The sequence below is a fragment of the Methylobacterium dankookense genome (assembly GCF_902141855.1).
Taxonomy (GTDB): domain Bacteria; phylum Pseudomonadota; class Alphaproteobacteria; order Rhizobiales; family Beijerinckiaceae; genus Methylobacterium; species Methylobacterium dankookense.
The window spans coordinates 54,313-108,814 of sequence record NZ_CABFVH010000008.1 but is presented as its reverse complement, the minus strand read 5'-3'; the positions used below and the strand labels follow the sequence as shown (position 1 = coordinate 108,814).

Sequence of the window (54,502 nt, the reverse complement as noted above, 5' to 3'; positions counted from 1 at the left end):
GGTGAACCTCCTCATCGAGACCAACCGGGAGATCCTGGAGCGGGCCCGCACCCAGGTCGGCAACCTCGCCCACGCCCTGAAGACGCCGCTCTCGATCATCGTCAACGAGGTCGGCGCGGCGGACGCGCCCGAGGATCTCGCCCAGAAGATCCGCGAGCAGGCCGGCGTGATGCGGGACCAGGTGAACTACTATCTCGACCGCGCCCGGGCCGCCGCGCTCGCGGGCACGCTCGGCACCTCGACGGAGGTCGAGCCGGCGCTCGCCGGGCTGGTGCGCACCTTCGGCAAGATCTACCGCGACAAGGACATCGCCTACGAGGTCCACGTGCCGCCGGGCCTGCGCTTCCGCGGGGAGCGGCAGGATTTCGAGGAGATGGTCGGCAACCTCGTGGACAACGCCTCGAAATGGGCCCACGGGCGCGTGGCGATCCGGGCCGAGGCCGTCTCGAAGGACGATTACCCGCATCTCGTGGTCTCGATCGAGGATGACGGGCCGGGCCTGCCGCCCGACGCGCGCAAGGCGGTGCTCGGGCGCGGCAAGCGCCTCGACGAGTCGAAGCCGGGTTCGGGCCTCGGCCTGTCGATCGTCGCCGATCTCGCCGCCCTCTATCGCGGGCGCTTCAGCCTGGAGGAGGCGACGCTCGGGGGCCTGCGCGCCGTGCTGGAGGTGCCGGGCGACGCCTCGGCGCCCGCGGCGGCGCATTAGCTGCATGTTCCGCAGAAGCGGTTGCCGGTTCTGCGAAGGAAAATGCGGCCCACGCAATGAGATAGAGCATTCGAAGAACAGGTCCCACCGGGGCCGGAGCCACGTGAGGCGGCAAAGCCACACTCCGGCGAGAAGCGACGGCCCCGCCTTGCGCCGCCGCGCTTCGGCGGCGACCCTCGGCCTGAACGGCAATCGAGGGGGTTGCCCGTGCTGGGACCGGTCTTCGACATCCTGCTCGGCGGGATGCTCGCCTATGGCGCGGCGGCGCTCGCCGCCGCCGGGCTTCTGCGCGCGCGGCTGATCCCGCCGCAATCCGCGCCCGAGCCCGCCATCGACGGCCTGCGCGGCGCCCTCGCCCTGGCTGTGCTCGTCCACCATTTCGCGATCTGGCAGCAGGTGGCCCGCACCGGCGCGCCGTGGGGGCCGCTCCCGTCCCTCGTCCTCAACAATCTCGGCGCGGGCGGCGTCGGCCTGTTCTTCATGGTCACGGGCTACGTCTTCTATCCCCGCATCCTGCGGGGCCTGCGCGCCCTCGACCTGCCGACCCTGTACCTGACGCGGCTGTTCCGGATCTATCCAGCCCTCGTCGTCTCGGTGCTGCTCGTCCTCGCCCTGGTCGCCGGACGCCACGGTCTCGCAGGCGCCGGCAGCCTCGGCCACGAGCTCGGCGCCCTGCTGCACTGGCTGACCTGCCGGGGCACGCCGCCGCTCCTCGGCGATGCGGGGGCGGGCCAAATCAACGCCTTCGTGCTCTGGTCGCTCTGGTACGAGGGCCTGTTCTACCTCTTCGTGGTGCCCCTCTGCGCCGCGGCGATGGACGCGGTCCGCGGCCGCCTGCCGAGCTGGGCCGTGCCGGCCGCCCTCCTCCTCGGCGCCCTGCTGCTGCGCCCGCTCCTGAAGGGCGCGCTGCCGATCGTCGCCTACCTGCCGCTCTTCGCAGTCGGCATGCTCGCCCACGAGGCCGCGCAACGGGAGCGCCTCGCCGCCCGCCTGCGGGGCCGGGCCGCGGCGCTTGCCGGCCTCGGCGCGCTCGCCCTCGCGCTCGCGACCCAGGCCGTGCCGGGCAAGCCCGTGGCGCTCGCCCTCTACGGCGCCTTCTTCCTCTGCGCCGCCTGCGGCAACGGCTTCGGCGTCCTCCGCAGCGGGGCCGCGCAGGCGCTCGGCGCCTGCTCCTACGGCCTCTACCTGCTGCACGGACTGGTGCTGAGCCTGCTCTTCGTCGACCTCACGGCCCTGACCGGCCGCGTCGGGACGGCCTGGCTGCCGCTGCTGATCCCCGTGGCGGCGGTCGCGACGACCCTGCTCGCAGCCGTGGTCCACCGGCAGGTCGAGATGCCCGGCATCCGGGCCGGCCGGGCCCTGACCCGGATCCGCATCCCCCGCCTCGCCCGGCTGCCCGCGCGGGCGGCCTGAGCCGCGACGGAACGAAAAAGGGCGGCCCCGCCGGGACCGCCCTTTTTCGTTCCGTCGCGTGTCGCGGGCTTCAGCCGCGACCGCGCAGATTGCCGAAGCGCGAGTTGAAGCGCGAGACGCGACCGCCGCGATCGAGCATCTTCTGCTCGCCGCCGGTCCAGGCCGGATGGGTGAGCGGGTCGATGTCGAGGTTCAGCTTGTCGCCTTCCTTGCCGTAGGTCGAGCGCGTCTCGTACGTGCTGCCATCCGTCATCACGACGGTGATGAAGTGGTAGTCGGGGTGTTCGGTCCCCTTGGCCTTCGCGGCCGCGTCCTTCGCCATGATCCTCGGTCCTTCGCCGGCCCCCTGATTCGGGCGGGTGCCGCGGCCCCCGCCGCCTCGTGGGGCGGACACCTGTTCGATTTTGGAATTGTTGCAATGAACCCGGGGTTCATGGCAACGGCTCGTGCAACGCCGACCGGCCCGTCTCTAGAGGCCCGCGGCCATTCAACACGCGCAATCGGATGAGGCCGCGCGTATACCGCAGGCTCCGTCCGCGAACAAGCGCGACAACGAGGGAACGACGGATGACGATGGAGCGTCATGGCCGCTAAGTCGAAACGCGCATCCGAGGAGCGCGGCAGGGCCTCCCTCGGCGCCCTGCGCCCCCTGCTGCCCTTCGCCGCCCGCTACCGCATCCGCATCCTCGCGGCCTTCGTCGCGCTGCTGGCCGCCTCCGCGGCGACGCTGGTGGTGCCGATCGCCATGCGCCGGGTGATCGACCACGGCTTCTCGGAAGCGGGCTCGGGCGTGATCGACGCCTATTTCCTGGCCCTTCTCGGCGTGGTGACGGTGCTGGCGGTCGCGAGCGCGGCGCGCACCTACACCGTGGTGACGCTCGGCGAGCGCGTGGTGGCGGACCTGCGCAGCGCCGTGTTCCGGCGGCTCACCGTGCTCGACCCGGCCTTCTTCGACCGCACGCAATCGGGCGAGATCGTCTCGCGCCTCACCGCGGACGCGACCCAGGTGAAGGCGGTCTTCGGCGTCTCGATCTCGATCCTCCTGCGCAACCTGTTCCTGTTCATCGGCGCCGTCGTGATGATGGTGATCACCAGCCCCTGGCTCTCGGTGCTGGTGCTCGCCGCGATCCCGCTCATCGTCTTCCCGCTGATCCTGTCGGGCCGCGGCGTGCGCCGCCGCTCGCGGGCGGCGCAGGACCGGCTCGCCGATGCCTCGGCCTACGCCGCGGAGGCGGTCGGGGCCGTGCGTACCATGCAGGCCTTCGGCCGGGCCGAGGCCACCGCGGCCCGCTTCGCGGAGGCTTCGGAGGAGGCCTACGCCGCCGCCCGCGCCTCGGTGCAGGGGCGGGCGCTGCTCACGGGCGTCGCGATCTTCCTGATCTCGTCAAGCGTCGTCGGGGTGATGTGGTACGGCGCGCAAGGCGTTCTCGCCCACACCATGAGCGCGGGCCAGCTCTCGCAGTTCGTGCTCTACGCGGTGTTCGGCGCCGGAGCGCTCGGCCAGCTCTCCGAGGTCTATGGCGAGATGGCCCAATCGGCCGGCGCCGCCGAGCGCCTCGCCGAGATCCTGGCCGCCGAGCCCGCGATCGGCCGGCCGGCCGAGCCCCTCGCCCTCCCCGAGCCGGCGCAGGGCGCCGTCACCTTCGACGACGTGCGCTTCGCCTATCCCACCCGCGAGGAGCGGCCCGCCCTCGACCGTCTGGGCTTCCACGCGGCACCGGGCGAGCGCATCGCGCTCGTCGGCCCGTCGGGGGCCGGCAAGAGCACGGTGCTGCAGCTCCTGCTCCGCTTCTACGACCCGCAGGGCGGCCGGGTCCTCGTCGACGGCATCGACGTCGCCCGGGTCGACCCGGAGGATCTGCGCGCCCGCATGGCGCTGGTGCCGCAGGACCCGACCGTGTTCTCGGGCACGGTGATGGAGAACATCCGCTACGGCCGCACCGAGGCGGGCGAGGACGCGGTACAGCGCGCCGCCGAGCTCGCCCATGCCGACGGCTTCATCCGGGCCCTGCCGCAGGGCTACCACACCCCGATCGGCGAGCGCGGCGTGACGCTCTCCGGCGGCCAGCGCCAGCGCATCGCCATCGCCCGGGCCATCCTGAAGGACGCGCCGATCCTGCTCCTCGACGAGGCGACCTCGGCCCTCGACGCCGAGAGCGAGCGCGCCGTGCAGCAGGCCCTCGATACCCTGATGACCGGGCGCACCACCCTCGTCATCGCCCACCGGCTCGCCACGATCCGCGCCGCCGACCGCATCCTCGTCCTCGACGAGGGCCGGATCGTCGAGGAGGGCACGCATGAGAGCCTGCTCGCCGAGGGCGCGCTCTACGCGCAGCTCGCCGCCCTCCAGTTCACCGACGCCCTCGACGAGACGGCCCGCGGCAAGGGCCGGATCGCCCGCAGCGAGGCCCTGCCGGCGGCCGAATAAACACGGGACGTTGACAGGAGGAGTTCGAGGCGGCCACTTCGCCGCATGACAGATCTCGACCTCGCCCGCTTCCCTCGCCTGCCGCTGCTCGGCCTGCCCACCCCGATCGAGCCCCTGGCCGGGCTGACGCGGGAACTCGGCGCCGCGCTGAACGGCGTGCAGATCCTGGTGAAGCGCGACGACCTCGCCGGCTTCGGCGGCGGCGGCAACAAGCTGCGCAAGCTCGAATTCCTGCTCGGCGCCGCGCGCGCCGAGGGCGCCGACACCGTGATCACGGTCGGCGCCCTGCAATCGAACCACGCCCGGCTCACCGCGGCGGCGGCGGCCCGCAACGGCCTGAAATGCGAGCTGTTCCTCACCCGCAGCGTGCCGCGCGAGGAGGCCGCCTATACGGGCAACGGCAACCGCTTCCTCGACGACCTGTTCGGTGCAGAGGTCCATGAATTGCCGGGCGAGGCCGACAGCCTCGCGGCGGCCGAGGCGCGGGCGGAGGAGCTGCGGGGCGAGGGGCGCACGGTCTACACCTTCCCCTCCGGCGGCTCGAGCCCGGTCGGCTGCCTCGGCTACGCGGCCTGCGCCGCCGAGATCGTGACCCAGGCCGAGGCCAAGGGCCTGGAGCTGGCGCAGATCGTGGTGCCGAACGGCAGTGCCGGCACCCATGCCGGGCTCGTCGCGGGGCTGACGGCCCTCGGCCGCGACCCGAAGCTCGCCAAGTCCTATGCCGTGCTCGCCGAGGAGGAGGCCGCGAAGGCCGAGGTGCTCGCCAAGGCGAACGCCACCCTGGATCTCCTCAGCCCCGGCACGCAGGTGGAGGCCGCCGACATCCTGGTCGACGGGCATCCGCGCGGGCCGGGCTACGGCATCCCCACCGACGCCATGCGCGCTGCCGTGCGGCTGATGGCCCGCTCGGAGGGCATGCTGCTCGACCCCGTCTACAGCGGCAAGGCCTTCGGCGGCCTGCTGCGCGACGTGGCGGCCGGCCTCTACCCGGAGGGCTCGACGGTGCTGTTCGTGATGACCGGCGGCTCGCCCGGCCTGTTCGCCTATCCGGACGCCTTCAGCGACGCGGCGGGATGAGCATGGCCGCGGCGGCGACGAGCCAGCCGAGCATCAGCGCCGTGCCCCCCGCGGGCGCGGCCATCGGGAAGAGCGGCTGACCGGCAAGCGCCCGCAGGGACAGGTCGCCGCTGAACAGGACGAGCCCGACGAGCAGGAGCCCCGCGGCGATGCGGGTCGCGAGGCGGTGGGTCAGCCCGGCGCCGCCGAGTGCGACGAGCGCCAGGATCGCGGGGGCGTGGAACAGCAGGAACTGCGCCGCGGTCTTCAGCGAGTCGGTGCCCGCGCCATGCGCCGCCGCGGCCGAGGCGGCGACGCCGAGCCCGCCGGCGAGAGCCGCCAGCGCCAGGATCAGGCGGTCGAGGCCGCTCACGCGCCGCGCACGGGCAGGCCGCGCTCCTCCAGGAGCTTCGCCACCGCCGCGCGCAATTCCGGCACGCCGCGATCGTCGCGGCTCGATGTGAGCAGCACCTGCGGGAAGGCGGCCGGACGTTTGGCGAGCGCCGCCTCGATCCCGCGCAGCCGCGCCTCCACCTCGGACTTCTTGAGCGCGTCGCCCTTGGTCAGCACGATCTGGTAGCTCACCGCCGCCTTGTCCAAGCCGTCGAGCACGTCGGTGTCGAGGCTCTTCAGGCCGTGGCGGGCATCGATCAGCACGAAGACGCGGGCGAGGTTGGCACGGCCCTTGAGGTATGAGTGGATGAGATGCGTCCAGGCCTCGACCTTGGCCTTCTCGACCGCGGCGTAGCCGTAGCCCGGCATGTCGACCAAGCTCAGATTCTTGCCCACCTTGAAGAAGTTGAGTTGCTGCGTGCGCCCCGGCGTGTGCGAGGTGCGCGCCAGCGTGTTGCGGCCGGTGAGCGCGTTGATCAGGCTCGACTTGCCGACATTCGAGCGGCCGGCGAAGGCGATCTCGACATCCTCCATCGGCGGCAACCGATCGAGGGTCTGCGCCGCGGCGTAGAAATCCGCATTGCCGGCGAACAGCAGGCGGCCGTCCTCCAGAAGGGCGGCGTCCCGGGCTTCGCTGTCGGACGGAGGGGTCTGGCTCACGGCAATCTCGTCTCGGCCCTCTCCCCTCCCCGCGAGAGGAGGAGAGATCCGTTTCAGCGCGTCAGCTCTTGGCCGGGGCGTTCTTGCCGGCCGCGCCGCGCCGGAACGTGCCCCTCAGGTTGTCCCACAGCTCCACCTTCACGCCGTTGCGGCGCATGATGATGTACTGCTGGATCACCGAGAGCAGGTTGTTCCACGCCCAGTAGATCACCAGACCCGCCGGGAACGAGCCCAGCATGAAGGTGAAGATGATCGGCATGAAGGTGAAGATCTGCGCCTGGACCGGATCCGGCGGCGTGGGGTTCATCTTCATCTGCACGAACATCGTGATGCCCATGATGATGGGCCAGATGCCGAGATGGATGAAGTCCGGCGCCGCGAAGGGCAGCAGGCCGAACAGGTTGACGATGCTCGTCGGATCGGGCGCGGCGAGGTCCTGGATCCAGCCGAAGAACGGCGCGTGCCGCATCTCGATGGTGATGAACAGGACCTTGTACAGCGCGAAGAAGACCGGGATCTGGATCAGCACCGGCCAGCAGCCGGCCACCGGGTTGATCTTCTCCTTCTTGTACAGCTCCATCATCGCCTGCTGCTGCTTCATCTTATCGTCTTTGTACCGCTCGCGGATGGAGGTCATCTCCGGCTGCACGGCCTTCATCTTGGCCATGGAGACGTAGGAGCGGTTGGCGATGGGCAGGAAGAAGATCTTCAGGATCAGCGTGACGACGAGGATCGAGACGCCGAAGTTGCCGAACAGGTGGAAGAAGAAGTCCAGCGCCCGGAACATCGGCTTGGTGATGAAGTGGAACCAGCCCCAGTCGATCATCAGATCGAACTGCTTGATGCCGAGGTTCTTCTCGTAGGCGTTGATGGCGTTCACCTCCTTGGCGCCCGCGAACAGGCGCTGCGTGGAGGTGGCGGAGGCGCCGGGCTCGATGCTGCGCCCGTCGGCGCGCACGCTCGCCTGATAGACCTTGGTGGCGCCGTCGGAGCGCTCGGTGAAGGCGCCGGTATAGGGCATGCCCTGATCGGGGATCGCCGCGGCGGCCCAGTACTTGTCGGTGATGCCGACGAAGCCGCCGGTCACGTTCGACCAGGCCTTGCCCTTGGTGCTCGGGCCGCCATAGGCCGGCTCCTTGGCGAGGTGGTCGTAGGTGTATTCCTGCAGGCCGTCGCCGCCGAGCACGCCGATCATGCCCTCGTGCAGCACGTAGTAGCCCTGGGTATGCGGCTTACCCCAGCGCGAGACGAGGCTGTAGGGATAGAGCGTCACGGCGCCCGAGCCCTTGTTCTCGACCTCGTCGCGGACGGTGAACATGAACTTGTCGTCGACCGCCAGGATGCGGCGGAAGACGAGGCCGGCGCCGTTGTCGTAGGTCAGCGTCACCGGCTTGCCGGGCGAGAGCACCTCGCCATCGGCGGTCCAGACGGTGTCGTTGGTGGGCAGCGGGCCGGCATTCTGGCCGACCCAGCCGAACTCGGCATAGTAGGGCGTCTCGGTCCCGGCGGGCGAGAACAGCACGATCTCCGGGCTCTTGTCGTCCACGGTCTCGTGATAGTTCCGCAGCTTCACGTCGTCGATGCGGCCGCCCTTGAGCGCCACCGAACCGGTGAGCGCCGGGGTCTCGATGCGGAGGCGCGGCGAGCGGGCGATCGCCGCCTCGCGCGACACGACGCCCTGCGGCGCGGTGCCGGGCACCGGTGCGGCGGGGCCGCCCTCCTTCGGAGCCGGGGACGGAATGCCGTCCGGGCTCACGCCCGGGGCCTGAGCCTGCGCCGCCTGGTTCTGCGCGGTGGCCTGGCGCTGCTGCTCCACGCGCGGCGCGGCGACGAAGTAGTTCCAGCCGAGCAGCACGACGAGCGACAGGGCGATCGCCACGAACATGTTCGTCTTGTCATTGCCCATCGGGGACACCGCCGCACGCGTTCGAGAGGGATTGCGAAATTGATGGCGCGGGCGGGGAATCCGCGTCGCGCCGGGTAGGTGTGGGTTGGGCCGGGGATCCGCCAGGGCCGGAAGCCCCGCTCTTGCCCCGTCCCTTGCCCCTGCCGGCCGCATGGCCGGGCCGCCGCGCGGGCGCATCGGGCGCGCGCGGCCTCACCACGGCGGAGACCGCGCGGCGCAGGTCGTCCTTCAGGGTATCGAAGGTCGCATCGAGAGCCGGTCGGCGGGCGATCAACACGATATCGGCCGGCACGACGGGCAGATCGGCGGCGACGGCCGCCACGGCCGCACGCAGGCGGCGGCGGATCCGGTTGCGCTCGGTGGCGTGCCCGACCCGCTTGGTGATGGTGAAACCGACACGCAGAGTCCCGGACTCCTCGGGGCCGGCCACACGCAGGCGGCCTTGTCCCGTCATCCGCTCGGTATGGAAGCGGCGCCCCTCGGCCGCCGCCAGGAAATCGGGCCGCCGCCTGAGCCGCTCGATCGTCGACATCGCCGATCCGACCCCGCTGGCCTCGATGGTCGCCGGCGCCCGGCGAAGCGGGCGCCGCGAAAGGTCCGCCTCAGGCGGACAAGCGCTTGCGGCCGTGCGCGCGGCGGCGGGCGATCACCTTGCGGCCGCCGGCGGTGGCCATGCGAGCGCGGAAGCCGTGACGGCGCTTACGGACGAGCTTGCTCGGCTGGTAGGTTCTCTTCATGGCGAAGCCTTCAAAGGTCGAGGCGCGTTCGCGGACGGCTGATGCCGCGCCCGACCTTCACGCGTCCTGGAGAGTGTCTGCAAACGCGAAGGGCGCCCGGATAGGGCGCGCCGACGCGATTGGCGGGCTTATGGCGGAAGGGTGCTCCCAAGTCAACGTTCCGGACGTGCCGCGGCGCGGCGCCGGCCGCCCGTCAGGAGCCGCCGGCCGGGACCCGGCCGCGCCCGCGCAGGATGAGCACGATCCCGAGCACGATGCTCGCGAGGCTCCCCCCGAACGGCGCGAGCAGGAGCGCGGCGTGCCCGAGCAGGCGCCACGCGACGAGGACGGTGAGCATCGCCCCCATCAGGGCGACCGCGAGGTGGCGGAACATCGGATCGCAGTCCCGGACGTACGGCCGATTCGGGCCGTGCGTCTTCAGATGTACAACGCCCGCTCCGATGGAGACATCGGAAAAACAGCCGGCCCGCCCGCGGCCCGCAAGATCGGGGACTTCAGGCCACAGGAGCTGCGAACAGGCGGGAAATCGGAGCGAGATCCGCTCAATGACCCTCGAATTCCATCAGGGTCCGCACCGGAACCCCGAGATCGCGCAGGCGCTGCGCGCCGCCGATCTCCGGCAGGTCGATGACGAAGCAGGCGGCGACGATCTCCGCGCCCATGCCCCGCAGCAGGTTCACCGCGGCCGTCGCCGTGCCGCCGGTGGCGATGAGGTCGTCCACGAGGATCACCCGGTCGCCCGCCTTCACGGCGTCGACGTGGATCTCGATCTCGTCGGTGCCGTATTCGAGGGCATAGGCCATCGAGACGGTCTTGTGCGGCAGCTTGCCCTTCTTGCGGATCGGCACGAAGCCCGTGGAGAGCTGGTGCGCCACCGCGCCCCCGAGGATGAAGCCGCGCGCCTCGATGCCCGCCACCTGGTCGATCCGGCCGCCCGCGAAGGGATGGACCAGCGAATCGACCGCGCGGCGGAAGGAGCGCGGGTCGCTCAGCAAGGTGGTGATGTCCCGGAAGATGATGCCGGGCTTCGGGTAGTCGGGAATCGAGCGGATCGATTCCTTGAGCGCGAGGTGGCGGCGGGCTTCCATCAGGACATCCTCTGATACCGTGTCCGGTCGATCAGATCGGACGCGGTATCAGAGAGCCCGCGCGGCGTCTGAGCGAGGACGATATCCGCCATCCCGAAGGGATCGAGCGGAGGTCGTATGAGACGGCCGCGTTAAAGCAGACCGCGCGGCAGCTTGCGAATCGGGACTCAGCCTTGAGCCTTCTTCAGGATGGCGAGCAGCTCCCGCTGCAGGGTCTCGTTGCCCGCGCAGACCGAACGGGTGGCGAGCGGCTCGGCCGCCCCGTCCGCCGCGGTGACGAAGCCGCCGGCCTCGCGCACCAGGATGACGCCCGCCGCGAAGTCGTAGGTCTGCAGGTCGCGCTCCCAGTAGGCGTCGAGGCGGCCGCAGGCGACGTAGGCGAGGTCGAGGGCCGCCGAGCCCATGCGCCGGGTGCCGCCGGAGACCGCCATCACGGCGCCGACCTCGCGCAGCAGGCGCGGATGGTTGCCGCGGCCGAGATAGGGCGTGCCGTAGGCCACCAGCGCATCGGCCATGTCGTTGCGCCCCGAGACGCGCAGGCGCCGGTTGTTGAGGAAGGCGCCCTTGCCGCGCTCGGCCACGAACAGCTCGTCCTTGACCGGATCGTAGATCACGCCGGCCACGATCTGGCCTTCGCGCTCAAGCCCCACCGAGATCGCGAAATGCGGGATGCCGTGCAGGAAGTTCGCGGTGCCGTCGAGGGGATCGACGTGCCAGGTGTGGCTCTTGTCCGTGCCCTCGATCGTGCCGTTCTCCTCCAGCACCATCCCGTAGCCCGGGCGCGCCTTCATCAGCGCGTCGCGCAGCACCTCCTCGGCCTTGCGGTCGGCCGCCGAGACGAAGTCGCCCGGCCCCTTGCGCGAGACCTGCAGGTTCTCGACCTCGCCGAAATCGCGGCGCAGGCCGCGCGACGCCTTGCGCACGGCATCGACCATCACGGTCATCAGGGGGGATGAGATCATCGCGGGATCCGATTGTCGAAGAGCGTTTGCGCCGCGTTAAACGCTCCGCCGCCCGGAATCGAGCCCCCGCGCCGCATGGGTGTCATAAGCGGGTGCGGCCGACGGACCGGATGCTTCCGGACGCGCCTTAAAGACACGCCCACGCGCGCGTGATCAAACGGCGCCGCCCGATAGATCCGGCCTTAACCATCTGCATGTGAAACATTTCCGGCGGCCGGCCCCGAACCACAGCCCGGCCGCGCGAGGCCCGCCATGACCACCCGTTCCCTGACGATCCGTGCCAAGCTCACGGCCGCGTTCTGCACGCTCCTGCTCTTCGTCGCCGGATTGGCGTGGATCGGCTACGTCAGCACGGCCCGCATGAACGGCCTCCTCCTCGACGTGCAGACCAACTGGCTGCCGAGCGTGCGCACCGCGGGCCAGATCGACGCGCTCACCGGCCGCTACACGACGAGCGTCCTGCGCCACATCCTCACCAGCGAGCCGAAGATGCTCGCGAGCATCGACAAGGATCTCGTGGAGCGGGCGCGCAAGCTCGACGAGGTGCGCCGCACCTACGAGCCCCTGATCACCTCGGCCGAGGAGCGCACCCAGTACGAATCCTTCGTGCGCAGCTGGCGCGACTTCACCGCGGCGGTGGAGGGGATCCTCACCCTGTCGCGCGAGGGCCACAAGGCCGAGGCGCTGTCGCTCTACGAGACCCGCGGCGTGGCCCCGCGCCGGGCCGCCTCCACCGCCCTCGACGCGATCGTCGCCCTCAACAATGCCGGCGCCGTGCAGGCCGAGACGGACGGCGCGGCGACCTATGCGCAGACCCGCACGACCCTCGTCGCGGCGGGCCTCGTCGCCATGCTCCTGGCGGTCCTCCTCGGCGCGCTGATCATCCGCTCGATCAGCCGCGACATCGCCTCGGTGGTCACGCCGATGAACGCGCTCGCGGCCGGCGACATCGGCGTCGCGATCCCCCACCAGGGCGCCCGGACCGAGATCGGCACGATCGCCGCGGCGGTGCAGGTCTTCAAGGAGGGGCTGATCCGCATGCGGAATCTCGAGAGCGCGACGGAGGCCGCCCGTGCGGGCGCCGAGGCGCAGCGCAAGGCGACGATGCGCGAGATGGCCGACGGCTTCGAGCGCGCGGTGAGCGGCATCGTCGGCGGCGTCACCGCGGCGGCCACCGAGCTCCAGGCCACGGCCCAGAGCATGGCCGGCACCGCGACCCAGACCGCGAGCCAGTCCACCACCGTGGCGGGCGCGGCGAGCGAGGCCGCGGCCAACGTCAACACGGTCGCCGCGGCGGCCGAGCAGCTCGGCGCGTCGGTGGGCGAGATCAGCCGGCAGGTCGACGGCTCGGCGAGCCTCGCCAACGCCGCCGAGTCGGATGCCGACCGGACCGTCGGCCTGGTGCAGGACCTCGCCCTGGCCGCCTCCAAGATCGGCGACGTGGTGGCGCTGATCTCGCAGATCGCCGGCCAGACCAACCTGCTCGCGCTCAACGCCACCATCGAGGCGGCCCGCGCCGGCGAGGCGGGGCGCGGCTTCGCCGTCGTGGCGGCCGAGGTGAAGGAACTCGCCAATCAGACCGCCAAGGCCACCGGCGAGATCAGCCAGCAGATCGGCCAGATCCAGGGCGCGACCGATCAGGCGGTCCGGGCGATCACCGGCATCGCCGGCCGCATCCGCGAGATCAGCGGCGTCGCCACCTCGATCGCCACCGCCGTCGAGGAGCAGGGGGCAGCGACGCAGGAGATCGTCCGCAACGTCGCCCAGGCCGCCACCGGCGCGGGCGCCGTGACGACGACGATCGCCGGCGTGGCCCAGGCCGCCGAGGAGACCGGCGCGGCCGCCTCCCAGGTGCTGGGGGCGGCCTCCGACCTGTCGCGCCAGTCCGAGCATCTCAACGCCGAGGTCGCCCGCTTCCTCGCCACCGTCCGCGCGGCTTAGAGCCGCTCCCGATCGCGTTGCAATCGGGAGTTGTGGCGCGCTCTCTTGCGCCGAACCGGGATCCACTTCGGCGGAGAGCGCTCTAAGGCGCGACCGACCTCCCGAGGACGCATGGAAAAGGGGCCGGCGGTTCGCAACCGCCGGCCCCTTCTCATTGCCGTCCCGCGCGTTGGAGGGCGCTCAGGCGCCCATCGCGGCCTTCAGGTTCTGGTCGACCTTGTCGAGGAAGCCGGTGGTGGAGAGCCACTTCTGGTCCGGCCCGACGAGGAGGGCGAGGTCCTTCGTCATGAAGCCCGCCTCGACCGTGTCGATGCAGACCGTCTCGAGCTTGGTGGCGAACTTGGCGAGCTCCGCGTTGTCGTCGAGCTTGGCCCGGTGGCTGAGGCCGCGCGACCAGGCGAAGATCGAGGCGATGGAGTTCGTCGAGGTCTCCTTGCCCTTCTGGTGCTCGCGGTAGTGGCGGGTCACCGTGCCGTGGGCGGCCTCGGCCTCGACGGTCTGGCCGTCGGGGGTGAGCAGGACCGAGGTCATCAGGCCGAGCGAGCCGAAGCCCTGCGCGACGGTATCCGACTGAACGTCGCCGTCGTAGTTCTTGCAGGCCCAGACATAGCCGCCCGACCACTTCAGCGCCGAGGCGACCATGTCGTCGATCAGACGGTGCTCGTAGACGATCCCGAGCGCGTCGAAGCGCGACTTGAACTCGTTCTCGTAGACCTCTTGGAACAGGTCCTTGAAGCGCCCGTCATAGGCCTTCAGGATGGTGTTCTTGGTCGACAGGTAGACCGGGTACTTGCGGTTGAGGCCGTAGTTCAGCGAGGCGCGGGCGAAGTCGCGGATCGAGTCGTCGAGGTTGTACATCGCCATCGCGACGCCGGCCTCGGGGAACTTGAAGACCTCCTTCTCGATCACCGTGCCGTCCTCGCCCTCGAACTTGATCGAGAGGCGGCCCTTGCCCGGGACCTTGAAGTCGGTGGCGCGGTACTGGTCGCCGAAGGCGTGGCGGCCGACCACGATCGGCTGGGTCCAGCCGGGAACGAGGCGGGGCACGTTCTTGCAGATGATCGGCTCGCGGAAGATCACGCCGCCGAGGATGTTGCGGATCGTGCCGTTGGGCGACTTCCACATCTCCTTCAGGCCGAACTCCTTCACCCGCGCCTCGTCGGGGGTGATGGTCGCGCACTTCACGCCGACGCCGTGGCGCTTGATCGCGTTGGCGGCATCGACCGTGACCTGGTCGTTCGTGGCGTCGCGGTGCTCCACGCCGAGGTCGTAGTATTCCAGATCGACGTCGAGATAGGGGTGGATGAGCTTGTTCTTGATCTCGGCCCAGATGATCCGGGTCATCTCGTCGCCGTCGAGCTCGACGACCGGGTTCGCCACCTTGATCTTCGCCATGATCCGTGCGCCTTCCTGAGCCAGGGCCTCTGAAGCGGGCCTTCCTGGCGGCCTCCAGGCAATCCGGATGCCGCAACCGGCGCCGTCCATAGCGTGCGTCGCAACAGAGGGACAAGCTGCCCGTCCGAGCGCGGTGACAGCCTCCGGGCTCTGTCAGGCCGGTCTCGGCCTCCTCACGCGAGCTTGACCCGGAGCCGCCTACTCCGCCTCGGCCTGCGCCACGCGATACTCTCGCCCGTGCTTGCAATAGCCCTCGACGATGCGGGCCATCATGGCGCGCTTGTCCGCATCGAGGGGCCCGAGGATGCGCGCCGGGCGGCCGCCCCAGAGATGGCCGCCTTCCAAGAGCTGGCCCGGATCCGTGGTGGCGCCGGCCGCGAGCATGACCTCGTCGGCGATCACCGTGCCCGGCGCGATCGACGCGCCGATGCCGATCAGGCAGCGCGCGCCGATGCGGCAATCGCCGATGCGGACGTTGTGGCCGATCGTGGTGTCGCGGCCGATCACCACGCCCTCGGACCGGCTGCGGATGACCGTGTTGTCCTGGATGTTGGTGTCGGCGCCGACCACGATCGGGCCGACCTCCGCGTGGAGGTCGCAGGAGAACAGCACGCTCGACCCGGCCCCGAGGCTGACGCGGCCGCGCAGGCGCGCGGTGCGGGCGACGAAGACCGTGTCCTCCACCTCCGGCGGCGCGGCGGGCTGGCCCGTGCCCTCGCCCATGCCCTCGCGCAGGCGCTCGGCCCGCTCGGCGACCTCCGCCCGGTCGACCGGGCGGCGGGGCTTGGCCGGGCTGCCGCCATAGACGAAGCCCGCCGGCAGCTCGGCCCTCGGGAACACGGTGGAGCCCGCCTCGATCACCACGCCGTCGCCGATGCTCGCCCCGTCGAGGATCACCACGTCGTCCTCGATCACCACGTCAGAGCCCACCGTGCAGGCATGGACCACGCTGTTGCGGCCGACCGTCACCCGGTCGCCGCAGCGCGTGCCGTGGGTGAAGGTGGCGATGTGCACGGTGGAGCGGTGGCCGAGCCAGAAGCGCTCGCCCACCGTCACGCTCTGGCCGTCGGCGCGGATGACTCCGTCGTCGCCGATCCAGGCCTGGGCGCCGATCGTCGCGGCGCCGATCACGGTGCTGCCCCGGCCGCACCAGACCGGGCGGCTCGCGAAGTCCGGCAGGACGCCCTCGTAGGGCAGGATCAGGTCGGGGCTCACGGGGCTCGTCCTCGATGCAGTTCCGCGCGAGCCCGCAGGCGGCGCGATCCGGGCCGGGGGGCAATCCCGCACGGGTCACGCGCGGGAGCACCTGCCGTGCCGTCCTGCGGTGCCATATAGACCCCCGGGGGCGGGGTGTCAGGCGCGGGACCGTGCGCCGGGCCGCGAGGTCCCCTCCCCTGTCAGGAGTTCCGATCCGTCATGCCGCAGGACCCGCAGCAAGACCCGTCGCTCGTCAGCATCCAGGCCGAGCCCTTCGACGTGGCCGCCGAGATCGCCCGGGTCGAGGCCGCCCATGGCGGCCGGGCGGGGGCGGTCGTCACCTTCACCGGCCTGTGCCGGGACGAGGGCGGGCGCCTCACCGGCCTGGAACTGGAGCATTATCCCGGCATGGCCGAGGCCGAGATCGGGCGCGTGGTCGCCGAGGCGCAAGGCCGCTGGCCGCTCCAGGCGGTGCGGGTGATCCACCGGCACGGGCTGGTGGCGCCGGGGAACGGGATCGTGCTGGTGATCGTGGCGTCGAGCCACCGGATCGCGGCCTTCGAGGCGGCGAGCTTCCTGATAGACTACCTGAAGACCCGCGCCCCGTTCTGGAAGCGCGAGCATCTCGCCGACGGGACCACGGGCGGCTGGGTCGAGGCGGCGGAGGCCGACGACGCGGCCGCCGCGCGCTGGGCCTGAGCGGTGCGAGAGGGGGAACAGGCATGACGGCGGACATCGCACCGGACTTGGCGACAGGCGACGGCAGGACGGATCCGGGCGGGCCGCCAGTCGGGCCCTGGCGGGGCGCGCGGCCGCTCGCGCTCTCGGGCATCGGCGTGGTCTCTTTCTGCGTCCTGCTCGCGCTCGCCTGGCGGGCGGCGGACACCCTGCTCCTGATCTTCTCGGGCGTGCTGCTCGGCGTCTTCCTCGACGGGCTGACCCGGGCGCTCGGGCACGCCTTCCCCCTGCCGCGCTGGCTGCGGCTCACCGCCGTCTGCCTCGCCCTGGCGGCCGGCACGGCGGGCTTGGCGAGCGTCGGCGGCGCCACCATCGCCCAGCAGGGCCGCGACCTCGGCCAGACGGTGAGCGCCCAGGCCGGCACGGTGCGCGACTGGCTCGCGCAGCGCGGCATCGACGTGCCCTCCTTCCCTGGTGGGACCGGCGAGGACGGCAAGCCGGCTTCCGAAACGAAGGACGGGCAGAAGCCCGGCGGGCTGCAGGGTCTCGCGGCGGGGATCCTGAAGAGCCCGGGCTCGCTCCTGTCGGATGCCGGCAACGTGCTGGGACCTGCGGCGACCGTGGTGCTCGGCCTGTTCAACGCGCTCGGCAACATCGCGGTGATCGTGTTCCTCGGCATCGCCTTCGCGGCCGATCCGGGCAGCTACCGCGACGGCGTGCTGCGCTTCGTGCCACCGCGCAGGCGCCCGCGCGGGGCCTCCGTCCTCGACGGGGCGGGCGAGACCCTGCGGCACTGGCTGTTCGGCCAGCTCCTCACCATGGCGGTGATCTTCCTGTTCACCTGGGCGGGTCTCGCCTTCCTCGGGATCGGCGGCGCGCTGATCCTCGGGTTGCAGGCGGGCCTGCTCGCCTTCGTGCCGACGATCGGACCGCTGGTCGCGGGCGTGATCATCCTGCTCGCGAGCCTCGCCTCGGGGGCGAACGCGGTGCTCGGTGCGCTCGGCGTCTATCTCGCGGTGCAGACCCTGGAGAGCTACGGGCTCACGCCCTTCATCCAGAAGCGGGCGCTCGACATCCCGCCCGCCACGATCTTCGCCGGTCAGCTCCTGCTCGGCGTGATCTTCGGCCTGTGGGGCATCGCGCTGGCCCTGCCGCTCATGGCGGTGATCAAGGTGATGCTCGAGCAGATCTACGTGGAGGACGTGCTCGGGGAGCCCCGGGACCGCTGATCACCCGCGCGCCAGCGCATCCTCGATCAGCCGCGCCACGGCGAGGGCGCGGCCGTCGTCGCCGAACCGGGCGATCACCTGCACGCCGACCGGCAGCGGGCCGCCCGGCACCGGCACGTTCACGCAAGGTACGCCCATCAGCGTCCAGAGCCGGTTGAAGCGCGGGTCGCCCGTCGAGGCGAGGCCCTGCGGCGCGTGGCCCGGCGCCGAGAAGGTCAGCAGCGCGTCGTAGTCGGAGAACAAGCCCTTCAGGGCGCGGCGGGCATGGTGGGCGGCGCGGCGCGCCGCGTCGTACTCGGCGGCCGGGATGGCCTGCGCCCCGTCGAGATGCTGGCCGAGCTGCTCGGACAGGGCGGCGCGATGCGTCGCGTATTCCCAGCCGAGGGCCTGGGCCGCCTCGTAGTCCTGGATCACCCGCTGGCGCGCCCAGGCCTCCGGCATCGGCTCGGGCAGGGCGAGATCGTCGACGCGGGCGCCGGCCCGCTCGGCGGCGCGCCGGGCGGTCTCCAGGGCGACGCGCGCCTCCGGCTCGGCCTCGCCTGCGAAATCCTGCAGGACGAGGCCGATGCGCGGCGCCGCGACCGTGACGCCCTCGATCTCCGGGCGGTTGGCGAGGAGGGCGAGGGCGTGGGCGAGGTCCTGGGTGCCGGCCGCGAACAGGCCGAGCGTGTCGAGGGCCCAGGAGAAGGTCTTCACGCCCACCGTCGGCAGCAGCCGGAAGGAGGGCTTGATCGCGGCGCAGCCGCAGAAGCTCGCGGGCCGGATCACCGAGCCCGCCGTCTGCGTGCCGAGCGCCAGGGGCAGCAGGCCCGCGCCCACCGCCGCGGCCGAGCCCGCCGAGGAGCCGCCCGGCGTGCGGCCGGGATCGTGCGGGTTGCGCGTCTGCGTCGGATCGGCGCTGGCGAAGGGCGAGGTCGTGGTCTTGGCGAGGATCACGGCGCCGAGGCGGCGCAGGCGCGCCACCACCGCGGCATCGGCCTTCGGCTGCCAGCCGGCATAGATGGGCGAGCCCATCTGCGTGGGCATGTCGGCAGTGTCGATGATGTCCTTCACGCCGACCGCGATGCCGGCGAGCGGCCCCGCCTCCGGCACCGCCGCCTCCGCGTGCAGGCTCGCCAGGGCACCGATCCCCGGGTCGCGGGCGGCGATCGCCGCGCGGCAGAGGTCGACGGCGCCGGCCGGGGTGAGCTGGCCGGCCTCGATGCGGGAGCGGATGTCGAGAAGCGAGAGCATGGCCCGGTCTGTCCGGCCCGGGCCGATCCTGTCAACGCCGGAGCAACGTTGACGAAGGCTTTACGGACAGCTGCGCATTCTCCGCGCCATGTGGCGTAGCGTAATTGCGTTCTCCGCCCTGGCGCTGGCCGGCGCGGGGCTCACGGGCTGTGCGCTCAACAAGTTCGAGCGGCGCGACCCATGGCGGGACCAGGCGGAGCAGATCTGCCTGTCCAAGAAGCTCGTGACCCCGACCGAGTTCATCACCCCGGTCAAGGAGATCGACGGGCCCGGCCCCTGCGGCATGCAGCAGCCCTTCCGGGTGACGCGGCTCGCGGGCGGCACCGTCGCGCTCAAGCAGCGCATGACCCTGGGCTGCCCGGCGCTCTCCGAGGCCGAGGCGTGGCTCGCCGACACGATCCAGCCGGCGGCCGAGATGTATTTCGGCCAGCCCGTGGCCGAGATCAACGCCGGCTCCTATGCCTGCCGCGGGCGCAACAACCAGCCCGGCGCCAAGCTCTCCGAGCATTCCTTCGGCAATGCCGTGGACATCATGTCCTTCAAGCTGGCCGACGGCTACGTCATCACCGTGAAGGGCGGCTGGCGCGGCACCGAGGCCGAGCAGGGCTTCCTGCGCGAGGTCTTCCTGGGCGCCTGCCAGCGCTTCAGCACCGTGCTGGCGCCCGGCTCGAACGTCTTCCACTACGACCACATCCACGTGGATCTCGCCCGGCACGATCCGCGGGGCCTGCGCCGCATCTGCCAGCCGCTCATCAAGTTCACGCCGCGCCTCGGCGCCGAGGGCCGCACGCCCTCGCGGCCGCTGCCGCCACCGCGCCAGCCCGCCCCGCCGCAGGCGCCGATCGACGTCGAGGAGGACGATCCCTACGGTGTGACCCCGATGTCGCAGAACCGCGCGCCGACGCAGGTGGCCCGCGCCCCGGCCCGCCCGCAGGAGCCCGCCCTGCATCAGGCTCCGGCGGCCTACGCCTCGGTGCCGCCGCGGCCCGCGCCCGTCCGCGCCGCGCCGCCGCGGGCCGCCGAATTCGACGACATGCCCCTCTCGATCAGCCCGCCGGCCGCCTCGCCGGGCCCGCTCTACTGATGCCGAGGCGCGCCGCCGGACAGGACGGATTCGATGTGACCGCCCTGCCGCACCGCGGCGGGAATCGACCGCAGCCGGCGCCTGCGGCTTGACTCGGGGACGGCCCGGTTCATCGTCCTCCGGATGCAGGAACCCGAGCGTACGAGTCCGCCCATGTCGTCCACCTCCGCGAAGACGCGCCGGCTCCCCGCCGCCCTCGGTGCCGGCCTGATGCTGCTGGCCGCCCTGCAGCCGGCGCTCGCCCGCTCGGCCCGCGAGGAGATCGAGCCCGCCGAGGAGCACACCTTCCCCTACGACGCGAACATCCCCGGCTGCCAGGACCCGGGCGTGCTGGAGAAGGTCTCGGACCAGTTCGCCGAGAAGGAAGCGAAGTTCTGGAACTCCTCGCTCACGATCGTGGCCTTCGACCGGATCGAGCGGACCGCGTGGCGGCCCTACGGCCTCGACTATATCCCGCGCCGCTTCTGCTCGGCGACCGCCACCACCTCCGACGGCGTGCGCCGCAAGGTCGATTACTCGGTCCGCGAGAACCTCGGCATCATCGGCTCGACCTGGGGCGTCGAGTTCTGCATCCACGGCCTCGACCGCGACCTGAGCTACGCCTACGCCACCGCCTGCCGCATGGCGCGGCCGTAGGCTAGCGGCACACCCATACGCTTCGACCTTTCGGGGGGACGGTCATGCGGGACGGGCTTTTGAGACGATTCGGGCGTGCGGCCGCCTGCCTGCTCGGGCTGCTGCCCGCGGCGGCGGGGGCGCAGGATTTCGGCGGCTTCAACCGCGGCGACCGGCCGGGCGCCTTCGACTTCTACGTCCTCGCCCTGTCCTGGTCGCCGACCTATTGCGAGACCGCCGACCGCCCCGACGCGCGCCAATGCGCCCCGGGCCGCGGCCTCGGCTTCGTCGTGCACGGGCTCTGGCCGCAATACGAGCGCGGCTATCCGCAGAACTGCTCGGCGGTGGAGCGCGCGCCCACCCGGCAGGCGATGGAGGTGGCGGGCGCGGTCTATCCGAGCGAGGGCCTCGCCCGCTACGAGTGGCGCAAGCACGGCACCTGCTCGGGCCTCGACCCCGCCGCCTATTTCCGCGCCGCCCGCGACGCCCGCGAGGCGGTGACGATCCCGGACGAACTGAAGGGCGGCGGCAGCGACCGGCGCATGGCCCCGATCGAGATCGCGCGCCTGTTCGTGGCGGCGAACCGGGGCCTGCGCCCCGACACGATGCAGGTCGCCTGCGCGCGCGGCGCGCTGCAGGAGGTGCGGATCTGCTTCTCGAAGGACCTGCGCGGCTTCACCCCCTGCCCCGACCTCGCACGGCAGAACTGCCGCAGCCGGGACATCGCGGTCGGCGCCGGGCGCTGATCCCGCGCCTGGGCGGCCCCGTGCCTGCGGTGCAGCGCGACTTCGTGTAAGGGCACCTCGCGAACTCCCGATCGGCGGGAGCCCTCCCCCGGCCGCGACGGCGCCGCGGGGACCTGCGAGAGACACGAAGCCGCCCGCATGAATTACCGGCACGCCTTCCACGCGGGCAATTTCTGCGACGTCCTCAAGCACCTCGTGCTGGCGCGGGTGCTGGCGCATCTCTGCCTCAAGCCCACCCCCTTCCGGGCCATCGACGCCTTTGCGGGGCTCGGCCTCTACGACCTGACCGCCGATGAGGCGGAGCGCACCGGCGAGTGGCGCGAGGGCTGGGGCCTCCTCGACGAACCCTTCCCCGAACCGGTCGAGGCGCTCCTCGAACCCTACCGCGCGGCGGTGGCGGCCGTGCGGACGCGCCATGGCGACACCACCTATCCGGGCTCGCCGGCCGTGATCCGCGAGGCCCTGCGCCCGGGCGACCGCGGCGTCTTCGTGGAGTTGCACCCGGTCGACATCGAGACCCTGCGCGAGCGCTACAACCGGGATTCGCGCACCAAGGTGGTCCATCTCGACGGCTGGACGGCGATCAACGCCATGATCCCGCCGCCCGAGCGGCGCGGGCTCGTGCTGATCGACCCGCCCTACGAGGTGCCCGGCGAGGTCGCGCGCCTGGGCCTCCACCTCGCCAAGGCCGTGCGGAAATGGCCGACCGGGATCTTTCTGGCCTGGTATCCGATCAAGGATGCCGGGGCCGTCGACCGCATGGCGCAGGCCCTCGACCAAGACCTGCAGCGCCCCGGCCTGCGCCTCGACCTGATGGTCGACCGGCCCGACGGCACGCGCCTCGCCGGCACCGGGCTGATCGTGGTGAACCCGCCCTGGCGCCTCGCCGAGGAGGCGGCCCTGTTCCTGCCGGCCCTGGCCTCGCGCCTCGCCCGCGGCGGCTACGGCGCCTTCCGCTGCGACGCGATCGGCGCGCCCGCCTGATCCGGACTCGGCAAACGGCTCCGAGGCCTTGTTCCGAAAGGTTCTCGTTCGCAGGACCGGCCTCGACTTGGGCCGGGAGCGCCCTGGACCGGCCTCTTAAATCGGACATTCAGCTTTTGATCGGATAAAGGCCCGGAAATAGAGGGCCAGTCTAGAGCTTCCTCCTCGATCCATGGATCGCGAAGGAAGCTCCATCGCGTTGACGAGGCGCATGTTCTTGCGCCGAACCAGCCGCCGGTCCGGCGGAGAATCCTCTAGGGGGCCGATCGAGATGGGTTCGCCGCGCCGCTTGGCGTCCTGGCTGCGATCGGCCCGCACCTGGATCCTTCTCGGAATCCTCGCACCCATCGGCATGGTCGCCGTCTCGGCCGTGATGCTCGTCGAGATGCGCTGGGACGCCTGGGAGCGGGCCGAGCAGACCTCGCGGAACCTGCTGCAGGTGGTCGAGCGCGACATCGCGCGCAACGTCGAGATCATCGACCTGTCGCTCCAGGCCGTCATCGACAACCTGAAGGCGCCCGGCGCGGCGGAGGCGAGCCCGGAGCTGCGCCAGCTGATCCTGTTCGACCGCGCGGCGAGCGCCAAGGATCTCGGCGTGATGCTCGTGCTCGACGAGAACGGCGACAGCGTGATCGACGCGGCCGGCTGGCCCGCGCGGCGGCTGAACAACGCGGACCGCGCCTATTTCCAGGCCCACAAGGCCGATCCCAATCTCGGGCTCCACATCAGCCAGCCCCTAGTCTCGCGCCTGGGCGGCAACAGCATCGTCGTGCTGAGCCGCCGGATCGACAAGCCGGACGGCTCCTTCGGCGGCCTGGTGCTCGCCAGCCTCTCGCTCTCCTATTTCGATCGCCTGTTCGCGCGGCTCGAACTGGGCCGGCTCGGCGCGATCAACCTCTACCGCCGCGACGGCACGCGCATCACCCGCTACCCGGCCGTCGCCGCCAATATCGGCGCGAACATCGCGGGCTCGACGAATTTCGAGCTCTTCGCCGGCGCGCGGAGCGGCCGGGTGGTCGGGACCGCCGTGCGGGACGGCGTCGAGCGCCTCTACACCTTCACCCAGGTCGGCGACCTGCCGCTCATCCTCAACGTCGCCCTGGCGACGCGGGAGATCGAGGCCGAGTGGCGCGTGCGGGCCCTGGTGATCGGCGCGGTGGTGCTGGTCCTGTGCGGGCTCACCATCGGGCTGTCGCTGCTGTTCGGCCGGGAACTTCGCCGCCGCGCCGCGGTGGAGGCGGAACTGGCCCGGCTCTCCCGCACCGATGCCCTGACCGGGCTCGCCAACCGCCGCCGCTTCGAGGACGCGCTGTCCCAGGCCTTCGAGCGCTTCGGGAGCGGGAGCGACCCGCTCTCGCTCCTCATCGTCGATGCCGACCATTTCAAGCGCTACAACGACCGCTACGGCCACGCGGTGGGCGACGCGGTGCTGAAAGCCCTAGCCGGCGCCCTGGCGGCAAGTGTCCACCGGCCGGACGACCTCGTCGCCCGCGTGGGCGGCGAGGAATTCGCGCTGCTCCTCCCCGGCACCGGTGCGGAGGGCGCCGCCCGCATCGCGGATCGGATCCATGCCGAGGTGGCCGCCCTCGCCGTCGGCGCCGCCGGGATCGGCGCGGGCGCGGTCACCGTGAGCATCGGCCTCGCCACGGCCCAGAGCGAGGGCGGCGCCTCGGACCTCTACGGCCGCGCCGATGCCGCGCTCTACGAGGCCAAGGCGACTGGGCGGAACCGGACCTGCCGGGCACTGTCCGCCGGGCCGGATGGCGATCGCGGCGCGATCGGGCACGGCCCGAACCGCCCCCGCCTCCGGCTGGCGGAGCCCGCATCGGCGAGCCCCCGCCGCCTGTGAGCGAAGCCCGGATCGCGGCGACGGAGCGTTAGCCATGATCCGAGCCCGGCGGCCCGAGGCGGCACCGGCGGGCCGCGCGTAAGGCTTTGGTGAGGGGAAAACGGGCGAGATCGGGCGGGTAGCAGGCGCATTCGCCTGCGACGTGGCGGAGTGGTTCCATGCGCCAACTCCGCACACGGAGCTGGATCCTTCTCGGCGTCCTCGCCCCCCTGGGCATGCTCGCCGTATCCGGGCTGATGCTGCTGGAACTGCGGCGCGAGACCTGGGCCAAGGCGGAGCAGACCTCGCGGAACCTGCTCCAGGTGATCGACAGCGACATCGTGCGCACCATCGCGGTCGTCGATCGCTCGCTGCTCGCCGTCATCGCCAATCTCGACGCGCCCGGAATCGAGGACATCGCCCCGGACCTGCGCCAGCGCCTGCTGTTCGGGCCGGCCGCGACGGCCGACCACCTCGCCGGGATGGCCGTGCTCGACGAGAACGGCGACAGCGTGTTCGACGCCGACGCGGTGCCGGCGCGGCGGGTCAACAATGCCGACCGGGCCTATTTCCGCGCCCACAAGGCCGATCCCGATCTCGGCCTCCATATCAGCGAGCCGATCGTCTCGCGGGTCACCGGCACGCCCGTCATCGTGCTGAGCAGGCGGATCCAGAAGCCGGACGGCTCCTTCGGCGGCATCGCCCTCGGGATCCTGAGGCTCTCGTATTTCACCCGCCTGTTCGACCGGATCGAACTCGGCGGGCTCGGCGCGATCAAGCTCTACCGCCGCGACGGTGTTCGGATCCTGCGCCACCCGGAAGCCGGCCCGGGGAGCGCGGGTGCGGCCACCTTCGCGCGTTTCGGGGGCGCCGAGAGCGGCGGCTTCGTGGCACGCTCCGGATGGGACGGCGTCGAGCGCCAGCATACCTTCACCCGGGTCGGCGGCCTGCCGCTCGTCCTCGACGTGGCGCTGGCGACCCGGGAGATCGAGGCGGGCTGGCGGGCGAAGGCCTTGGTGATCGGGGCGGTCGTGCTCGCCCTGTGCGGGCTGGCCATCGGCCTGTGCCTGCTCTTCGGGCGAGAGCTCGGCCGCAGCGCCGCGATGCAGGCGGAGCTCACGCGGCTCTCGCGCACCGACCCACTCACCGGGCTCGCCAACCGTCGCCGCTTCGAGGAGGCTTTCGACGAAGCCTGGGACCGGGCGGCCCGCGCCGATGGCGGCCCGCTCTCGCTCCTCATCGTCGATGCCGACCATTTCAAGCGCATCAACGACCGGCACGGCCACGCGGCCGGCGACGCGGTGCTCAGGAGCCTCGCCCGGGCCCTGGCGGCGAGCATCCACCGGCCGGCCGACCTCGTCGCCCGCGTCGGCGGCGAGGAATTCGCGGTGCTCCTGCCCGCCACGGATGCGGAGGGCGCCGCCCGCGTCGCGGAGACCATCCGCCGCACGGCCTCGCGCCTCCCGGCGGGAGCACCGGGAATTCCGGCCGTCACCGTCAGCATCGGCCTCGCGACCGGCCGGCCCGGAGTCGGCGCCGCCGCGGACCTCTACCGGCGCGCCGACGCCGCGCTCTACGAGGCCAAGGCGACCGGGCGGAACCGGACTTGCAGCGCCCCGGCGCAGACCGAGCCCGCCGGCGCACGGGGCATCCTGTCGCTGGTGGGCGCCGCCTGATACCGCGTCCGGTTGATCAGACCGGAGGCGGTCTCAGCAAGCCCGCGCGGCGCCTGAGCGAAGGCGACATCCGCCATCCCGAAGGGATCGCCCGGATGTCGTATGACAGCCCGACATGCCGATGCGTACTGGGCCCTACGGCGCGCCCGTATCTTGCGTCCGACACGGCACGCCATACCTCCGGACGATCCGGAGCCTGCCGAGGCGCTCCGGGATCACAAGGCCCAGATCCATGCTCTCCTCCGACACCGACATCCTGGCCGCCGCCGAGGCGTGGCGGCGCGCGGGGCGCGGGGTGGCGCTCGCCACGGTGATCGAGACCTGGGGCTCGGCCCCGCGGCCGGTGGGCAGCCATCTCGTCATCGACGAGGCCGGGAGCTTTCTCGGCTCGGTCTCGGGCGGCTGCGTCGAGGGCGCCGTGATCGCCGACGCCCTCGACGTGATCGCCGAGGGCAAGCCCCGCATCCTCGAATTCGGCGTGGCCGACGAGACCGCATGGCGGGTCGGCCTGTCCTGCGGCGGACGCATCCGCGTCTATGTCGAGCGGGTCGATTGATGCGCGGCGAGATCCTCCGGGCCCTGAACGCCGAGCGGGCCGCGCGCCGCCCGGCCATTCTCGTCACCGATATCGCGGAGGGGACGCAGCGCCTCGTGACGGCGGAGGCGCTGGCCGGCGATCCGCTCGCGCCGCTTCTGCGCAAGGCCCTGGCCTCGGGCAGGAGCGGGCTCGTCGAGGCGGAGGGGCGCACGCACTTCCTCACCGTGCAGGTGCCGCCCGTGCGCCTCGTGGTGATCGGCGCCGTCCACATCTCGCAGGCCCTCGTGCCGATGGCCGCCGCCCTCGACCTCGCGCTGACCGTGATCGACCCGCGCACCGCCTTCGCGAGCCCGGAGCGCTTCCCCGGCACCGAGCTCGCGGCCGAGTGGCCGGACAGGGCACTCGGTGGCCGGGTGCCGCCCCTCGACCCCTATTGCGCGCTCGCCGCCCTCACCCACGATCCGAAGATCGACGATCCGGCGCTTCAGGCGGCGCTTCGCGCCGGCTGCTTCTATGTGGGGGCGCTGGGCTCCCGGAAGACGCATGCCGCCCGGCTCGCGCGGCTCGCGGAGGCCGGTTTCTCGGAGGCCGAGACCGCCCGCATCCGCGCACCGATCGGGCTCGACATCGGCGCGGCGACCCCGGCCGAGATCGCACTCTCGGTGCTCGGCGAGATCGTGCAGGCCCTGCGCCGCCCGGGGGACCAGGCGTGAGATTCGGCCCCGTGCCCGTGGCCGAGGCCGGCGGGCTCATCACCGCCCATACCCTGCGCACCGCCGACGCCACCCTGCGCAAGGGCCGCACCATCCCGCCCGAGATGACGGCCGACCTCGCCCGGGCCGGCATCGGCGAGGTGGTGGCGGTGCGGCTCGAGCCCGGCGACGTCGGCGAGGACGAGGCGGCCAGCCGCCTCGCCCAGCATGTCGCGGGCGCCGGCCTCGTCGCCGAGGCGCCGTTCACCGGCCGCTGCAACCTGTATGCGGAGACGGCCGGGGTGCTCTTGGTGGAGCGGGAAATCGTCGATGCGGTGAACGCCGTGGACGAGGCCGTGACGCTCGCGACCCTGGCGCCCTTCAAGCCGGTGGTGGCCGGCGAGATGGTGGGCACCGTCAAGATCATCCCCTACGCGGTCGCCGGCGAGACCCTGGCGCGGGCCGTCGCGGCTGCGGCCGGGCCGGCGCTGCGCGTCGCCCCCTATCGCCGCAGGCGCGTCGGCGTCGTCTCGACGCTGCTGCCGGGCCTGAAGCCGGCCACGATCGACCGCACCCTTGCCGTGCTCTCCGGGCGCCTCGCCCCCACGGGCGCGACGATCCTCGCCGAGCACCGGGTTCCGCACGAGGCCGCCGCGGTCGCCGAGGCGCTGGCCGGGCTGACGGACGCAGGGGCCGATCTCGCGATCGTCTTCGGCGCCTCGGCCATCGCCGACCGACGGGACGTGATCCCCGCCGGCCTGGAGCGGGCGGGGGGCGGCGTCGACCATCTCGGCATGCCGGTCGATCCCGGCAACCTCCTGCTCGTCGGCCGTCTCGGCGGCATGCCGGTGATCGGCGCGCCGGGCTGCGCCCGCTCGCCGAAGGAGAACGGCTTCGACTGGGTGCTGCACCGCCTGCTCGCGGGGCTGACGGTGACCCGCGCCGACATCGTCGCGCTCGGCGTCGGCGGCCTCCTGATGGAGATCGTCTCGCGCCCGCAGCCGCGCGCCGGCGGCGAGAGCGCCGAGGACGGCGATGCCTGAGACCGGCATCGTCCTGCTGGCGGCGGGGCGCGGCACCCGGTTCGGCGCGAGTCCGAAGCTCCTGGCCGCGCTCGACGGGCGCCCCCTCGTGCGGCACGCCGCGGAGGCCGCCCTCGCCACGCGCCTGCGGCCGGTCGTCGCCGTGCTCGGCGCCCATGCGGCCTCGGTGGGGGCGGCCCTGGCGGGCCTCGACCTCGCCTTCGCCGAGAACCCGGACTTCGCCGCCGGCCTCTCGACCTCGCTGCGGGCCGGGCTCGCCGCCCTGCCGGAACGCTGCGCCGGGGCGGTGGTGATGCTCGGCGACATGCCGCGGGTCGCGCCGGCCCTGGTCGAGCGCCTCGCCGCCGCCTTCGACGGCACGCAGGCGGCCGTGGTCCCGGTCGCGGGCGGGCGCCGCGGCAACCCGGTCCTGCTGAACCGGCGCCGCCTCGCCGCCGATCTCTCCCGGCTCACGGGCGACCGCGGCGCCGGCCCGCTGCTGGCGGGGCGCACCGACGTGCTGGAGATCCCGGGCGATCCGGGCAGCCGGCTCGACATCGACACGCCTGAGTCGCTGGCGGCGCTTCAGGCAGGCCGCTCCGGCTCCTGACCCCGTCCGCGCCGCGCCTCGGCCCGGCAGCGGTCGGAGCAGTAGCGCACCGCCTCCCAGACCCGCTCCCATTTCTTGCGCCACGTGAAGGGCCGGCCGCATTGCGCGCAGGTCTTCACGGGAAGGTCGCCCTTGCGGCGCATCGGCGGCATCGGCTCAGCGGCCGATCCGGCCGGCCTCCGCGAGCGGCACCGGCGACCAGCGGGTGATCTGGACGTAGCCGTCGCGGGCCGCGATCACGAGGTGGCGGCGGTAGCGGTGCACCACGCTGCCGGGTGTATGGCCGTGCACCTCGTGCCAGCCGCTGGCCTCGGCCACGAAGATGCGGCCGTCGTCGAGGCGCGCCAGGGTCTCGATGGCGCCGAAGGCGCGCACCCGGCGCAGCACCGCATCGACGCCGGCGCGGAAATCGAGGGTGCGGTCGGCATCCGTCGCCCGCGGCCAGTAGGAGCCGTCGCCCTGCGGCTCGGCCCGGCGCCAGCGCTGCGGCAGGTCCCGCGCGATCGGGCCCGTCGCGATGCGGCGGGCCGCCATCTGGCACTTGGCGAGGAGGCCTTCGTGATCCTCGTTCGCGGGGAGCGGGAAGATGTCCTGCGCGATGATGTCCCCGGTGTCGAAGCCGTCGGCCAGCACGTGGGCAGTGACGCCCCAGCTCTCGTAGCCCTCCTCGATCGCCCGGAAGAGCGGGTAGGGCCCGCGCCCCGTCGGCAGCGGCGAGGGATGGAAGTTCAGCCCGTAGGCGGCCCGGCCCCGCCAGCCGGTCACCAGCCAGGGATAGCCCGCCACCACCAGCGCCCAGTCGCGCCCATGTGCGGCCTGGAGCGCGTCGAGGTCGGCCGTGCGGATGCGCGAGAGCTGGATCGGAATACGGAACTGCCGGGCGCGCGCCACCACGGTCTCGTTGTGGTCGTAGATGCCGTCGCAGGGCCGGGTGAACAGCTTGATCGGGGTCCAGCCGGCCTCGAGCAGCCCGTCGAAGACGCCGCCGAGGAAATCGATGCCGGCAAAGGCGAACTTCATGGTCTCTCCGGCGGCCGGGACTGCGACGAGGGGATGCGGAAGGGCCGCCACTTGGCGGATCCGCTTTCCGGCCCCGCCATACCTTGCCCGCGGCCGGCGGCGCGGCAAGGGGCGACGCGCCGGAGCTTCAGAACGGCGTCCAGGCCGAGACCGCGAGATAGGGATAGGGATCGCGCAAGCCGGTCTCCGTCTGGAATCCGGCGGAGACGCGCAGGCTGAAGCGGCCGAGGTCGAAATCGGTGGCGTGCAGGCCGAGCGCCCATTTCCGATAGCCGAGCCAATCCGCGTAGAGGCTCGCCTCCGGGCCGAGATAGGCGCCCCAGAGCCGGTAGCCCCAGGCGAGGCGGGTCCAGGCATCCATCCGCGCCGTGCCGAGGATCGCGGTGCCTTGGACCAGGGTGTCGTCGGTCGGGCGCGCCCAGATCTCGCCGTGCAGGCGCAGGCCGTAGCGCGGCGGCAGCAGCACGCTGCCGAATCGGTCGGTCAGCATCTCGACCGAGCCCTCGGGACCGGCATAGAGCGCGACGACGCCCCAGTCGTGGAACCATTGGTGACCGAGGAGGGCCGCGCCCATCATCGTCCGCCGGGCGCGCGAGACGGTGCCGGCAGGTGCGCAGGCGCACGTCGCGCGCTCCGCCCTGTGACCGGCCCCCACGCTCGCCAGCACGACGAAACCGTCGCGGTCGAGTCGATCGAATCCGAGCTTCGCGCCCCTGGAGAAGAACGTCGAGGCTCCGGCATCGAGACTGCCGAACAGCAGGAGATTCCAGGTCTCGTCCGCACGGGCGGACGTCGATGCCAGCATCAGCAGCGCAACGATGCTGCGCCCTGCGGCTCTCCATCCGCGACTTGCCAGCCATACAGCCAACAGGCGAACCTCAGAAGAAATACATCCGTGACGAGAAAACTTGGTATCGGTGTCAGTTTCGGCATAACGATCGAAAAATGGCAATAATCATATAATTACTGAGTCATTGTCATCGAACAGAACAAGAATATAAATTGCATTCATTCGTTAAAGTATACGTTTTATTCAAAAATCAAACCTGAAGGAAATCCCCGGCCCATCGATGGCCGCGAATCGGCGCGCCCCTCCGCGGCCGCCGGCGCGCGGTCGATCGCGGACCGGGACGGACCTCGGAACTTGGCGACCGTCAGGAACTCGGCTAGAGCCGCGCCGGGACAGCCAACCGCGGTCGAACCTTGTATTCCGGTGCACGAACGTCCGAAGTCCTCACGATCCTGGCGAGCCAGGAGGGGGACCGTCTGACGGTCGGCGACATCGTCGCCGTGCTGCGCGACCGTGCCTTCGCGCTGCTGGTGGTGTTGCTCGGCCTGCCGAACTGCCTGCCGATGCCGCCGCCGATCCCTCTGGTCTGCGGCTTGCTGCTGCTGCTCGTCGCGATCCAGATCGCGGCCGGAATGTCGGCGCCCTGGCTGCCGAGCCGGCTGCTCGGCCGCTCGATTCCCCGGCAGGACGTGAAGCGGGCGGTCGACCGCGCGGTGCCTCTGCTGCAGCGCCTGGAGCGCTGGTCGCGCCCGCGCATGAGCGTGTTCGAGAGCGCGCTCGGCATGCGCGGGATGGGGGTGGCGCTCCTGACCCTCGCGATGGCGCTGATCGTCGCGGCGCCGGTGATCGGCCAGATCCCGCTCGGCCTCGCGGTCTGCCTCGTCGGCCTGGGCCTGGTGGAGCGCGACGGCATCGTCGTGCTGGTCGGCCTCGCCATCGGCGTGGTGGGCGTCGCCCTGAATGCCGGCTTCGTCTACGCCATCGTCTCCGGGATCATGGCGCTGTTCGGCCTGTAGGCGGCACGGGCCCGAGCCCGTGCCGTGGCCGCGGGTTACTTCCGCAGGATCTTGGTGACGAGCCGCCCGATCGGCGTGCTCGAATCGGCGTTGCGGCCGTCGCGGGCGACGGGCCGGTCCTCGTTGCCGAGGATCTTGGTGACGATGCGTCCGATCAGGCTCATGGGAACCTCCTCGCTGGCGGACTGGAGCGGCGGCCGACCCGAACGTACCGCTTCCAGGCTCGATGTGATGCGTTCCGCGCGCCGAACCGACCGGCGCTTCGGGAGCGGACCGGGCGGCTGCGGCGCAGCTTCCCCCTTCAACGAGCGAGCCACGCGCCCGTTCCGCGCGGGCAGCCGGCGCAATTCGTGGCGAAGCGCCTTGCGCGCGGCTGTCCTGGCGGGTACAGCACGCGCCACTCCGCATCCTGCGCAGCCGGCCTCATCGCCGCGCGCCGCGCCGATGAGGGGTCGGGAGGGGTGGCCGAGTGGTTGAAGGCGCACGCCTGGAAAGTGTGTATACCGGAAACGGTATCGCGGGTTCGAATCCCGCTCCCTCCGCCAGTTCTTCCAGCTAGATCCACTCCCGCGAGCGCGGCCCGAAGGCGATCCGCCCTGCCCTACTCGGCCGGGACGGCCAGGGATGCGGGTGGCGACGGGGCGGTGCCGTTCCCGCGCGGCTCGTAGCCGTAGGTCTCCGGCATGAACAGCAGGTAGACGGCAAAACCCGCCGCTGCGACCGCGGCCAGCACCAGGAAGGCAGCCGAATAGCCGGAGGAGACGATGAGCACCCCGGCCAGCGTGGCGCTGAATGAGGCGCCGAGCCCCTGTGCCGTCGAGACGGCGCCCTGCGCCACGTTGAAGCGACCGGTGCCGCGGGTCAGGTCCGCCACCACGATGGGGAACAGCGCCCCGTAGATGCCGGCGCCGATGCCGTCGAGACACTGGACCGCCACGAGCCAGACGGGGTTGTCCGAGAAAGTATAGAGGACGCCCCGCAGGGCCAGGAAGCCGAAGGCCGCCAGGAAGATCGGCTTGCGGCCCCAGCTGTCGGCCTTGTGGCCGACCATCACCGCCAGCGGCACCATCACGCATTGGGCGGCGACGATGCAGATCGCGATGAGCGAGGTCGCGTAATCCTTGCCGACCACCTTCGTCAGGAGTTGGCCGACCGAGGGCAGCATGGCCGCGTTGGCGAGGTGGAAGGCCGCGCAGAGCACGGCGAACAGCAGCAGGTTGCGGTTCTGAAAGAGCGCCTTGAGGCCGGAGGCCTGATGGCAATCCTGCGTCTCGGCGCAATCCAGCCCGCGGGCGAGGTCGTCGTCGATCGCGGAGGCCGGCACCATCAGCATCGCGCCGATGGAGCAGACGGCGAGGACGCCCATCAGCCAGAACACCACGACCGGGCCGAACAGGTAGGCAAGACCGCCCGCGAGCAGGGCGGAGACGGCGTTGCCGGTATGGTTGAAGCCTTCGTTGCGCCCCACCCGCTTCGAGAACAGCTTCGGCCCGACGACGCCCAGCGTGATGCCGGCGAGCGCGGGCGGGAAGATCGCGCCGGCGATGCCGGAGAGCGACTGCGTCGCGGCTACGAGGTAGAAGTTCGAGATCCAGGGCAGGACGAGGCAGCTCGCGGTCACCGCGAGGGCGGCGGCGATGACGATGGCGCGCTTGGCCCGCGTCCGGTCGATCAGCGCCCCGGCCGGCGTCTGGGCGATCAGGCCGGCGACCCCGGCGATGGTCATGACGAGGCCGATCGTCGCCTCGTTCCAGCCCTGGTCGGGCCCGCGCACGGCCAGCAGGTAGATGGCGAGATAGGGGCCGAGCCCGTCGCGCACGTCGGCCAGGAAGAAGTTGAGGGCGTCGAGGCCGCGCAGGGCGGCGGGCGACGGCTGGCGCTCCACGCTCGAGGCGGCCGCTGGGCGCGATGAAGTCATGGCGATCTCCGGATCGAAGAGGTCGTCAGGCGCCGTCACTGGTTTTCGGGTGAACCCGGACAATCGGCAGCGCATCAAGCGTTCATGCGCAACCCAGTTCCGCGCCGCGCGGCTCGAGCGCGGCCGCGACCTGTCACAACTGCGTTATGGCCGCGGGCCGTCCGTCAGGAACCGACCGGGCCGGCATGGACCGCGTCGAGATCCGGCCGGAGCACGACGCTCTCCTGCTCGTTCGGGTCGGTCCGGGCGATGACCGCGATGCAGGGCTCGTCGGCACTCGGATTGTAGGGCAGGTGCGGCACCCCGGCGGGGATGTAGAAGAAGTCGCCGGGCTGGACGACCGCGTGCTCCTCCAGGCCTTCGCCGTACCAGCAGCCGGAAACGCCGCTCAGCGCGTAGATCGCCGTCTCGTGCCCCTCGTGCAGGTGGGCCTTGGCCCGCGCCAGCGGCGGGATCGTCACGAGCTGCAGGTGGATCCCCTGGGCCCCGACGCTCTCGGCCGAGATGCCGACCGTGTAGTCGAGGCCCTGCTTGCCCCGGACCGAGCGATCGGCCCGGATCAGGCGGCAGGTCTTGCCTGCCGCATCGCCCGTGAGCGTGCCGGACCCGATCGTGCCGGACGTGGAAGCCGCGGGCTGTGACATGCTCCCTCCGATCCGCTCTGCCGGTGCGGCGCCGACCGCCGCGACACGGCGATCATACGCCGCCCGGGACGCGCCGGGGAGAGGGATCCGGCGGTCAGGACACCGAGACGCTCGTCAGGAGCGCGGCCGCGCGCCGGACCTCGGCGACGACCAGCTCCTCGCTCTCGCTCCCGCCGGCCATGTCCGCGAGGATCACGGACACGTCCCGCTTCACGTCCTCGCGGATCTCGGGATTCTCCTCCGACAGGCGGCCGATCAGCACGCCGACGACGATCTCCATCGCGGCGAACTTGGCCTGCAGCCGGGTCATCTCGTCGAGCGGTTCGGGCTGGTCTTCGGTCATCGATCCCCGTTTCCCCGTCGGACCGGCATCCCGTGCCGGTCCGGCGCCGCCTCATTTAGGGGCGGCACCGGCCGATGGCCAAGGGCGGGGCGAGATCCGGGTTCAGGCCATCATGGCGAGGTGCGGCCGCTCGGCCTCGCGGCGGGGGCGCAGCCGCGGCCGGCCGGAGGACACGCGCAGGAGCACGTTCGAGCCGGCGACCAGGGTGCCGTTCTGGTCGCGCAGCGGGGTCGGGCTGGGGATGATCGGCACGCGGGTGCCATCCGGCCGCTCCAGCAGCATCTGCTGGCCGCGGGTGATCACGCCCGTCTGCAGGGCCACGGCCAGCGGGCTCTCGCCATGGGGCACCGGCGTGCCGTCATGCTCGTAGAGGCGCCAGGAGCCGCACCAGCGCGCCTTGCCCAGCACCGGACGGAAACCCCAGAGCTCGGCCGCCGCATCGTTGTAGTAGGTCAGCCAGCCCTCGGCATCCGTGGTGTAGACGGCCGCGCTGAACTCCTTGAACACCTCGGCCCGCGAGGGCTCGTAGTTCCAGCACTGGTCCGGCCGGTCGAGCACATACTCGAACGCGTCGGTGGGATCGTCCTGGAAGGCGTCGTCTCGGAACATGCCGCATTCTCCACGACAGCGGGCCCGTGGCCCGTCAACCACTCGGCTGCCCCCCTCTGTCGCGAGTACCTGGGAGCCGAAGAGACGCGCGCGGCTCTCAAGCTCGTCGGGACGCCTCAGGCGTCACACTCCAGATCGTCCAACTCCACGGGATTGTGCCTTGAAGCTTCCGGGGGCGGTCGCTCCACGACGCCATAACCGGCTCACGCCGGTCTGGGCTCTCCCGCCAAGCCTTATGCGGACGCGACCTTCCTGGCACAGCTCGCGGAGCACGGCAACAGTCTAGCGAAAATATCGCAGAGCAAAATGCAAGACGCGTCGCACAACGGTCCAAGGTGAAACCAAGTCCAGACGAGAACGTCCCAGATGGGCGTTGCAATCCCGGGCCGCCGGCCCGGCCGGCGCCGCGCTCTTGATTTCCGGGCGTGATTCGCGTGACACCGTGTCGCCGAATCCGGGGATCGTGCGGGCAGGAGCCCGCCCGTACCCTGGCGCACGGGCCCGAGTTCGGTCCGATCGATAGGGTCCGATGACGCCGATCTGGTTCATTCTCGCGGGCATGACCGCCGCCGCGGTTCTTGCTCTGCTCTGGCCGATGTCCCGCCGCACGACGCAGGCGCCGTCCGAGCCGGGGCACACCGCCACCGAGACCGGCTTCTACGAGGACCAGCTCGCCGAAATCGAGCGGGACCTCGGCCGCGGCCTGATCGCGCCGGCGGAGGCCGAGGCCGCCCGCACCGAGGCGGCGCGCCGCCTGCTGCGGGCGAACCGCGCCGCGACGGCCGGCGACGAGACAGCGCTCGCCGAGCCGCGCCTGCGCCAGCGCCGCGCCGCCTCCGCCTTCGCGCTCTCCACGATCCCCCTCGTCGCGCTCCTGGCCTACGGCCTCTACGGCTCGCCGAACCTCCCCGCCCAGACCGAGGCCGACCGGCAGGCGGCGCTCGGCGGCGATCGCGACCTCCTCAAGGCGATCGGCCAGATCGAGGCGAAGCTCGCGAGCGATCCGAGCGACGCCCGCGGCTGGACCGTGCTCGCCCCCGTCTACATGCGGATGGGCCGCTTCACGGACGCCGCCCACGCCTACGAATCGGTCGCCCGCCTCAAGGGCGAGACGCCGGAGGTGCTGTCGAACTGGGGCGAGGCCCTGGTCGCGGCGGGCAACGGGGTCGTGCCGCCGGAGGCGCGGGCCGTGTTCCACCGCGCGCTGATGCTCGACGCGAAGGCGGCCAAGCCCCGCTTCTATCTCGCCCGCGCCGCCGAGCAGGCGGGCGACACGGCCGAGGCGATCAGCCAGCTCGAGGCGCTGGAGGCGGCAAGCTCCGCCGACGCGCCCTGGCTCGGCCTCGTCCGCGAGACGCTCGCCCGCCTGAAGAGCGAGCCGGCGCCCGCCGCGGGCGCCCCCGCGCCGATGCGCCGGGACGGACCGCCGACCGACCGGGAGGCCGCGATCCGCGCCATGGTCGACGGGCTCGACCAGCGCCTCGCCAATGGCGGCGGCACGCCGGAGGAATGGCTGCGCCTCGTCCGCTCCCGCATGGTGCTGGGCGAGCGCGACCGGGCGCTCGCCGCCGTGAACCGTGCCCGCGCCACCCTGAAGGACGACCCGGAGGGTCTGGAGCGCCTGGAGACGGGGATGCGCGATCTCGGCCTCGCCTCGGAGGCGGCGCCGCCGGGAGCGGGCGAGGCGCGTGCCCAGGGAACGGCCCGTGCGGATACGGAGGCGGCGGTCGCCGCCGTCACCGCTATGCCCCCGGCCGAGCGCGATGCCGCGATCCGCACCATGGTGACCGGCCTCGACAGGCGCCTCGCGGCCAAGGGCGGCAGTGCGGACGAGTGGCTGCGGCTGGTGCGCTCCTACAGCGCGCTCGGCGAGCGCGACCGCGCGGCCCAGGTGCTCGAGCGGGCGCGGATGGCGCTGGCCGCCGACAGCGCCGCGGGCGGGCGCCTCGATCTGCTGGCGCGTGAGCTGAGCCTGCCCGGCCGTCCCGGCAAGCCCTGACCGGGCCCCGGATCGAGGCCCCCCGGACAATCGGTCCGGGCCCGCGGACTTGACCGGGCGCGCGCCGGGGCCGACACCCCTCTGAACGAAAGCGGCCGGCCCCCTGGTTCGGGCGGCCCGGCAGCCATGGGAAGGACGCACGTGACCCGCAAGAGCCGCCGCCTGGTCCTGATCTGCGTCTGCGGCGCGGTGCTCGTCCTGGCCGTGGGGCTCATCCTCACCGCCATGAGCGGGTCCATCGTGTTCTTCCGCTCGCCGACGGAGGTGGCCGCGCAGGGCGTCGGGCCCGGCGTGCGCTTCCGCCTCGGCGGCCTGGTGCAGGAGGGCTCGCTCCGCCGCGGGCCCGACCAGACGATCGAGTTCACGGTGACCGACACCAACGCCACCGTGCCGGTGCACTACAAGGGCCTGCTGCCCGACCTGTTCCGCGAGGGCCAGGGCGTGGTGACGGAGGGGCGGCTGGAGCCCGGCGGCCTGTTCCGGGCCGACACCGTGCTCGCCAAGCACGACGAATCCTACATGCCGCGCGAGGTCGCCGACGCGCTCAAGGCGCAGGGGCGCTGGCAGGAGGGCGCGGGCAAAGGCGCGGGCCAGGACAAGGCCGCGGCGGCGGACAAGACCCTCGGGCCGCGCAGCGAGCGCTGAGCAGGGGATGCGACGTACGGTTGATGGTTCAGAAGGACGTGTGAGGCAGTGCTCGTCGAGACCGGTCACTTCGCGCTGGCGCTCGCGCTGGCGCTCTCCCTCGTCCAGGCGGTGATGCCCGTCTGGGCCGCGCGTGCGGGCGAGCCCGCCCTGCGGCAGGTGGCGGTGCAGGCGGCGCTCGGCAGCTTCGCCTGCGTGCTCTTCGCCTTCGCGGCGCTGACCTACGCCCACGCCACCTCGGACTTCTCGGTCCAGAACGTGGTCGACAACTCCCACACGGCCAAGCCCTTCATCTACAAGATCTCCGGCGTCTGGGGGAACCACGAGGGCTCGCTGCTGCTCTGGGTCCTGATCCTCACCCTGTTCGGGGCCTGCGTCGCGGTGGCCAAGAGCGCCGTGCCGCCCGTGCTGCGGGCGAACACCCTCGGGGTCCAGGGCTTCATCACCTTCGTGTTCGTGCTCTTCATGATCGCGACCTCGAACCCCTTCAGCCGGGTGATGCCCGCGCCGATCGAGGGGCGCGACCTCAACCCGCTCCTGCAGGATGCTGGCCTCGCGATCCATCCGCCGCTCCTCTATGTCGGCTATGTCGGCTTCTCGATCACCTTCGCCTTCGCGGTCGCCGCGCTCATCGACGGGCGCATCGACGCGGTCTGGGCGCGCGCCGTGCGGCCCTGGACGCTGATCGCCTGGAGCTTCCTGACGCTCGGCATCGCGATGGGCTCGTACTGGGCCTATTACGAGCTCGGCTGGGGCGGCTGGTGGTTCTGGGACCCGGTCGAGAACGCCTCGCTGATGCCCTGGATCGCGGGCACCGCGCTCCTGCACTCCACCGTCGTCATGGAGAAGCGCGACGCCCTGAAGGTCTGGACGGTGCTGCTCGCCATCCTCACCTTCTCGCTGTCGCTGCTCGGCACCTTCATCGTGCGGTCGGGCGTGCTCACCTCGGTGCATTCCTTCGCCACCGACCCGACCCGCGGCGTCTTCATCCTCGCGATCCTGATCCTGTTCATCGGCGGCTCGCTGACCCTGTTCGCGTGGCGCGCGCCGCTGCTGCGCCAGGGCGGCCTGTTCGCGCCGATCTCCCGCGAGGGCAGCCTCGTCCTCAACAACCTGTTCCTGGTGGCGGCCTGCGCCACGGTGTTCGTCGGCACCCTTTACCCGCTGCTCCTCGAGATGCTGACGGGCGAGAAGATCTCGGTCGGGCCGCCCTTCTTCAACTTCACCTTCGTGCCGCTCGCGGTGCCGCTGCTGCTCATCGTTCCCTTCGGCCAGGCACTCGCCTGGAAGCGGGGCGACGCGCTGGCCGCCTCCCAGCGCCTGTTCGCGGCGATGGCCGCGGCGCTCGCCGTCGGCCTCGGTGCGGCGGCCCTGCACTGGGGCGGGCCGGTGCTCGCGCCCGTGGGCGTCGGGCTCGGCGCCTACCTGATCGTCGGCTCGGCCCTCGAGATCATCAGCCGCGCCCGCGGCTACGGCGCCTCCCGCGCCCGCGGCGCCAGCGTGATCTGGCGACGGGCGCTCGGCCTGCCGCGCTCGGCCTGGGGCACGGCGATCGCCCATGCGGGCGTCGGCGTGGTGGTGCTCGGCATCGCCGCCCAGGGCTGGGCGACGGAGGGGCTCGCGACCCTGAAATCCGGCGGGACGCTCGCCGCGGGCCCCTATGTCGCGACCCTCGACCGGGTCGCGCCGCGCACGGGCCCGAACTACGAGGAGACCGTGGCCTATCTCACCATCCGCAACAAGGCGGGCGACGAGATCGGCCATGTCGAGACCTCGAAGCGCTTCTATCCGAGCCGGCAGATGGCGGTGACGGAATCGGGCCTGCTCACGGTCGGCGCGAGCCAGGTCTATGCGAGCCTCGGCGAGATCCAGCCGGACGGGGCGGGCCTGCGCCTCTACCACAAGCCCTACGTGCTGCTGATCTGGCTCGGCGCGGTGGTGATGGCCTTGGGCGGCGGCCTCTCGCTGACCGACCGGCGCATGCGGGTCGGCGCGCCGGTACGGGCCCGGGCCAAGGGCCTGCCTCCCGCCGCGGTGCCGGCCGAATGAGAGCCGCGGCCCTCCTCGTCCTCGCCCTTCTCGCCGCCGGCCCGGCCCGGGCCGTGCAGCCGGACGAGGTGCTGCCGGACCCGACCCTGGAGCACCGCGCCCGCGAGATCTCGGCGGGCCTGCGCTGCCTCGTCTGCCAGAACCAGTCCATCGACGATTCCGACGCGCCGCTGGCCAAGGATCTGCGCCTGATCGTGCGTGAGCGCCTGAAGGCCGGCGACACGAACCAGGCGGTCGAGGATTACGTGGTGCGGCGCTACGGCGAGTTCGTGCTGCTGCGCCCCGTCTTCGGCCTGCACACCCTGCTGCTCTGGGCCACGCCGCTCCTCGCGATCCTGCTCGGCGGGTTCGGCATCTGGCGGCTCGCCCGCCGCAAGGCGCCCCCGCCCGAGCGCCGCCTCACCACCGCCGAGGAGGACGAGGTCGCCGCCCTGCTGCGGCGCGACTAGGGCGCTCTTAACCAGCCTCGACGGAAATCGCCGCCGTCGCCCCTTGCACCACGGGGGCGAACGGCACGAGTCTTGGATGCGGCGAATCGGACAGAATCGACGACCTGCGCCGAGGTTCCCCTCGCGGCGCAGGCGCGCATCCCGGGAGGCGATGGGCCATGCCGAAGGCGACGCTGACGATCTCGAGCCGGAACTACTCGTCCTGGTCGCTGCGCGGCTGGCTGATCTGCCGGATGGCGGATCTCGACTTCGAGACGGAGATCCTCTCGGGCGACGACGCCGCGAGCCGCGCCGAGCTCCTGCACCTCTCGCCCTCGTTCCTGGTGCCGCGCCTGCGCCACGAGGGCATCGTCGTGTGGGACACGCTGGCGATCGCCGAATACCTCACCGAGACTTATCCCGCGGCCGGCTTCCTGCCGCAGGAGACGGCCGCCCGCGCCCATTGCCGCTCGATCTCGGGCGAGATGCATGGCGGCTTCGTCAACCTGCGCTCGGCGCTGCCGATGAACCTCAAGGCCTTCCACCCGAACTTCAAGGTCTTCAACGGCGCCAGGGGCGACATCGACCGCATCGTCACGATCGTCGACGATTGCCTCGCCCGCTACGACGGCCCGTTCCTGTTCGGCGAGCGCCCGACCTTGGCGGATGCGATGTACGCCCCCGTCTGCACCAGATTCCGCACCTACGACGTGAAGCTGCCGCCGCGCGCCGCCGCCTATCGCGACACCATCCTGCGCTGGCCGCTGATGACGGAATGGGCCGAGGCCGCCGCCCACGAGCCGGACGAGATCGAAGAGCTCGACATGGAGTTCTGAGCCGGCTTGGCACCCCGGCGGGGCACGCCGCCGCCACTCGGCAGAAATTTAGTGCAGATGCCCCCAGTCCAGGCCTGACTGGGGGTGTCTACGGCCAAGCCTTAACAAAATTCTTCTGACGAGCCGGACGCGCTTGAAAGGCTTCCCCCTGCGTCACCCGAGAGCGCAGGCACCGTATCCGGTGGGCCAAGGTTACAGCCTGACAGAGATCCTTTGTCAGACAACCGGACCACTTGATTGATGGGAACCGGCATTTCTGTTCATCTCCCCACTTAGAAATGGAAAAAAGTGGGTAGGGAACGATGCCGCGTTTCGAACCCTGGAGCGCTCCGCGCGCCGCCGGGATCATCGCAGAGCACACACACCTCGAAGGCGCCACGCTGCCGATCCTGCACGCCCTGCAGGAGGCCTTCGGCTACGTGGACGAGGGCGCCGTGCCGCTGATCGCGGATGCGCTGAACCTCTCGCGCGCCGAGGTCCACGGCTGCATCACCTTCTATCACGACTTCCGCCGCGAGCGGGCCGGCCGCCACACGGTGAAGCTGTGCCGCGCCGAGGCCTGCCAGGCGCAGGGCTGCGACGCGCTCCATGCCGACATCCTGAAGCAGCTCGGCACGGACTGGCACGGCACCACGGCGGACGGGAACTGCACCGTCGAGCCGGTCTACTGCCTCGGCCTCTGCGCCAACGGTCCCGCCGCCCTCGTCGACGGCGAGCCGGTCGCCCACCTGACCGTCGACGTCCTCGAGGTCGCCCTGACGGAGGTGCGCCAGTGAGCGTCACGATCTACGTCCCGCGCGACGCCGTCGCGCTCGGCCTCGGCGCCAACAAGGTCGCCCGCGCCCTCTTCGCCGGGGCCGAGAGCCGCGGCCTCGACGTCACCATCGTCCGCACCGGCTCGCGCGGCCTGTTCTGGCTGGAGCCGATGGTCGAGGTCGGCACCCCCGAGGGCCGGATCGCCTACGGCCCCGTGAAGATCGAGGATGTCGATGCCCTGCTCGATGCCGGCCTGACCACGGGCGGCGCGCATGCCCTGCGCCTCGGCGACCCTGAGCAGATCCCCTTCCTGGCGCGCCAGCAGCGCCTGACCTTCCACCGCTGCGGCGTGATCGATCCGGTCTCCGTCGCGGATTACCGCGCGCATGGCGGCTATCGCGGCCTTGAGGCCGCGCTGAAGCTCGATGCCGAGGGCATCGTCGCGCAGGTGCGCGAGTCGGGGCTTCGCGGCCGCGGCGGTGCCGGCTTCCCCGCCGGCATCAAGTGGAACACCGTGATGCTGGCGCAGGCCGACCAGAAATACGTGGTCTGCAACGCCGACGAGGGCGATTCCGGCACCTTCGCCGACCGGGTGATGATGGAGGGCGACCCCTTCAACCTCATCGAGGGCATGACCATCGCAGGCGTCGCGACCGGCGCCACGCGCGGCTACATCTACCTGCGCTCCGAATATCCCCAGGCCTTCGAGGCCCTGAAGGAGGCCATCGCCAACGGCGTGAAGGCCGGCGTCCTCGGCGAGAATATCCTCGGCTCGGGCAAGACCTTCCATCTGGAGGTCCGGCTCGGTGCCGGCGCCTATATCTGCGGCGAGGAGACCTCGCTCCTGGAGAGCCTGGAGGGCCGCCGCGGCATCGTGCGGGCGAAGCCCCCGATCCCGGCGCTCAAGGGCTTCCTCGGCAAGCCGACCCTCGTCAACAACGTGATGACCTTCACGGCCGTGCCGTGGATCCTGGAGCACGGCGCCAAGGCCTACGCCGATTACGGCATGGGCCGCTCGCTCGGCACGCTGCCGATCCAGCTCGCCGGCAACATCCTGCAGGGCGGCCTGATCGAGGTGGCCTTCGGCATCACCATCCGCGAGGTGATCGAGTCGTTCGGCGGCGGCACGCGCTCCGGCCGTCCGGTGCGCGCGGTGCAGGTCGGCGGCCCGCTCGGCGCCTACTTCCCGGACCACCTCCTCGACACGCCCCTCGACTACGAGGCGATGGCCGCCAAGAAGGGCCTCGTCGGTCATGGCGGCATCGTGGTCTTCGACGACACCGTCGACATGGCCAGCCAGGCCCGCTTCGCCTTCGAGTTCTGCGCCGCCGAATCCTGCGGCAAGTGCACGCCCTGCCGCATCGGCGCGACGCGTGGGCTGGAGACGATGGACAAGGTGATCAAGGGCATTCGGCCCGAGGCCAACCTGAAGCTCGTCGAGGACCTCTGCGAGGTCATGACCGACGGCTCCCTCTGCGCCATGGGCGGGCTGACCCCGATGCCCGTCATGAGCGCCATCACCCATTTCCCCGAGGATTTCAGGCCGGCCGGGTCCTTCCCGGTCGCGGCCGAGTGAGGAGGCGTCCATGGCCCTCATCAAGGAAATCGACTACGGCACGCCGATCCGCGTCGCCGAGCAGACGGTGTCGCTGACCATCGACGGCATGTCCGTGACGGTTCCGGCCGGCACCTCCGTGATGGCCGCGGCGATGACCGCCGGCACGCAGATCCCCAAGCTCTGCGCCACCGACTCGCTGGAGCCCTTCGGCTCCTGCCGCCTCTGCCTCGTGGAGATCGAGGGACGGCGCGGCACGCCCGCCTCCTGCACCACGCCGGCCGAGAACGGCATGGTGGTGCACACGCAGACGGACAAGCTGGCGCGCCTGCGCAAGGGCGTGATGGAGCTCTACATCTCCGACCACCCGCTCGACTGCCTGACCTGCGCGGCGAACGGCGATTGCGAGCTGCAGACCCAGGCGGGCGTCGTCGGCCTGCGCGACGTGCGCTACGGCTACGAGGGCGACAACCACGTCCGCCCGAGCTCCGAGCGCTATCTGCCGAAGGACGAGTCGAACCCGTACTTCACCTACGACCCGTCGAAGTGCATCGTCTGCAACCGCTGCGTCCGCGCCTGCGAGGAGGTGCAGGGCACCTTCGCGCTGACCATCGCCGGCCGCGGCTTCGACAGCCGCGTCGCCGCCGGCCCGACGAACTTCATGGAATCGGAGTGCGTCTCCTGCGGCGCCTGCGTGCAGGCCTGCCCGACCGCCACGCTCCAGGAGAAGTCGATCCACGAATACGGCCAGCCGGAGCACGCCGAGGTCACGACCTGCGCCTATTGCGGTGTGGGCTGCTCCTTCAAGGCGGAGATGCAGGGCGACCGCGTCGTCCGCATGGTGCCCTACAAGGGCGGCAAGGCGAATGACGGACATAGCTGCGTCAAGGGCCGCTTCGCCTACGGCTACGCCACCCACAAGGACCGCATCACCAAGCCGATGATCCGCGAGAAGATCACGGATCCGTGGCGCGAGGTGTCGTGGGAGGAGGCGATCGACCGCGCGGCCTCCGAGTTCAAGCGCATCCAGGCCAAGTACGGCAAGGATTCGGTTGGCGGCATCACCTCATCCCGCTGCACCAACGAGGAGGCCTACCTCGTCCAGAAGCTGGTGCGCGCGGCCTTCGGCAACAACAACGTCGACACCTGCGCCCGCGTCTGCCACTCGCCGACCGGCTACGGCCTGATGTCGACGCTCGGCACCTCGGCCGGCACGCAGGACTTCGCCTCCGTGGCGCATTCCGACGTGATCCTGGTGATCGGCGCCAACCCGACCGACGGCCACCCGGTCTTCGGCTCGCGCATGAAGAAGCGCCTGCGCGAGGGCGCCAAGCTCATCGTCGCCGATCCCCGCAAGATCGACCTCGTGAAGTCGCCCCACATCAAGGCGGACTATCACCTGCCCCTGAAGCCCGGCTCCAACGTCGCCTTCATCAATTCGCTGGCGCACGTCATCGTCACCGAGGGGCTGATCGACGAGGCCTACGTCCGCGAGCGCTGCGATCTCGCCGAGTTCGAGTCCTGGGCCCGCTTCATCGCCGACGAGCGCCACTCGCCGGAGAACCAGCAGCAGTTCACCGGGCTCGATCCCGAGCAGGTGCGCGGCGCGGCGCGGCTCTACGCCAAGGGCGGTGCGGCCGGCATCTACTACGGTCTGGGCGTCACCGAGCACAGCCAGGGCTCGACCATGGTGATGGGCATGGCCAACATCGCCATGGCCACCGGCAATATCGGCATGCTGGGCGCGGGCGTGAACCCGCTGCGCGGCCAGAACAACGTGCAGGGCTCCTGCGACATGGGCTCGTTCCCGCACGAGCTGCCGGGCTACCGCCACGTCGCCGACGACGCCACCCGCGAGAGCTTCGAGTCCCTCTGGGGCGCCAAGCTCGACAACGCGCCGGGCCTGCGCATCACCAACATGCTCGACGAGGCCGTCGATGGCAGCTTCAAGGGCATGTACATCCAGGGCGAGGACATCGCGCAGTCCGATCCCGACACGCACCACGTCACGTCGGGCCTCAAGGCGATGGAATGCATCGTCGTGCAGGACCTGTTCCTGAACGAGACCGCGAAATACGCCCACGTCTTCCTGCCGGGCGCCTCGTTCTTGGAGAAGGACGGCACCTTCACCAATGCCGAGCGCCGCATCAGCCGCGTGCGCAAGGTCATGCCCCCGATGGGCGGCTACGGCGACTGGGAGGGCACGGTGCTCCTCTCCAACGCGCTGGGCTACCCGATGAACTACAGCCACCCGTCCGAGATCATGGACGAGATCGCGGCGCTCACCCCGAGCTTCACCGGCGTGTCCTACGCCAAGCTCGAGGAGCTCGGCTCGGTGCAGTGGCCCTGCAACGAGAAGGCGCCGCTCGGTACACCGATGATGCACGTGGACCGCTTCGTGCGCGGTCTCGGCCGGTTCATGATCACCGAGTTCGTGGCGACCGAGGAGCGCACGGGGGCGAAGTTCCCGCTCATCCTCACCACGGGCCGAATCCTCTCCCAGTACAATGTCGGCGCGCAGACCCGGCGCACCCACAATTCGCGCTGGCACGAGGAGGACGTGCTGGAGATCCATCCCTTCGACGCGGAGCTGCGCGGCATCGTGGACGGCGACCTCGTCGCCCTGGAGAGCCGCTCCGGCGACATCGCGCTGAAGGCCAAGATCTCGGAGCGCATGCAGCCGGGCGTGGTCTACACCACCTTCCACCACGCCAAGACCGGCGCCAACGTCATCACCACCGACTACTCGGACTGGGCCACGAACTGCCCCGAGTACAAGGTGACGGCGGTGCAGGTGCGGCGCACCAACCGGCCCTCCGATTGGCAGGCGAAGTTCTACGAAGAGGACTTCTCCCTGACCCGGATCGCCCAGGCCGCCGCGGAGTGAGGCGATGAGCGTGATGACCCAGGAGGACAAGCTCCTCCGCATGGCCAACCAGATCGCGACCTTCTTCCGGTCCTACCCGGAGGAGGAGGCGGTGGCGGGCGTCCAGAAGCACATCACCGCCTTCTGGACGCCGCGGATGGTGGACCGGCTCTCCACCGCCCTGCCCGACATGGGCGATCGCGCCGATATCCTGGTGCAGCGCGCGATCCGCGGTCCCAAGGCCGCGGAGGAAGGGCCGGTGCGGCCCGCCACGCACGATCCGCACAAGCTCGGCGAAGGCGCCAGCGACGCGGGTTGACGCCCCTCGGGCAGCGCCGTCACCACCCGAAATGCGAGGACCGGCGACCGGAGATGATCCGGCCGCCGGTCCTCGCATTTCGGGGGCGTGCCATGCCGCCGGCCCCGATTGTGGGGGACGGCCACGCGTCCTACCTTCCGGCACGCCAAGCGCCGTCCGCGCCCTGGCCGGCCCGGATGCGCCCGTGATCGACAAGCTGGACTTCCTGCTCGCGCTCGCCCGCGAGCAGCATTTCGGCCATGCGGCCGAAGCCTGCGGCGTGACCCAGCAGACCCTCTCCGCCGGGGTGAAGCAGCTGGAGAACCGCTTCGGGGTCCAGCTCGTGCTGCGCGGCTCGCGCTTCCAGGGCTTCACGCCAGAGGGCGAGCGCGTGCTCGAATGGGCCCGCCGCATCGTCGCCGACGCGCGGGCCATGCACGAGGACGTGTCGGCGCTCCGCAAGGGCCTCACCGGGCATCTGCGCATCGCCGCGATCCCGACCGCGCTGCCCATGGTGGCGAGCCTCACGACGCCCTACCGCGCCCGGCATCCGGGGGTGCGGCTCACCGTGGAATCGACCACCTCGCACGACATCTTCTCGCTGATCGAGAACCTCGAGGCCGATGCCGGCCTGACCTATCTCGACAACGAGCCCCTCGGCCGCGTCATCGCGGTGCCGCTCTACCGCGAGCGCTACACCCTGCTCACGGCCGCCGGCGGCCCCTACGACGACCGCGCCTCGGTGACCTGGGCCGAGGTCGGGCGCATCCCGCTCTGCCTGCTCACGCCCAACATGCAGAACCGGCGGATCATCGACCAGCAGATCCGCGCGGCCGGCGGCGAGCCCGCCGCGACCCTCGAATCGAACTCGATGATCGTGCTGATGACCCATGTGCGCACCCTGCGCTGGGCGAGCGTGATGCCGGCGATCCTCGTGGACACCCTGGGGCCCATGGACGGCGTGCGCGCGATCCCGATCACCGCGCCGAACCTGGAGCACACGATCGGCCTGGTGGCGGCGCGGCGCGAGCCCTCGACGCCGATGATCACGGCCCTCGTCGGCATCGCCCGCAGCCTCGTCAGGACCCTCGACGAGAGCCTCGACGGCATCCGGTCAGATCAGGATCTGTAAGGGCTACAGCCCGGCCGTGGGCCGGTTCCGGGACCGGTTCCCGCTTGACCTTTTGTGCCGGATCGGGCATTCACGCGCCCGTATTCGGCCGGGCCTGCCCGGCCCTTTTCGTTCTTGCGTTTCGCTCACGCGGAATGCCGCGAGATTCTGGAGCGCCGCAACATGGCCAAGGCCGTCACCGTCAAGATCAAGCTCATCTCCACTGCCGACACGGGCTACTTCTACGTCACCAAGAAGAACTCCCGCACGCAGACCGAGAAGCTCAGCATGCGCAAGTACGACCCCGTCGCGCGCAAGCATGTCGAGTTCAAGGAAGCCAAGATCAAGTAACCCGCCGCCCGGCCATCGCCGGTGCCGTGACGAGGTCGTCCCCGCGAGGGGACGGCCTTTTTCGTTGTCCGATTCCGCCGCCCCGTCAGAGCGGACGGACCCCGCGCATCTGTTGCAACTCGTAGGCGGCGAGCCCGAGCGGCGGCACGATCAGAAGCAAGGCGAAGACGAGACCCATGGCTGCGTGACCCTCCGTTGCGACGGGGATCAATGCGCGAGCCGCCTCAAGGGTTCGACGCGAAGGGGCCGCCCCGCATCCGGGGCGGCCCCTTCCGTTCAGGCCAGGGGGCGTAAGCCGCCTCAGCCGCGCTGGGTGATCGGCACGTAGTCGCGCCGGTCGGAGCCGATATAGAGCTGGCGCGGGCGGCCGATCTTCTGCGAGGGATCCTCGATCATCTCGGCCCACTGCGCGATCCAGCCGACCGTGCGGGCCAGCGCGAACAGCACCGTGAACATGTCGGTCGGGAAGCCCATCGCCTTGAGGGTGATGCCCGAATAGAAATCGATGTTCGGGTAGAGCTTCTTCTCGATGAAGTACTCGTCCTTGAGGGCGATCTCCTCGAGCTTCACCGCGACCTCGAGCAGCGGATCGTCCTGCTTGCCGAGTTCCTTCAGCACCTCGTGGGTGGTGGTCTGCATGATGCGCGCGCGCGGGTCATAGTTCTTGTAGACCCGGTGGCCGAAGCCCATCAGGCGGAAGGGATCGTTCTTGTCCTTCGCCTTGGCGACGTAGGCGTCGACGCGGTCGGGGGTGCCGATCTCCATCAGCATCTTCAGCGCCGCCTCGTTGGCGCCGCCATGGGCCGGGCCCCACAGGCAGGCGATGCCGGCCGCGATGCAGGCGAAGGGGTTGGCGCCGGAGGAGCCAGCCAGACGCACCGTCGAGGTCGAGGCGTTCTGCTCGTGATCGGCGTGCAGGATGAAGATCTTGTCGAGCGCACGCGAGAAGACCGGGTTGATCTGGTACTCCTCGCACGGAACCGCGAAACACATCCGCAGGAAGTTCGAGGTGTAGTCGAGCTCGTTCTTCGGATACACGAAGGGCTGGCCGATCGAGTACTTGTAGGCCATCGCCGCGAGGGTGGGCATCTTGGCGATCATACGGATCGAGGCGATCATCCGCTGCTGCTCGTCCGAGATGTCGGTCGAGTCGTGGTAGAAGGCCGAGAGCGCACCGACGCAGGCCACCATCACCGCCATCGGATGGGCGTCGCGGCGGAAGCCCTGGAAGAAGCGGTTCATCTGGTCGTGCACCATGGTATGGCGCGTGACCCGGTAGTCGAAATCGGCCTTCTGCGCCGCGGTCGGCAGCTCGCCGAACAGCATCAGGTAGCAGGTCTCGAGGAAGTCGCCCTTCTCGGCGAGCTGCTCGATCGGGTAGCCGCGGTAGAGCAGCACGCCCTCGTCGCCGTCGATATAGGTGATCTTCGACTCGCACGAGGCGGTCGAGGTGAAGCCCGGGTCGAAGGTGAAGGCACCGGTCTGGGCATAGAGCTTGCCGATGTCGACGACGTCCGGACCGATGGTTCCCTTCTTGATCGGAAGCTCGACCTGCTTCCCGTCCACGGTGATGGTGCTGGTTCCGCTCATGGGACGTGGACCTTTCCTGGCAGACGGATGCGGTGCCGGCCTCGCGCCGCATCGTCCGGCGGCCGGGGCCCCGAGCCCCGCCTTTATGTTGCAGGTGCTCACAGGACCATCGGGTTAGCGGATCGACGGTGCGCCTTCAACGGGGCGGCCCCTGGCCGCCCCTACCGCCAAAGCGAAATCCGGGCCGCGATGTCAGGTCTGCGTCAGCTTCGCGCAGCCTGGTCGCGCAGGCGCGCGAGGCTTTCCGCGCGCCCGAGCACGGCCATCACGTCGAAGAGCGGCGGAGAAGTTGTGCGCCCGGTCAGAGCTGCACGCAAGGGTTGAGCCACCTGCCCGAGCTTCACGCCGCTGCTCTCGGCGAAGTTCCGCACGGCCGCCTCGGTCGCCGCCGCATTCCAGTCCGGCAATGCCTCCAGCGCGGGCAGCACGCCTGCGAGCCGCGCCCGGCCCTCGTCCCCGAGAAGACCCTTCGCCTTGTCGTCCAGGGCGAGGGGGCGGGCGGCGTAGAGGTAGTAGGCGCTGTCGAGGAGCTCGATCAGGGTCTTGGCGCGCTCCTTCAGCCCCGGCATCGCCGCGATGAAGGTCTCGCGCAGATCGTCCGGGAGGGGCGCCGAGAGGCCGCGCGCCGCGCCCACGTTCGGCAGCATCGCCTCGATGCCGGCCACCAGATCGGCATCCGCCGCGCCGCGGATGTAGAGGCCGTTGAGGTTCTCCAGCTTGGCGAAGTCGAATCGCGCGGGCGAGCGGCCGATCGCCTTCAGGTCGAAGGCCGACACCATCTCGTCGGTGGAGAAGACCTCCTGGTCGCCATGGCTCCAGCCGAGGCGCACGAGGTAGTTGCGGAGCGCCGCCGGCAGGTAGCCGAGGTCGCGATAGGCATCGACGCCGAGCGCGCCGTGGCGCTTCGACAGCTTGGCCCCGTCCGCCCCGTGGATGAGCGGGATGTGGGCCATGGCCGGCACGTCCCAGCCGAGCGCGCGGTAGATCTGGGTCTGGCGCGCGGCGTTGGTGAGATGGTCGTCGCCGCGGATGATCTGGGTGACGCCCATGTCGTGGTCGTCCACCACGACCGCCAGCATGTAGGTCGGCGTGCCGTCCGAGCGCAGCAGGACGAGGTCGTCGAGGTCGCGGTTGGCCCAGGTCACGCGGCCCTGCACCGCATCCTCCACCACGGTCTCGCCCTCGGTCGGCGCGCGCAGCCGAATCACGTAGGGCGTGCCGGCCGGCGCCTCGGCGGGGTCGCGGTCGCGCCAGCGCCCGTCGTAGCGGGAGGGACGCCCCTCGGCGCGGGCGCGCTCGCGCATCTCGGCGAGTTCCTCCGCCGTCGCGTAGCATTTGTAGGCGTTGCCCGAGGCCAGCAGGCTCTCGGCGATCTGGCGGTGGCGCTCGGCGCGGGCGTACTGGAAGATCACATCGCCGTCCCAGTCGAGGCCGAGCCAGCGCATGCCCTCGATGATCGCGTCGATCGCGCCTTGCGTCGAGCGCTCGCGGTCGGTGTCCTCGATGCGCAGCAGCATGCGCCCGCCGTGATGGCGCGCGTAGAGCCAGTTGAACAGCGCGGTGCGGGCGCCCCCGATATGGAGGTAGCCCGTGGGCGAGGGCGCGAAGCGCGTGACGACGGGTGACGACATCGAACTCGGATAGCAGGTGCTGCGCGGGCGTCCAGCGGGGACGCATCGGCTGGCGGGCGGAGGGGTCGGTCGGGCCGAGCGGGCGGCTGTAGCATGGCCCTCCCGATGCGTTAAGAAAGCGTTGACGCCGCCCGAATGTTCAGCGGCCATGGACATCGGCGATGGAGCGGATCGGCGCGGGTCGGACCGGGGGGAGCCTCGCGCTCGCCGCGGCCTCGCGCCCGCTGCGCCTCGCCGCACCGGCCCTGCGCGACTGGTTCGGCGCCTGCCTGGCGCAGGAGGCCGCGCAGCGCCGGCTGTTCCCCTGGCTCGCCGTCGCCTTCGGCATGGGGATCCTCGCCTTCTTCGGGCTCGCGGAGGGCGCGCCCGCGCTCTGGGCCCCGCTCGGTGCGGCCGCACTCTGCATCGCCCCGCTGCCCTGGCTCGGCGCCCGGCCGGTCGCCCTCGCCCTGCTGCTGGCGCTTGCCGCCGGCTGGCTCGGCTTCGCAAGCGCGGCTTGGCGCGTCTCGCAGGTGGCCGCCCCCGTGCTCGCACGCACCACCATCGCGCCGCTCGCCGGGATCATCGAATCGATCGAGGAGCGCGAGGAAGGAGCGCGCCTCGTCGTGCTGGTCTCGCGCTTCGGCACGCTGGCGCCGGAGGCGATGCCGCGCCGGGTCCGCGTCTCCTTCCGCAAGGCGCCCCCGCTCCGGCCGGGCGACGGGATCGAGGCCACCGCCCGCCTGCTGCCCCCGCCCGAGGCGGCGCGGCCCGGCGGCTACGACTTCGCCCGCGACGCGTGGTTCCGCGGGATCGGCGCGGTCGGCTCGCTGACCGGCCGCATCGCGGTGAAGCCCCCCGCCGAGCAGCCGCCGCCGGCCGTGCGCCTCGCGGCGGAGATCGACGCGGCGCGCAACGCCCTTACCCGCCGCATCGCCGACGCGACCGGTGGCCAGGCCGGCGCCGTCGCCGCCGCCCTGGTGACCGGCAAGCGCGGGCTGATCGCGCCGGCCACCAACGAGACCCTGCGGGCGGCGGGCATCTACCACGTCGTCTCCATCTCCGGGTTACACATGGTGCTGGCCGCGGGCGTCGTGTTCTGGCTGGTGCGGGCGGCCCTCGCGCTGATTCCCCACCTCGCCCTGTTCTGGCCGATCAAGAAGATCGCCGCGGGCGCCGCGATGGCCGGCGTCGGCGCCTATTGCATCTTCTCCGGCTGGGACGTGGCGGCGCAGCGCGCCCTCGTCATGACCCTGATCATGCTCGGCGCGATCCTCGTCGACCGGCCGGCCCTCTCCATGCGCAACCTCGCGCTCGCCGCCTTCGCCGCCCTGGCGCGCGAGCCGGAGGCGCTGCTCGGCCCGAGCTTCCAGATGTCGTTCGGAGCGGTCGCCGGGCTGATCGCCTGCGCGCGCCTGCTCGACGGCAACCTGCTCCGGCGCGAGGGCGCGGGCCGGCTCGGACGCGCCATCGCGTTCGCGCTCTCCGCGGTGGTGGGCACGCTCGGCACCACCCTCGTCGCGCAGATCGCCACGGCGCCCTTCGCCACCTTTCACTTCCAGACGGTGCAGCCCTTCGGGATCGTCGGCAACGCTCTGACCCTGCCCCTCGTGTCGCTGGTGGTGATGCCCTCGGCGGTGCTCGGCATCCTCGCCTATCCCTTCGCCCTCGACGTTCCGATCTGGTGGCTGATGGGCCAGGCGGTCGCCGGCATGCTCGCGATCTCGGCCTGGATCGAGGGGTTCGGCGGCGCGACCGTCGTGGTGCCGGCCTTCCCACCGGCGGCCCTGGCCTGCCTCGCCGTGGCGCTTCTCCTCGCCACCCTGCCGGGCTCCGGCCTGCGCCGGCTCGCCCTCGCGCCGGCCCTCGGCGGCCTCGCCTTCGCCGCCGCGCCCGAGCGGCCCGACATCTTCGTCGATCGTCACGGCAGCGGCGCGGCCATGCGCGGGGCAGACGGGCGTCTTTTCGCGCTCGGAAAGCCCTCGGCCTTCGTGATGGAGCAATGGCTGAAGGCGGACGGGGATGCCCGCAAGCCGGGCGAGGCGTCTGGATCGGCGGTCTGCGACCCGGTCGGCTGCGTCGGACGCCTCGCCGATGGGCGCGCGGTGGCCTTCGTCCGCGACCGGCGGGCCTTCGCGGAGGATTGCGCCCGCGCCGCGGTGGTGGTCTCGGGCCTGACGGCGCCGCCGAACTGCGCCGCCCTCGTCATCGACAGGGCCTATCTCGGCCGCCACGGCGCGACGGCGCTCCGGGCGACGCCGCAAGGCTTCGCCATCTCGCATGCGCGGCGCCCCGGCCGGCCGGAGCCTCCGGGACGGACGGCGGAATTGCGCCCCGCCGCCTCCACCGAGCCCCCGGCATCGACCGGGCCGCCCGACCCGCAGGATGAGCCGTCCCCCGGCGAGCCGGGGGACGAGGCGCCTCAGTAGCGGCGCACGAGGCTGACCAGACGGCCCTGGATCTGCACCCGGTCGGGGCCGAGCACGCGGGTTTCATAGGCCGGGTTGGCCGCCTCCAGGGCGATCGAGGAGCCGCGCTTGCGCAGGCGCTTCAGGGTCGCCTCCTCGTCGTCGATCAGGGCGACGATGATGTCGCCGGTATTGGCGGTATCCTGCTTGCGGATGACCACGAGGTCGCCGTCGAGGATGCCGGCCTCCACCATCGAATCGCCGCGTACCTCCAGCGCGTAGTGCTCGCCGCTCGCCAGGAAGTCGGGCGAGAGGGTGATGGCGGAGCTCTGGTTCTGGATCGCCGAGATCGGCGTACCGGCCGCGATCCGGCCCATGATCGGGATGGAGATGGCGCGGCCCTGCTCGTCGGTGGCCTGCGCGGTCGGGCGCGCCGGGCCCTTCTTGCCGCCCTCGACCACGCTCGGGGTGAAGCGGCGCGGCTCGCCGGCTGCCGCCGGGACGGGCGGCACCGCGCCCAGGCTCTCGGGCAGGCGGATCACCTCGATCGCCCGCGCGCGGTTCGGCAGGCGGCGGAGAAAGCCGCGCTCCTCGAGGGCGGTGATGAGGCGGTGGATGCCCGACTTCGACTTGAGGTCGAGGGCATCCTTCATCTCGTCGAAGGACGGCGGCACGCCGCTCTCGCGCAGCCGCTGCTGGATGAAGCGCAGGAGATCCAGCTGTTTACGCGTCAGCATCGTGCGGCACTCGCATCCGTGAGAAGTCCGATTCTCGGCTTCCGAAACAAACCACGAACACGTTAAACGTTCCACAAGTGTTCCGCAAGATCCCTTCGCGAAACCA

The 54,502-nt window shown here is 71.4% G+C and carries 53 protein-coding genes and 1 tRNA gene (1 of these 54 cut by a window edge); 31 read left to right on the top strand and 23 right to left on the bottom strand.

Features of this window, described 5'->3' with window-relative positions:
• Both MTDSW087_RS09350 and MTDSW087_RS09345 read left to right on the top strand, forming a co-directional pair.
• A protein-coding gene (locus tag MTDSW087_RS09350; protein WP_373322020.1) for a sensor histidine kinase crosses the window boundary here: on the top strand, positions 1-706 show its 3' portion. Its footprint begins 740 nt before the window's first position; the window shows 706 of its 1,446 coding nt (coding positions 741-1,446); its start codon lies off the left edge, out of view; the stop codon is at positions 704-706.
• A gap of 207 nt (positions 707-913) precedes the next feature.
• Positions 914-2,119, top strand: a complete 1,206-nt coding sequence (locus MTDSW087_RS09345) for an acyltransferase family protein (RefSeq protein ID WP_144763075.1) — start codon at positions 914-916, stop codon at positions 2,117-2,119.
• Positions 2,120-2,189: 70 nt separating this feature from the next.
• Here the strand turns inward: MTDSW087_RS09345 and rpmE are convergent, their stop codons facing one another.
• Complete coding sequence (gene rpmE / locus MTDSW087_RS09340; RefSeq protein ID WP_144763073.1) at positions 2,190-2,441, bottom strand: 50S ribosomal protein L31; 252 nt, start codon at positions 2,439-2,441, stop codon at positions 2,190-2,192.
• Positions 2,442-2,702: 261 nt separating this feature from the next.
• On the opposite strand from rpmE, the gene MTDSW087_RS09335 reads away from it, so the two are divergent.
• Together MTDSW087_RS09335 and MTDSW087_RS09330 are read left to right on the top strand one after the other, a co-directional pair.
• Entirely contained in the window at positions 2,703-4,547 is a 1,845-nt protein-coding gene (locus tag MTDSW087_RS09335; protein WP_144763071.1) for an ABC transporter transmembrane domain-containing protein, read from the top strand.
• A 45-nt stretch (positions 4,548-4,592) separates the two neighbouring features.
• Positions 4,593-5,624 carry a D-cysteine desulfhydrase family protein gene (locus tag MTDSW087_RS09330; RefSeq protein ID WP_144763069.1) on the top strand — a complete coding sequence of 344 codons (1,032 nt, stop codon included), beginning with the start codon at positions 4,593-4,595 and terminating at the stop codon, positions 5,622-5,624.
• Here the strand turns inward: MTDSW087_RS09330 and MTDSW087_RS09325 are convergent.
• From MTDSW087_RS09325 to MTDSW087_RS09290, 8 genes are all read right to left on the bottom strand, one after another.
• Positions 5,605-5,976, bottom strand: coding sequence for a DUF423 domain-containing protein (locus tag MTDSW087_RS09325; protein ID WP_144763067.1), 372 nt, complete (start codon positions 5,974-5,976; stop codon positions 5,605-5,607). The two genes, MTDSW087_RS09330 and MTDSW087_RS09325, sit on opposite strands and share 20 nt — an antisense overlap.
• Positions 5,973-6,656: a ribosome biogenesis GTP-binding protein YihA/YsxC gene (gene yihA, locus MTDSW087_RS09320; RefSeq protein ID WP_144763065.1), complete on the bottom strand. Its 684-nt coding sequence runs from the start codon at positions 6,654-6,656 to the stop codon at positions 5,973-5,975. The genes MTDSW087_RS09325 and yihA overlap by 4 nt, the downstream gene beginning before the upstream one ends.
• A 61-nt stretch (positions 6,657-6,717) precedes the next feature.
• Entirely contained in the window at positions 6,718-8,562 is a 1,845-nt protein-coding gene (gene yidC, locus MTDSW087_RS09315) for a membrane protein insertase YidC (RefSeq protein ID WP_144763063.1), read from the bottom strand.
• Complete coding sequence (gene rnpA, locus MTDSW087_RS09310) at positions 8,552-9,094, bottom strand: ribonuclease P protein component (RefSeq protein ID WP_144763061.1); 543 nt, start codon at positions 9,092-9,094, stop codon at positions 8,552-8,554. The genes yidC and rnpA overlap by 11 nt, the downstream gene beginning before the upstream one ends.
• 70 nt (positions 9,095-9,164) lie before the next feature.
• On the bottom strand, positions 9,165-9,299 hold the full coding sequence (rpmH, locus tag MTDSW087_RS09305; RefSeq protein WP_007558110.1) for a 50S ribosomal protein L34: 135 nt from the start codon (positions 9,297-9,299) through the stop codon (positions 9,165-9,167).
• Positions 9,300-9,492: 193 nt separating this feature from the next.
• Positions 9,493-9,672 carry a hypothetical protein gene (locus tag MTDSW087_RS09300; RefSeq protein ID WP_144763059.1) on the bottom strand — a complete coding sequence of 60 codons (180 nt, stop codon included), beginning with the start codon at positions 9,670-9,672 and terminating at the stop codon, positions 9,493-9,495.
• A gap of 169 nt (positions 9,673-9,841) precedes the next feature.
• On the bottom strand, positions 9,842-10,387 hold the full coding sequence (locus MTDSW087_RS09295) for an adenine phosphoribosyltransferase (protein ID WP_144763057.1): 546 nt from the start codon (positions 10,385-10,387) through the stop codon (positions 9,842-9,844).
• A gap of 167 nt (positions 10,388-10,554) precedes the next feature.
• A complete protein-coding gene (locus tag MTDSW087_RS09290) occupies positions 10,555-11,349 on the bottom strand; it encodes an inositol monophosphatase family protein (protein ID WP_144763055.1) in 795 nt (264 codons plus the stop codon).
• 252 nt (positions 11,350-11,601) lie between these two features.
• Between MTDSW087_RS09290 and MTDSW087_RS09285 the strand changes: the two genes are divergently transcribed.
• Entirely contained in the window at positions 11,602-13,290 is a 1,689-nt protein-coding gene (locus MTDSW087_RS09285; RefSeq protein WP_144763053.1) for a methyl-accepting chemotaxis protein, read from the top strand.
• A gap of 180 nt (positions 13,291-13,470) precedes the next feature.
• On the opposite strand, the gene MTDSW087_RS09280 is transcribed toward MTDSW087_RS09285, so the two are convergent.
• The gene (locus MTDSW087_RS09280) at positions 13,471-14,685 is read right to left on the bottom strand and encodes an NADP-dependent isocitrate dehydrogenase (protein ID WP_144763051.1); all 1,215 of its coding nucleotides are present in this window, start codon (positions 14,683-14,685) and stop codon (positions 13,471-13,473) included.
• A 198-nt stretch (positions 14,686-14,883) separates the two neighbouring features.
• On the bottom strand, positions 14,884-15,900 hold the full coding sequence (locus MTDSW087_RS09275) for a gamma carbonic anhydrase family protein (protein ID WP_144763049.1): 1,017 nt from the start codon (positions 15,898-15,900) through the stop codon (positions 14,884-14,886).
• A gap of 201 nt (positions 15,901-16,101) precedes the next feature.
• On the opposite strand from MTDSW087_RS09275, the gene MTDSW087_RS09270 reads away from it, so the two are divergent.
• Complete coding sequence (locus tag MTDSW087_RS09270; RefSeq protein WP_144763047.1) at positions 16,102-16,581, top strand: molybdenum cofactor biosynthesis protein MoaE; 480 nt, start codon at positions 16,102-16,104, stop codon at positions 16,579-16,581.
• A gap of 23 nt (positions 16,582-16,604) precedes the next feature.
• The gene (locus MTDSW087_RS09265) at positions 16,605-17,789 is read left to right on the top strand and encodes an AI-2E family transporter (RefSeq protein WP_144763046.1); all 1,185 of its coding nucleotides are present in this window, start codon (positions 16,605-16,607) and stop codon (positions 17,787-17,789) included.
• On the opposite strand, the gene MTDSW087_RS09260 is transcribed toward MTDSW087_RS09265, so the two are convergent.
• Positions 17,790-19,022: an amidase gene (locus MTDSW087_RS09260; RefSeq protein WP_144763044.1), complete on the bottom strand. Its 1,233-nt coding sequence runs from the start codon at positions 19,020-19,022 to the stop codon at positions 17,790-17,792.
• 88 nt (positions 19,023-19,110) lie between these two features.
• On the opposite strand from MTDSW087_RS09260, the gene MTDSW087_RS09255 reads away from it, so the two are divergent.
• From MTDSW087_RS09255 to MTDSW087_RS09210, 10 genes are all read left to right on the top strand, one after another.
• Positions 19,111-20,106, top strand: a complete 996-nt coding sequence (locus MTDSW087_RS09255) for an extensin-like domain-containing protein (RefSeq protein WP_144763042.1) — start codon at positions 19,111-19,113, stop codon at positions 20,104-20,106.
• 210 nt (positions 20,107-20,316) lie between these two features.
• Positions 20,317-20,742, top strand: a complete 426-nt coding sequence (locus MTDSW087_RS09250) for a hypothetical protein (RefSeq protein ID WP_373322010.1) — start codon at positions 20,317-20,319, stop codon at positions 20,740-20,742.
• Positions 20,743-20,786: 44 nt separating this feature from the next.
• Positions 20,787-21,467 (top strand): ribonuclease T2 family protein, encoded by a 681-nt coding sequence (locus tag MTDSW087_RS09245; protein ID WP_144763038.1) that lies wholly within the window; start codon positions 20,787-20,789, stop codon positions 21,465-21,467.
• Between the two features lie 138 nt (positions 21,468-21,605).
• The gene (locus MTDSW087_RS09240) at positions 21,606-22,451 is read left to right on the top strand and encodes a 23S rRNA (adenine(2030)-N(6))-methyltransferase RlmJ (RefSeq protein ID WP_144763036.1); all 846 of its coding nucleotides are present in this window, start codon (positions 21,606-21,608) and stop codon (positions 22,449-22,451) included.
• 271 nt (positions 22,452-22,722) lie between these two features.
• Entirely contained in the window at positions 22,723-24,300 is a 1,578-nt protein-coding gene (locus MTDSW087_RS09235) for a sensor domain-containing diguanylate cyclase (RefSeq protein ID WP_144763034.1), read from the top strand.
• A gap of 158 nt (positions 24,301-24,458) precedes the next feature.
• A complete protein-coding gene (locus MTDSW087_RS09230) occupies positions 24,459-25,955 on the top strand; it encodes a GGDEF domain-containing protein (protein WP_144763032.1) in 1,497 nt (498 codons plus the stop codon).
• 232 nt (positions 25,956-26,187) lie between these two features.
• Positions 26,188-26,511 (top strand): XdhC family protein, encoded by a 324-nt coding sequence (locus MTDSW087_RS09225; protein ID WP_144763030.1) that lies wholly within the window; start codon positions 26,188-26,190, stop codon positions 26,509-26,511.
• Positions 26,511-27,206, top strand: coding sequence for an XdhC family protein (locus MTDSW087_RS09220; RefSeq protein ID WP_144763028.1), 696 nt, complete (start codon positions 26,511-26,513; stop codon positions 27,204-27,206). The genes MTDSW087_RS09225 and MTDSW087_RS09220 overlap by 1 nt, the downstream gene beginning before the upstream one ends.
• On the top strand, positions 27,203-28,228 hold the full coding sequence (locus tag MTDSW087_RS09215; RefSeq protein WP_144763026.1) for a molybdopterin-binding protein: 1,026 nt from the start codon (positions 27,203-27,205) through the stop codon (positions 28,226-28,228). Before MTDSW087_RS09220 ends, MTDSW087_RS09215 begins: the two co-directional genes overlap by 4 nt.
• On the top strand, positions 28,221-28,817 hold the full coding sequence (locus tag MTDSW087_RS09210) for a nucleotidyltransferase family protein (RefSeq protein WP_144763024.1): 597 nt from the start codon (positions 28,221-28,223) through the stop codon (positions 28,815-28,817). The genes MTDSW087_RS09215 and MTDSW087_RS09210 overlap by 8 nt, the downstream gene beginning before the upstream one ends.
• Here MTDSW087_RS09210 and MTDSW087_RS09205 read toward each other — a convergent pair.
• The 3 genes from MTDSW087_RS09205 to bcsS form a co-directional block, all read right to left on the bottom strand.
• Positions 28,793-28,969: a DUF2256 domain-containing protein gene (locus MTDSW087_RS09205; RefSeq protein ID WP_186383791.1), complete on the bottom strand. Its 177-nt coding sequence runs from the start codon at positions 28,967-28,969 to the stop codon at positions 28,793-28,795. The two genes, MTDSW087_RS09210 and MTDSW087_RS09205, sit on opposite strands and share 25 nt — an antisense overlap.
• 4 nt (positions 28,970-28,973) lie before the next feature.
• Positions 28,974-29,837 (bottom strand): formyltransferase family protein, encoded by an 864-nt coding sequence (locus MTDSW087_RS09200; protein ID WP_144763020.1) that lies wholly within the window; start codon positions 29,835-29,837, stop codon positions 28,974-28,976.
• A 127-nt stretch (positions 29,838-29,964) separates the two neighbouring features.
• Positions 29,965-30,642 carry a cellulose biosynthesis protein BcsS gene (bcsS, locus tag MTDSW087_RS09195; RefSeq protein WP_144763018.1) on the bottom strand — a complete coding sequence of 226 codons (678 nt, stop codon included), beginning with the start codon at positions 30,640-30,642 and terminating at the stop codon, positions 29,965-29,967.
• 398 nt (positions 30,643-31,040) lie between these two features.
• Between bcsS and MTDSW087_RS09190 the strand changes: the two genes are divergently transcribed.
• On the top strand, positions 31,041-31,643 hold the full coding sequence (locus MTDSW087_RS09190; protein WP_280525258.1) for an exopolysaccharide biosynthesis protein: 603 nt from the start codon (positions 31,041-31,043) through the stop codon (positions 31,641-31,643).
• Positions 31,644-31,678: 35 nt separating this feature from the next.
• On the opposite strand, the gene MTDSW087_RS09185 is transcribed toward MTDSW087_RS09190, so the two are convergent.
• Positions 31,679-31,807, bottom strand: a complete 129-nt coding sequence (locus MTDSW087_RS09185; protein ID WP_144763016.1) for a TFIIS helical bundle-like domain containing protein — start codon at positions 31,805-31,807, stop codon at positions 31,679-31,681.
• Between the two features lie 291 nt (positions 31,808-32,098).
• Between MTDSW087_RS09185 and MTDSW087_RS09180 the strand changes: the two genes are divergently transcribed.
• Positions 32,099-32,188 (top strand) — tRNA-Ser (locus MTDSW087_RS09180).
• Positions 32,189-32,244: 56 nt separating this feature from the next.
• On the opposite strand, the gene MTDSW087_RS09175 is transcribed toward MTDSW087_RS09180, so the two are convergent.
• From MTDSW087_RS09175 to MTDSW087_RS09160, 4 genes are all read right to left on the bottom strand, one after another.
• Entirely contained in the window at positions 32,245-33,561 is a 1,317-nt protein-coding gene (locus MTDSW087_RS09175; protein ID WP_144763014.1) for an MFS transporter, read from the bottom strand.
• A gap of 164 nt (positions 33,562-33,725) precedes the next feature.
• Positions 33,726-34,205: a cupin domain-containing protein gene (locus tag MTDSW087_RS09170; RefSeq protein WP_144763012.1), complete on the bottom strand. Its 480-nt coding sequence runs from the start codon at positions 34,203-34,205 to the stop codon at positions 33,726-33,728.
• A 94-nt stretch (positions 34,206-34,299) separates the two neighbouring features.
• The gene (locus tag MTDSW087_RS09165) at positions 34,300-34,548 is read right to left on the bottom strand and encodes a hypothetical protein (protein WP_144763010.1); all 249 of its coding nucleotides are present in this window, start codon (positions 34,546-34,548) and stop codon (positions 34,300-34,302) included.
• A gap of 102 nt (positions 34,549-34,650) precedes the next feature.
• Positions 34,651-35,157 carry a hypothetical protein gene (locus MTDSW087_RS09160; RefSeq protein WP_186383790.1) on the bottom strand — a complete coding sequence of 169 codons (507 nt, stop codon included), beginning with the start codon at positions 35,155-35,157 and terminating at the stop codon, positions 34,651-34,653.
• A gap of 529 nt (positions 35,158-35,686) precedes the next feature.
• Between MTDSW087_RS09160 and ccmI the strand changes: the two genes are divergently transcribed.
• The 11 genes from ccmI (at position 35,687) to rpmG (ending at position 48,051) form a co-directional block, all read left to right on the top strand.
• On the top strand, positions 35,687-37,156 hold the full coding sequence (gene ccmI / locus MTDSW087_RS09155; protein WP_144763007.1) for a c-type cytochrome biogenesis protein CcmI: 1,470 nt from the start codon (positions 35,687-35,689) through the stop codon (positions 37,154-37,156).
• 141 nt (positions 37,157-37,297) lie between these two features.
• On the top strand, positions 37,298-37,801 hold the full coding sequence (ccmE, locus tag MTDSW087_RS09150; protein WP_144763005.1) for a cytochrome c maturation protein CcmE: 504 nt from the start codon (positions 37,298-37,300) through the stop codon (positions 37,799-37,801).
• A gap of 48 nt (positions 37,802-37,849) precedes the next feature.
• Positions 37,850-39,850 carry a heme lyase CcmF/NrfE family subunit gene (locus MTDSW087_RS09145; RefSeq protein ID WP_144763003.1) on the top strand — a complete coding sequence of 667 codons (2,001 nt, stop codon included), beginning with the start codon at positions 37,850-37,852 and terminating at the stop codon, positions 39,848-39,850.
• Complete coding sequence (locus MTDSW087_RS09140) at positions 39,847-40,299, top strand: cytochrome c-type biogenesis protein (protein ID WP_144763002.1); 453 nt, start codon at positions 39,847-39,849, stop codon at positions 40,297-40,299. Before MTDSW087_RS09145 ends, MTDSW087_RS09140 begins: the two co-directional genes overlap by 4 nt.
• Positions 40,300-40,457: 158 nt before the next feature.
• Complete coding sequence (locus MTDSW087_RS09135) at positions 40,458-41,114, top strand: glutathione S-transferase family protein (protein ID WP_144763000.1); 657 nt, start codon at positions 40,458-40,460, stop codon at positions 41,112-41,114.
• A gap of 302 nt (positions 41,115-41,416) precedes the next feature.
• Positions 41,417-41,890: a formate dehydrogenase subunit gamma gene (locus tag MTDSW087_RS09130; RefSeq protein ID WP_144762998.1), complete on the top strand. Its 474-nt coding sequence runs from the start codon at positions 41,417-41,419 to the stop codon at positions 41,888-41,890.
• Entirely contained in the window at positions 41,887-43,446 is a 1,560-nt protein-coding gene (locus MTDSW087_RS09125) for a formate dehydrogenase beta subunit (RefSeq protein ID WP_144762996.1), read from the top strand. Before MTDSW087_RS09130 ends, MTDSW087_RS09125 begins: the two co-directional genes overlap by 4 nt.
• Before the next feature lie 10 nt (positions 43,447-43,456).
• The gene (fdhF, locus tag MTDSW087_RS09120; RefSeq protein ID WP_144762994.1) at positions 43,457-46,312 is read left to right on the top strand and encodes a formate dehydrogenase subunit alpha; all 2,856 of its coding nucleotides are present in this window, start codon (positions 43,457-43,459) and stop codon (positions 46,310-46,312) included.
• Positions 46,313-46,316: 4 nt separating this feature from the next.
• On the top strand, positions 46,317-46,610 hold the full coding sequence (locus tag MTDSW087_RS09115) for a formate dehydrogenase subunit delta (protein ID WP_144762992.1): 294 nt from the start codon (positions 46,317-46,319) through the stop codon (positions 46,608-46,610).
• Between the two features lie 184 nt (positions 46,611-46,794).
• Complete coding sequence (locus MTDSW087_RS09110; RefSeq protein ID WP_144762990.1) at positions 46,795-47,721, top strand: LysR family transcriptional regulator; 927 nt, start codon at positions 46,795-46,797, stop codon at positions 47,719-47,721.
• Positions 47,722-47,883: 162 nt separating this feature from the next.
• Entirely contained in the window at positions 47,884-48,051 is a 168-nt protein-coding gene (gene rpmG / locus MTDSW087_RS09105) for a 50S ribosomal protein L33 (protein ID WP_142584571.1), read from the top strand.
• A 300-nt stretch (positions 48,052-48,351) separates the two neighbouring features.
• On the opposite strand, the gene gltA is transcribed toward rpmG, so the two are convergent.
• Together gltA and gltX are read right to left on the bottom strand one after the other, a co-directional pair.
• Positions 48,352-49,641, bottom strand: a complete 1,290-nt coding sequence (gltA, locus tag MTDSW087_RS09100; RefSeq protein ID WP_144762988.1) for a citrate synthase — start codon at positions 49,639-49,641, stop codon at positions 48,352-48,354.
• A gap of 203 nt (positions 49,642-49,844) precedes the next feature.
• Positions 49,845-51,272: a glutamate--tRNA ligase gene (gene gltX, locus MTDSW087_RS09095; protein WP_144762986.1), complete on the bottom strand. Its 1,428-nt coding sequence runs from the start codon at positions 51,270-51,272 to the stop codon at positions 49,845-49,847.
• Between the two features lie 161 nt (positions 51,273-51,433).
• Between gltX and MTDSW087_RS09090 the strand changes: the two genes are divergently transcribed.
• A complete protein-coding gene (locus tag MTDSW087_RS09090; protein ID WP_144762984.1) occupies positions 51,434-53,680 on the top strand; it encodes a ComEC/Rec2 family competence protein in 2,247 nt (748 codons plus the stop codon).
• Here the strand turns inward: MTDSW087_RS09090 and lexA are convergent.
• Positions 53,674-54,396 (bottom strand): transcriptional repressor LexA, encoded by a 723-nt coding sequence (lexA, locus tag MTDSW087_RS09085; RefSeq protein WP_144762982.1) that lies wholly within the window; start codon positions 54,394-54,396, stop codon positions 53,674-53,676. The two genes, MTDSW087_RS09090 and lexA, sit on opposite strands and share 7 nt — an antisense overlap.
• Positions 54,397-54,502 lie beyond the last annotated feature (106 nt).

What these genes read in the sequence shown, in the direction of transcription:
- MTDSW087_RS09260 (WP_144763044.1), bottom strand. Translation starts at nt 19,022, where the DNA reads ATGCTCTCGCTTCTCGACATCCGCTCCCGCATCGAGGCCGGCCAGCTC.
- MTDSW087_RS09335 (WP_144763071.1), top strand. Translation starts at nt 2,703, where the DNA reads ATGGCCGCTAAGTCGAAACGCGCATCCGAGGAGCGCGGCAGGGCCTCC.
- MTDSW087_RS09175 (WP_144763014.1), bottom strand. Translation starts at nt 33,561, where the DNA reads ATGACTTCATCGCGCCCAGCGGCCGCCTCGAGCGTGGAGCGCCAGCCG.
- MTDSW087_RS09200 (WP_144763020.1), bottom strand. Translation starts at nt 29,837, where the DNA reads ATGAAGTTCGCCTTTGCCGGCATCGATTTCCTCGGCGGCGTCTTCGAC.
- MTDSW087_RS09300 (WP_144763059.1), bottom strand. Translation starts at nt 9,672, where the DNA reads ATGTTCCGCCACCTCGCGGTCGCCCTGATGGGGGCGATGCTCACCGTC.
- ccmI (WP_144763007.1), top strand. Translation starts at nt 35,687, where the DNA reads ATGACGCCGATCTGGTTCATTCTCGCGGGCATGACCGCCGCCGCGGTT.
- MTDSW087_RS09130 (WP_144762998.1), top strand. Translation starts at nt 41,417, where the DNA reads ATGCCGCGTTTCGAACCCTGGAGCGCTCCGCGCGCCGCCGGGATCATC.
- MTDSW087_RS09165 (WP_144763010.1), bottom strand. Translation starts at nt 34,548, where the DNA reads ATGACCGAAGACCAGCCCGAACCGCTCGACGAGATGACCCGGCTGCAG.
- bcsS (WP_144763018.1), bottom strand. Translation starts at nt 30,642, where the DNA reads ATGCTGGCATCGACGTCCGCCCGTGCGGACGAGACCTGGAATCTCCTG.
- MTDSW087_RS09330 (WP_144763069.1), top strand. Translation starts at nt 4,593, where the DNA reads ATGACAGATCTCGACCTCGCCCGCTTCCCTCGCCTGCCGCTGCTCGGC.
- MTDSW087_RS09185 (WP_144763016.1), bottom strand. Translation starts at nt 31,807, where the DNA reads ATGAGCCTGATCGGACGCATCGTCACCAAGATCCTCGGCAACGAGGAC.
- MTDSW087_RS09245 (WP_144763038.1), top strand. Translation starts at nt 20,787, where the DNA reads ATGCGGGACGGGCTTTTGAGACGATTCGGGCGTGCGGCCGCCTGCCTG.
- MTDSW087_RS09280 (WP_144763051.1), bottom strand. Translation starts at nt 14,685, where the DNA reads ATGGCGAAGATCAAGGTGGCGAACCCGGTCGTCGAGCTCGACGGCGAC.
- fdhF (WP_144762994.1), top strand. Translation starts at nt 43,457, where the DNA reads ATGGCCCTCATCAAGGAAATCGACTACGGCACGCCGATCCGCGTCGCC.
- MTDSW087_RS09265 (WP_144763046.1), top strand. Translation starts at nt 16,605, where the DNA reads ATGACGGCGGACATCGCACCGGACTTGGCGACAGGCGACGGCAGGACG.
- MTDSW087_RS09290 (WP_144763055.1), bottom strand. Translation starts at nt 11,349, where the DNA reads ATGATCTCATCCCCCCTGATGACCGTGATGGTCGATGCCGTGCGCAAG.
- MTDSW087_RS09135 (WP_144763000.1), top strand. Translation starts at nt 40,458, where the DNA reads ATGCCGAAGGCGACGCTGACGATCTCGAGCCGGAACTACTCGTCCTGG.
- MTDSW087_RS09285 (WP_144763053.1), top strand. Translation starts at nt 11,602, where the DNA reads ATGACCACCCGTTCCCTGACGATCCGTGCCAAGCTCACGGCCGCGTTC.
- MTDSW087_RS09205 (WP_186383791.1), bottom strand. Translation starts at nt 28,969, where the DNA reads ATGCCGCCGATGCGCCGCAAGGGCGACCTTCCCGTGAAGACCTGCGCG.
- MTDSW087_RS09090 (WP_144762984.1), top strand. Translation starts at nt 51,434, where the DNA reads ATGGAGCGGATCGGCGCGGGTCGGACCGGGGGGAGCCTCGCGCTCGCC.
- rnpA (WP_144763061.1), bottom strand. Translation starts at nt 9,094, where the DNA reads ATGTCGACGATCGAGCGGCTCAGGCGGCGGCCCGATTTCCTGGCGGCG.
- MTDSW087_RS09220 (WP_144763028.1), top strand. Translation starts at nt 26,511, where the DNA reads ATGCGCGGCGAGATCCTCCGGGCCCTGAACGCCGAGCGGGCCGCGCGC.
- MTDSW087_RS09295 (WP_144763057.1), bottom strand. Translation starts at nt 10,387, where the DNA reads ATGGAAGCCCGCCGCCACCTCGCGCTCAAGGAATCGATCCGCTCGATT.
- MTDSW087_RS09170 (WP_144763012.1), bottom strand. Translation starts at nt 34,205, where the DNA reads ATGTCACAGCCCGCGGCTTCCACGTCCGGCACGATCGGGTCCGGCACG.
- MTDSW087_RS09140 (WP_144763002.1), top strand. Translation starts at nt 39,847, where the DNA reads ATGAGAGCCGCGGCCCTCCTCGTCCTCGCCCTTCTCGCCGCCGGCCCG.
- MTDSW087_RS09230 (WP_144763032.1), top strand. Translation starts at nt 24,459, where the DNA reads ATGCGCCAACTCCGCACACGGAGCTGGATCCTTCTCGGCGTCCTCGCC.
- MTDSW087_RS09160 (WP_186383790.1), bottom strand. Translation starts at nt 35,157, where the DNA reads ATGTTCCGAGACGACGCCTTCCAGGACGATCCCACCGACGCGTTCGAG.
- MTDSW087_RS09115 (WP_144762992.1), top strand. Translation starts at nt 46,317, where the DNA reads ATGAGCGTGATGACCCAGGAGGACAAGCTCCTCCGCATGGCCAACCAG.
- MTDSW087_RS09270 (WP_144763047.1), top strand. Translation starts at nt 16,102, where the DNA reads ATGCCGCAGGACCCGCAGCAAGACCCGTCGCTCGTCAGCATCCAGGCC.
- MTDSW087_RS09255 (WP_144763042.1), top strand. Translation starts at nt 19,111, where the DNA reads ATGTGGCGTAGCGTAATTGCGTTCTCCGCCCTGGCGCTGGCCGGCGCG.
- MTDSW087_RS09250 (WP_373322010.1), top strand. Translation starts at nt 20,317, where the DNA reads ATGCTGCTGGCCGCCCTGCAGCCGGCGCTCGCCCGCTCGGCCCGCGAG.
- yidC (WP_144763063.1), bottom strand. Translation starts at nt 8,562, where the DNA reads ATGGGCAATGACAAGACGAACATGTTCGTGGCGATCGCCCTGTCGCTC.
- MTDSW087_RS09235 (WP_144763034.1), top strand. Translation starts at nt 22,723, where the DNA reads ATGGGTTCGCCGCGCCGCTTGGCGTCCTGGCTGCGATCGGCCCGCACC.
- MTDSW087_RS09225 (WP_144763030.1), top strand. Translation starts at nt 26,188, where the DNA reads ATGCTCTCCTCCGACACCGACATCCTGGCCGCCGCCGAGGCGTGGCGG.
- rpmH (WP_007558110.1), bottom strand. Translation starts at nt 9,299, where the DNA reads ATGAAGAGAACCTACCAGCCGAGCAAGCTCGTCCGTAAGCGCCGTCAC.
- MTDSW087_RS09240 (WP_144763036.1), top strand. Translation starts at nt 21,606, where the DNA reads ATGAATTACCGGCACGCCTTCCACGCGGGCAATTTCTGCGACGTCCTC.
- rpmG (WP_142584571.1), top strand. Translation starts at nt 47,884, where the DNA reads ATGGCCAAGGCCGTCACCGTCAAGATCAAGCTCATCTCCACTGCCGAC.
- rpmE (WP_144763073.1), bottom strand. Translation starts at nt 2,441, where the DNA reads ATGGCGAAGGACGCGGCCGCGAAGGCCAAGGGGACCGAACACCCCGAC.
- gltA (WP_144762988.1), bottom strand. Translation starts at nt 49,641, where the DNA reads ATGAGCGGAACCAGCACCATCACCGTGGACGGGAAGCAGGTCGAGCTT.
- lexA (WP_144762982.1), bottom strand. Translation starts at nt 54,396, where the DNA reads ATGCTGACGCGTAAACAGCTGGATCTCCTGCGCTTCATCCAGCAGCGG.
- gltX (WP_144762986.1), bottom strand. Translation starts at nt 51,272, where the DNA reads ATGTCGTCACCCGTCGTCACGCGCTTCGCGCCCTCGCCCACGGGCTAC.
- MTDSW087_RS09210 (WP_144763024.1), top strand. Translation starts at nt 28,221, where the DNA reads ATGCCTGAGACCGGCATCGTCCTGCTGGCGGCGGGGCGCGGCACCCGG.